The following is a 57,671-nucleotide window of genomic DNA, read 5'->3' as shown; positions in this document are numbered from 1 at the left end:
AGAAACATTTTTTTCATTGGTAAACAAGTATATAGTTATTCGTTCAGGTATATATAAAAACATAAAACCGGGAAAACAACCAAATGTTCTCCCGGTTATAGGATAAATGATGATTTAATGTGCCAATGTGCTAATTGGCTGCGCAATGTTTATGCTGCGCTATCACGCCGCAGGTCATTGGCACATTGGCATATTAATTTTCAATTCCGTCCCCCGTTCCAGCGTATATGGGTGTCCGTAGACTTGTATGTCCACTTTGCTGCCTGCTGTAAGCGAGATTTCGATTTCTTTTCCTACCCGTATGTGAAGTGTGTTTTTCAGATAATTCACCTTGAATGAATAGCTGTCCCATTTTTGCGGTATGACAGGGGAGAAACACAACGTCTCCTTCAGCACCTGCATACCTGCAAATCCGCGTACAATGGCCAGCCAGCTGCCGGGCATACTGGTTATGTGCAGGCCTTGGTCCGCTTCGTTGTTGTAGTCGTCCAGGTCAAGCCGCGTGGCATGCAGGAAAAGCTGGTAAGCTTTTTCCACTTTGCCGATGCGTGCAGCCAGGATGGAATGGATGTGGGGAGAAAGGGAGGATTCGTGTACGGTCATCGGCTCATAGAACTCGAAATTGCGGCGGACGGTTTCCGTGTCGAAATAGAAATAATAAAGGTAAAGTCCGAGCAACACGTCGCTTTGCTTGATGTAGCAAGAGCGCAGAATGCGATCCCATGACCAATGTTGGTTGATGGGGCGTTCTTCGGCAGGAATGTTATCTGTACTTTCCAGTACTTTATCCATATAGCCGTCATTCTGGATAAAAATTCCCCGTTCCTTGTCTTCCGGCAGATACATGTGTTCGATGATGTCTCTCCACCGGGCGCTTTCCTTTACTTGGTCGAGATTGGTGATGCGGCGTATGCGGGCATATTCGTCCGGATATTGCTGTGCTATCATTTCCAGAAAACGGAGGGTCATCTTGAGGCATTGTATGCAGGAATAGTTGGTGTACCAGTTGTTGTCCACATTGTTTTCGTATTCATCCGGGCCGGTAACTCCCAGTATGACATATTTCTGTTTGGGTTGGGAGAAGGATACCCGTTGGCTCCAGAAGCGGCTGACGGCAATCATAACTTCCAGGCCATATTGGGCGATATAGTCCATATTACCCGTCAGTACTGCATGCTGAACGATGGCATAAACAATGATATTGTTGCGATGGATTTCCTCGAAGGTTATTTCCCATTCGCTGTGGCATTCCTCTCCGTTGTTGGTTACCTGCGGAAACAACGCTGCACCGTCCTTGAAACCCAGTTTACGGGCGTTTTCGATGGCTTTGGGAAGCTGGTTGTACCGATATGCCAGCAAGTTCTTTGCAATCTCTTTGGGAGTGGAGAGCAGAAAAAACGGTACACAACACAGTTCCGTGTTCCAATAAGTATTTCCGCCATATTTTTCTCCGGTGAATCCTTTGGGGCCGATGTTTAGGCGCGGATCATCTCCCCGGTAAGTCTGATACAGCTGGAATATGTTGTACCGGATACCTTGTTGCGCTTCCGGATCCCCTTCGATGACGACATCCGTTTCGTCCCAGATTTCCTGCCAGGCCCTTCGATGCTCTTCTACCAGCGTATTCCAGCCTATGCTCTTGGCTTCGCGTGCCTCGGCCACGGAGTGTTCCACCAATTCACTCCGTTCGTGGTAGAGAGAAGAAGCAATGGCGGTGTATTTGATGAGTGTCACGTTGTCTCCGGGTTTCACGTCGGCACCTACGCTGAAACCGGTCTGCTTTTCCTTTTCTATCCGTATGAGGTTGGCAGTGGTTTCCTTGTTGTTTTTGAAGAATTGGTAAGTCATGGCGTAGCACACTTGTGCATCTTCCCGGCGGGTCTGTGTCCAGAGATAGGCACAGCTGCTGGTAGAACCGGAACGCAGTATGTTCCATATTTTCAGGTTTGGCAGATCGGCATCGTCTACTATATTCCCGTCAAGGATGGGCACGAGTGAGATTCTGCCGGTATAGTTGATGGAAGACACGCTGTACTTGATGAGACAGAGGTTGGGTCTTGCCATATTTGTGATATGCTCTACATGGATGCGGAGCTGGTTTCCGCGAGGAGACGTCACCTCCATGTCCCGGTAGAAGATACCTTCCTTCATATCCAGGCGGCGGTTGAAGCTGTCGACATCCCAGCCTGCCAAATCGAGTTCCTCATCGATGAGGCGCAGGTTGATGCGGCTCCAGTCAGCAGCCTTGGGTATACGGGTGTAATATGGGGGAAATCCGTTCTTCCACCATCCTACGCGGGTTTTGTCCAGGAAAGTGATGCCGGCCACAAATGAACCACGGTAACTGTCACTGCTGTAAGGCTCCTCAAAATACCCCCGTTGCCCGAAACGTCCGTTTCCGAGACTGAATATACTTTCCGACATCCGTTGACGGTCGGGGTGGAATTGGTCTTCGATGATGTTCCATTCATCGGTCTTGAGGTATTTCTTCATGGCGACGTGTTTTCTGTAGTTATCGCCGTAAAGTTAAGCAATATGCGGAAATAAAGAAGAAATGGAAAGGAAAAAAACAAACGTGCGGTAGGCTTTTTTTTACCTGCTTTCTTGCCGGAGGGCTGGTAGGCTCGTCAATAACAGATGCTATGTACGGTCAGAAGAAGAGGTAACAATCATACGGTATGAAAGCATGAATCATACGATATGATTATGGTAATCATACGGTATGATTCATGTCTTTATTACAAAGATAACGGCTGTCCTTTGTACGGTGTGCCGGTCTCGGTTCTTTGTGTGTTATGTTTCGGAGGCGTGTGCTTACTTGCTTTTTTCTCCTTGGTTCTCTTTGATGAGGTATACGCAGGCGGCGCCGATTATCAGCATGATTCCTGCCAGCACAAGCATATTGATTTCAGGAGGCAGTCCTCCTTGGGGAGTAAACAAGGCAAGGATGGTGCCGCCCAAAGCAGCTGCTATAATCTGCGGGATACAGATAGTACCGTTGAAAAGTCCCAGATAAGTACCCATGTGTCCTCCGCTCAGTGCGTTGGTCAGGATGGTGAACGGCAGTGCCAGCATGGCAGCCCATGCACAACCTATCAGCAAGAAGGAAATGAAGAGCATATAAGGGTCGTGTATGAAGTAGGTGGAAATGAAACCTATACCTCCCAGAACAAGGCTGAGTGAGTAGACCCGGCGACGGTCCTTGAACATCGGTATGCAGATGGCCCAAAGCACAGAGCCGATGGCTTGTACGGCAAACAGTACGCCTACCCAGTCGGCGGCATTCTGATATTGCAGGCTCTTGGTGTCGAGTACCACTTTGGTGACACCATCTACCAGGTGCTCTACTGTAGGAGCGTCAAAAGCATTGGCAGCGATGCTGCCGTTGGTATAGGTCCACATGAACATAAAAGCAAACCAGCAGAAGAACTGTACCAGTCCGATAGTCCAGAATGCTTTCGGAGCCTTGATGAGCAGCTTCAGCATGTTGGTCTTTTCATGTTCCTCTTCTTCGGTGATGCCGTGATACTCTGCATATTCGGCAGGCGGCATCTCTTTTACTTTGACCGAAGTGTAGATGACGCAGAAGATAAGGATGGCCGCTCCGATGTAGAATGAGTAAATCACCGAGTCGGGGATTACTCCTTGGGGAGCTGTATTGCTGATGCCAATCCATGCAAAGATGAACGGGAAGAGATATCCCACCAGGCTGCCTGCATTGCAGAGAAAACTCTGGATGGAGTAGGCGAGTCCTTTTTGTTTCTCATTCACCATGTCGCCCACCATCATTTTGAAGGGTTGCATGGCCATATTGATGGAGGTGTCGAGGAACATCAGCGATACCAGTCCGAAAATCATGGCTGTACTTACTGCCATGCCGAAGCTTCCGGCATTGGGTAGCAGGCACATGACGAGTACGGCCACCAACGAACCTATAAACAGATAAGGGATGCGCCGTCCGAAGCGTGTCCAGGTCTTGTCACTGGCGGCCCCCACGATGGGTTGTACAATGATACCTGCCAACGGAGGTAATATCCAGAAATAACTCAAATTATGCGGGTCTGCACCCAAAGTGGAAAAGATACGGCTGATGTTTGCACTCTGCAAAGCATATGCAATCTGTACGCCGAAAAAACCAAAGCTGATGTTCCACAGCTTCCAGAAACTTAAATCGGGTTTTACTTTCATGATGGTTTAATATGTTTTATTATTTCGTAGTTCCTCTTATCACCAGATTGGTACGTACTATCTTGTTGTTGCTTTTCTCTTCTCTCTCCAGCTTTCCGGTCAGAATGCTGAAAGCGCTTTTACCTACTTCCTCGCCATGCTGCTCCACGGTAGTCAGCTTCGGGTCGGTGCTTTGGGCAATGGCTCCGTCGGTGAATCCGCAGATGGATACTTCATCGGGAACTTTTACGCCGACCAGTTTGCAGGCATACAGTATGCCCGAAGCTGTCTCGTCGTTGATGGCAAAGAAACCGTCAGGGCGGTTTTCGCTTTCCAGCAGGTCGGGAGTGATGGAGATGGCGCGTTCACGGGTGTCGCACAACAGAATCATGCTGTCGTCCACCGGAATTTTATACTTCTTCATGGCATCCAGGTAGCCGTTCCGGCGATTCTTGGTAATCTCTAGGTGGGGAGCCGCACCATAGAAAAGGATACGCTTGCATCCGGTCTGTATCATGTATTCCACGGCTGCAAAGGAGCCGGCATAGTCGTCCACCACCACTCGCTCGGTTTTCAGCCCCGTACATATACGGTCGTAAAAGACAATGGGAATATCGTTGTTCAGCAGCTCCTGGTAATGGTCGTATTGGGAAGTGTCCTTGGCAAGTGAAGCGATGACTCCGCAGACACGGGCGGCAAGGAAAGAATGTACAATTTTCACTTCCTGCTCGTACGATTCGCTGCTCTGCGCCACTATGATATTATATCCGGCATCCGCCGCTGCTTTCTCAATTCCGCTCAATACGCAGGAAAAGAAGTGGTGTACCAGTTGGGGGACAATGACGCCGATGGTATTGCTGCGGCTTGCGCGGAGATTTACGGCAAGTACGTTGGGCTTGTAGTTATGCTCGCGCGCATAGGCATGGACAAGGTCACGTGTTTCCTTGCTGATGTCCGGATTGTCTTTCAGCGCCCTCGACACAGTGGAGGGGGAGACATTCAGCGCCCGGGCAATATCCTTGATGGTAATCTGCGGTTTATTCATGGTATAGTTTTGAGGACAAAGATAAGGTAAACTTCCCTAATCCGATTGCAAAAATAACGTAATAAGGTAAATTGTGCTTATCCGTTGAGGTTTATCGGGTTGTAAGTTTGTGCAAACGATTGCAGATACCCGTATTTTGACAAATTAAGGTGATATATAGTTCTATATTCCCTAAATGCTTATATTTGCAGTACGCAATTAATGATGATAACGCCATGAAACACATGAAGTTTTTGACTTTCTTTTTTTGTATTGCCTTTGCAGTATTTGCATGCAGCAGCAATAATGAGACAGACCCCAATGCTGGTGGACTTCCCGATAAGGAGGAACCTCTGGTTACGGACTTTGCTAAAGGTGCCGACATCAGTTGGGTGACGGAGATGGAACATAAGGGTATGAAATTTTACAATACCTCCGGTGTGGAGACCGATTGTTTCCAGCTGATGAAGGATTTGGGCCTGAATGCGGTTCGACTCAGAGTATGGGTCGACCCCAAAGAACACGATAACTGGTGCAATATGGCCGATTTGGTGACGAAAGCCAAACGTGCCGCAGAGCTGGGCATGGACGTAATGGTAGACTTCCATTACAGTGACTGGTGGGCCGACCCTGGACAGCAGCATAAGCCTGCTGCATGGAAAGGACTGAACTTGGCCGACTTGAAGAAAGCCATCGCCGACCATACTGCCGATGTACTTAATGCGCTGAAAGCGGCAGGAGTTACTCCCAAGTGGGTTCAGGTAGGTAATGAAATCCGTCCGGGGATGCTTTGGGATGAAGATGCTGCGTTGAGCGGTGCGTCCTATGATGTGAGGGAATGTGATGTAAAGGGTTCCAACAGCACTTCCGAGAAAGTGAAATACCGTAAGAACTTTGCCAACCTGGCTGCTTTTATCAATGTAGGATACGATGCGGTAAAGTCCGTCTTCGACGATGCCATTGTCATCGTCCATCTGGACAATGGATATGACAACGAATTGTATACCTGGTTCTTTAATGAACTGAAAGCCAATGGCGGTAAGTGGGATATGATAGGCATGTCGCTCTATCCTTACTGGACGATGCTCGAGCACAAGGAATATACAGCTGATAGAACTATCACCGAGTGTATTGCCAATATTAATAGTGTAGCCCGGAAATACAACTGTGACGTGATGGTGGTGGAAACCGGCATGGAGTGTGCTGACGACAAAGGGAATCTGGCAAGTGCTTCCGTACTGGCAGAAGGGAAACGCCAACTGGCCCGCGTCCTGAAAGAGTGCAAGGAGAATACCAGCGGACGTTGCAAGGGTGTGTTCTACTGGGAACCGGAATGCAGGCCGAACCAATATCGGCTGGGGGCATTCACTGAAGATGGTCGCCCCACTGTGATAATGGATGCTTTTAAATAATTATATTAACAAAATCTTTTAAAGAAGAATGAGAAAGACAATACTTATCTTTTCCTGCTGCGCCTTTTTTGCCTTGGCGGCAATGGCGCAGCGTACAGAAGCATTGTTGGAAAAGAACTGGAAGTTCACCAAGGGAGATGTTCCCGAAGCAACACAAACAAATTTCGACGACAGTAAGTGGGAAACAGTGACCATTCCTCATGATTGGGCCATCTTTGGTCCGTTCGACCGCAACAACGATTTGCAGGAGGTAGCGGTTACGCAAGACCTTGAAAAGCAAGCTTCCGTAAAGACCGGGCGTACCGGAGGGTTGCCTTATGTGGGTGTCGGTTGGTATCGTACGGCTTTTGATGCTCCTGCCGACAAGCAGGTCACTCTGGTTTTCGATGGTGCTATGAGTGAGGCTCGGGTCTATGTCAATGGGAAAGAAGCTTGTTTCTGGCCTTTCGGATATAACTCTTTTCATTGCGATGTTACCGGTTTGCTGAATGCCGACGGTAAAAACAATGTGCTGGCTGTCCGTCTGGAAAACAGGCCCCAGTCCTCCCGTTGGTATCCGGGGGCGGGATTGTATCGCAATGTCCGCCTAGTTACTACGGAACGTGTCCATGTTCCAGTTTGGGGTACACAGCTCACCACACCGCATGTTTCTGCTGAATACGCTTCCGTGCGTCTGCGTACTACAATACGGAATGCCGGTGATGCGGATGTTCGTATTTCTACTGATATTATTGCGCCGGACGGTAAGATAGTAGCCCGTAAGGATAATAGCCGGAAAATTAATCACGGACAGCCATTTGAGCAGAATTTTCTGATAAATGCTCCGTCTCTGTGGTCCCCTGAGACACCTTATTTATATAAGGCAGTATCTAAGATTTATGTAGATGGCAAACAGACTGACGAATATACCACGCGTTTTGGTATCCGCAGCATTGAGATTATAGCTGATAAGGGATTCTTCCTGAATGGTAAGCACCGTAAATTCCAGGGGGTATGCAATCACCACGATTTGGGCCCGTTGGGTGCGGCTGTCAATGTGGCTGCTCTTCGCCGTCAGTTGACATTATTGAAGGATATGGGATGTGATGCAGTCCGTACCTCCCACAATATGCCTACACCCGAATTGGTGGAACTCTGTGACGAGATGGGCTTTATGATGATGTTGGAACCTTTCGATGAATGGGATATTGCCAAATGTGAGAATGGTTATCACCGCTATTTCAACGAATGGGCAGAAAAGGATATGGTAAACATGCTGCATCATTATCGGAACAATCCTTGTGTGGTAATGTGGAGTATAGGAAATGAGGTTCCTACCCAATGTAGTCCCGAGGGCTACAAAGTGGCTTCTTTCCTGCAGGATATTTGCCATCGCGAAGACCCTACACGCCCCGTTACTTGCGGTATGGACCAGGTGACTTGTGTGCTTGCCAACGGGTTTGCGGCAATGATTGATGTACCCGGTCTTAATTATCGGGCTCACCGTTATGTGGAGTCTTATGAGACTCTTCCACAGAATATTGTGCTCGGTTCGGAGACGGCTTCCACTGTAAGTTCTCGTGGTGTCTATAAATTTCCCGTACAGAAGGGTGCCAGTGTGATGTACGATGACCATCAGTGCTCCGGTTATGATGTGGAGTGTTGTTCCTGGTCGAATCTTCCCGATGAGGATTTTGCTTTGGCTGATGATTATGACTGGACAATCGGACAGTTCGTCTGGACGGGCTTTGATTATTTGGGTGAACCTTCTCCTTATAGTACGGATTCCTGGCCCAGCCACAGCTCCGTTTTCGGTATCATAGACTTGGCAAGCCTCCCCAAAGACCGTTTCTATCTGTACCGCAGCCTATGGAACAAGCAGGCAAATACCCTGCATGTCCTTCCGCACTGGACGTGGCCGGGCAGGGAAGGGGAGAATACTCCGGTTTTTGTTTACACCAGCTATCCCAGTGCCGAACTGTTCGTCAACGGAAAGAGTTATGGCAAACAGCGGAAACTTACTGCTGATGAAAGCCGTGCTTTGGAAGGTCAGGACTCCCTTGCTTTGCAGCGTCGCTATCGCTTGATGTGGATGGATGTTCCTTATGAACCGGGCGAAGTGAAAGTGGTAGCTTATGATGCTTCCGGTAAGCCTGCAGAAGAAAAGGTGATTCGTACCGCTGGCAAGCCCCATCATCTGGAGCTGGTTGCCGACCGCACCCGCTTGTCTGCCGATGGTAAGGACCTGGCATATATCACAGTCCGTGTCGTGGATAAGGACGGTAACCTTTGTCCGGCAGACAGCCGCATGGTAAACTTCTCGGTGAAGGGTGCCGGAAAATATCGTGCTGCTGCCAATGGAGATGCTACCAGCCTCGATTTGTTCCATCTGCCCAAGATGCCGGCTTTCAGCGGTCAGCTGACGGCTATTGTGCAGAGTGGCGAGCAAGCCGGTGAGATTGTGTTTGAGGCAAGGGCTAAAGGATTGAAGTCCGGAAAGCTGGTACTTTATACTTCAGAGAAATAAATAGCACTATTTGCTTCCACTCTACCACACCTGCTCTGTAACTCTTTGTTCATCGGTATTTGAAGTGCGGTGGAAGCAACAGAAAAAGGTGGAAGCAAATTTTGCTTCCACCTCTGTTTTTAGGGCCGACATGATGTTAACTTGTTGTAATGTAACAAGTTAATATCATGTCGGCCATTTTGTTAATATCGTGTTAATGGCATATTAATATTGTGCAGACACGTTATTCATATCCTGAAAGTATGTTGCTTGGTTTATACATGCATGGCATTTCTTCAGTAAAAGCTTTGTGTTTCTTTTGTTTTGTCTTGATGTTGTGTAGTGCTTAACGGTCGTAAAGCGATTTGTTGACGGCCGTAAAGCGATCTGCCAACGGCCATCAACAAATCGCCTAACGGCCGTTAGGCGGTGAAAATCTCTGTACTTCAGCAGAATAAACATATATGTTATGTGCAAGAATACCACATGTAGAGTGGAGAGAAGCGCTGTATTATGATATATCAAGTGATTTTTCTATCTTGTGCAACCGCATGCAATCGTTTGCACTGTTCGTTTCCCACATTTTACACTCTCTTTATACTTTACTAAAGTAATAAAGCATATTTTTGTTGCGTCATGCTTTGGGTACTTGAAAGACGTTGGAAAGCGAAAGTACGAAAATTATTTTTCGAATAATATATATAGGTAATTAATATTGTTAACTTTAATTTATTAAATGCATGAAGCAAGTTAATCTTAGAATCTGTCAAACGATTCTTACCCTAATCTTAGGGCTATTCTTGTCTGTAGGCGCTTATGCACAGAACATCACTGTGAAAGGGCATGTGAAAGATGCCTTGGGTGGCGTGATAGGCGCGAGTATAGTGGAAAAAGGGAATGCTACAAATGGTACTATTACCGATTTGGATGGTAATTTCTCATTAAATGTTCCGAAGGGTTCCACTTTGGTTATTTCTTTCATCGGTTATAAAACTCAGGAAGTGGCTGCGGCTCCCAGTATCATCGTAACTTTAGTAGAAGATAGCGAATTGCTGGACGAAGTTGTTGTTGTGGGCTATGGCCGCACTAAGAAAGATGACTTGACTGGTTCGGTTACTGCTATTAAACCGGATGAACTCAGTAAAGGTATCACCAACAATGCGCAGGATATGTTGGTCGGTAAAGTTGCCGGTGTGGACGTTATCACTGCGGGAGGTACCCCGGGCGCCGGTGCGCAGATTCGTGTACGTGGCGGTTCTTCTCTGAATGCTTCTAATGACCCGCTGATTGTAATCGATGGTTTGACTATCGATAACGAAACTCCGAAAGGCATGAGTAATCCTTTGGCGATGGTCAATCCGAACGATATCGAGACTTTCACCGTTTTGAAGGATGCTTCGGCCACTGCCATCTATGGTAGCCGTGCATCCAATGGCGTTATCATCATTACTACGAAGAAAGGTAAGAGCGGATCTGCTCCCAAAGTATCCTACAATGGTGACATGACCATCTCTATGGTCCAGAAAAAGTATGATGTGCTTGATGGCGATGAATTCCGCGATCTTATTAATAACATGTGGGGCGACAAAGCCGGTGAAGTCGGTATGGGCAAGGCCAATACCGACTGGCAGGACTTGATTTTCCGTACAGCCATCTCTCACAGCCACAATGTATCGGTGTCCGGCGGTTTGAAGAACATGCCTTACCGTTTGAGTGTGGGATATAATTCTTCTGACGGTATCGTCGAAACCTCTTGGATGCGTCGTGCCAATGTCGGCTTGAGCCTTTCTCCCTCTTTCTTTGACAATCATCTCAATTTGAAGATTAATGCCAAGTATATGTACGAAAAAGACCGTTATGCTGATGCAGGCGGTGCGATAGGAGCAGCCCTCTCAATGGATCCTACGCAGCCTGTTTATTTCGACGCTGATGATGAGCGTGCTCCTTTCTTTGGCGGCTATTTCCAGCATACGCAGGCACCCAAGGACCTCAATCCCGAGTGGAAATATACTAATAACCCCAACGCTCCCCAGAATCCCTTGGCTCTGCTGATGCTCAAAGAAACGAAAGCTGTAGCCAATGACTTTACGGGTAATTTTGATGTGGATTATAAGGTACATGGCTTTGAGGATTTGCGTCTGCATGCAAGTTATGGAGGTCAGTACACAGAGAGCAAGCAGGACGATATAACTTCTAAATATGCTTATAGCCCCAACTACTACGGTTGGAACGGCGTGACTCAGACTTATAAATATAGTATCACTGCCAATGCTTATGCCCAGTATGTGAAAGAAATCGGTGCACATAACTTTGACATTATGGTTGGTGGTGAAGAGAGCCATTTCCACCGCAGTGGTTATGACTACGGGCAGGGTACCGACCCTTACAATGGTGAACCTCATGACGCTAAGCTGAGAGAAGAACAGGCATGGGCCACTCACAGTTCTTTGGTTTCTTACTTCGGCCGTTTGAACTATACTTTACTCAACAGATACATGCTTACGGCTACGTTCCGTGCCGACGGTTCCTCTCGTTTCTCTGATGACAACAGATGGGGTTACTTCCCTTCAGTGGCATTGGCATGGAAAATCAATGAAGAGGCATTTATGAAAAAGCTTACCTGGTGGAACGAGTTTAAGCTTCGTCTGGGTTGGGGTATGACCGGTCAGCAGGATATCAAAACTGACTTCGGTTATGAAACTCATTATACTTCAAGCGACTCTTTTGCCCAGTATCCCTTTGGTGATACTTACTATGGTACAATGCGTCCATCGGCTTATAACCCCGACTTGAAGTGGGAGACTACTACTACTTATAATGCTGGTTTCGACCTCGGCTTTTTGAACAACCGTATCACTGCTAATATTGATGGTTACTATCGTGAAACGAAGGATTTGCTGAACTCCATCACTATTCCTGTTGGTATGCAGTTCGGTTCTCAGTTGACCAAGAATATCGGTTCGTTGAAGAATTATGGTGTGGAATTCTCCATCAATGCAAAACCCATTGTTACAAAAGATTTCACTTGGGATGTAAGCTATAATGTCGCTTGGAATCACAATGAGATTACCGACTTGGTAGATGGTGAAGTAGGCTATTATGCATGGGCCGGAGATAAAATCGGTCGTGGTAACAATACTTTGATCCAGGCCAATACGGTAGGTGAATCTACTAACTCATTCTTTGTATATCAGCAAGTATATGACGAGAATGGCAAACCCATTGAAGGTATGTATGTGGACCGTGACGGTAACGGACGTATTGACAATGGTGACCGCTATTTCTACAAGAAACCCTCTGCCGATGTCATCATGGGCTTTACCACTAAATTCCTCTATAAGAATTGGGATTTGAGCATGTCTTTCCGTGCTTCCCTCGGTAACTATGTTTACTATGACTTTTTGTCCAACCGTGCAGTGGTCAGCCAGTCTGGTCTGTATTCCAACAGTGCTCTGCACAACTCTACTCCCGAAGCTGTGGCATTGGGCTTTACAGGTGTAGGAGCCGGCAACGACAACTATTTGAGTGACTATTTCGTACGTAATGCTTCCTACTTGAAGTGCTCCAACATTACTTTGGGATATTCTTTCCCCGCACTGTTCAAGGTCGCAGGTCATGAAACATGTTCCGGCCGTGCATTCGTTACTACTCAAAATCCATTCATTATATCCAAGTACAAAGGTATCGACCCTGAAGTGGCAAGCGGTATCGACTCCAATCCTTATCCACGTCCTTTCAGTATTCAAATTGGCTTGAGCCTGAATTTCTAATCCGTTAAATGTATATAAAGATGAAACATATATTTTTGAAAACAGCCCTTGCCGCCCTTCTGATAGGTGGAGTGGCAACGTCGTGTATCAACGACTTGAATATTTCGTCCATCGACCCGCAATCCAGTTCGTCTTATGAAGATATGGAATTGCTGGCGAAAGTTTACAGTACGCTGGGCCTGACAGGGCAAAAAGGTCCTGCCGGTAGTGGCGATATCAGTAGTGATGAAGGTGAAAGTGGATTTTACCGTACTACATTCAATTTGCAGGAACTCTGTACTGATGAATGTCTTTGGGCTTGGCAGACTGACACCGATATTCCTCAAATCACCAATATCGACTGGACGGCTTCATCTCCTCGTGTGCAATGGACATTCCAACGTTTGGCATTTGATGTGACACTTTGCAACTTCTATCTTACTAACACTGAAGATAAGGCTGATGACCCCAATTACAAACTTTATCGTGCTGAGGTTCGTTTCCTGCGTGCTCTTCATCTGTGGTATTTCCTTGACCTTTGGGGCAAAGCTCCTTTCAAGACTACATACGACATTTACGAGTTGCCGGTAGAGAAGGCCGGTAAAGACCTTTACGACTGGATTGACCAGGAATTGACCGATATAGAACCGCAGCTTGCTGAAGTGGGTGAGTTCAATAATTCCGCCAATTTTGGCCGTGCCGACAAGGGAGCTGCTTATATGCTTCACGCCCGTTTGGCCTTGAACTCGGAGGTTTATACTAAAGGTGCCGTGAAAGATTACCAGAAGGCTATCGACTATTGTAACTTGCTTGATGGAAAATACGAGCTTTCTAAAGCAGAGAAGAATGGCTATACCGGCTACGAACAGGTATTTATGGCCGACAACGATCAGAACGTACAAGCCATGAAAGAAATCATTCTACCCATTCGCCAAGATGGTGCCAAGACAAAGTGTTATAGTGGTGCCAACTATTTGGTAAGTTCCACTCGTATCACCGGAATGCCCTATATAGGTACTTCCAACGGCTGGAGTTGTAACTTCTCTCGTGCTGCTTTGGTTAAGAAATTCTTCTCTACTATCGAGGATTGTCCGCTTGCTACTGAGGCTGCTCCCAAAGATGCTACCGAAGCTGATATTATTGCGCTTGATAAGGCGGCAGGTACTACAACCAAAGATGTGCAGGCGAAAGCGAATGATGACCGTGCATTGTTCTATTCCGGTTGCGGTGGCGGACTCCGCAAATTGCAGGCCGATCAGATTGCAGGCTTCAATTCCGGTCTTTCTATCGTGAAATGGAGCAATATCCGCACAGATGGTGCAGCCACCTCACACAATGAATTCCCTGATGTGGACATTCCTTTGATTCGTTATGCCGAAATGTATCTGACCCGTGCCGAGGCTAAGTTCCGTTTGAGCGGTGACCCACAGCAGGCTCGCGATGATATTAAAGTTTTGCGCGACCGTGCAGGCGCTTCTACTCCAGCCACCATCACCGAACAATATATCATTGACGAATGGTGCCGTGAGTTCTATATGGAAGGCCGTCGTCGCAGTGACTTGATTCGTTTTGGCCTTTTCACAGGTGATGGGTACCTCTGGGATTTCAAGGGTGGTGTAGCCGAAGGCAAGAGCGTGGAAGATTTCTTCAACGTGTATCCTATTCCGGCTGATGACATCAATGGTAATAAGAACTTGACTCAAAACCCGCGTTACTAATAGAATAATTGTCGAATTTATTAAAATCGAAACAATAATATGAAAAAAATATTGTTAAGAATGTTGCTTCCCGTCCTTGCATTGGTGTTGGTCACCTCTTGTGAGAAGGATATAGATAGCAATCCTACATTCCACGAAAATACTACAGGATTTGTATTGAATATGCCTGCCAACGCAGCCAATAATGTATTGGACTTGCTGACTGCCGATGAACTCACTTTTACTACCAGCCAGCCGGATTATGGTGGTATACCTTTGAGCGTTAACTATGATGTGGAGATTTCCTTTGACGATTTTAGCGCAGAAGAACCTGTGTATAAGGTAGTGACAAGTTCCACTTCTACTTCCATCAAAGTGTCGGGCAAGAGAATGAACGATGCTGTAGTTACTATGTTCCAGGATGCTAATGAAGGTGTGGAATATCCTTCTAACGAGGTGAAAGACCTTTATGTGCGTTTGCATGCTAACGTGAATAAGTTGGAGTTGGGCAGTTGCTACTCTAACGTAATCAAACTGCAAGTGAAGGCTACCTATCAGGCCCCGAGCATCACGTTGCCCGAAAAGTTGTTCATTGCAGGTTCTGACATTGGTGAAGCTTGGAAGACTTGGAAGCCGTTTGCCGGTGTGTTCGGTCTGGACGGTAATTATTTTACAGTGGTATATATTGCCGACGGAGGCGCTTTCAAATGGGGTACTTTCGCTGAACAATGGTTGGGCTATGCCGATGTGAAGACTTACGCTGACGAGGCCGGAGCCGGAATCTCGGATGATGGTGGTAACATCAAGTTTGCAAAAGGTGGCTGGTATACACTTTGCTTCAAGGCTAAGATTAACGGTGAAGCCATTGACTATACTCTGACCGTATATCCTGCGGCTCTTTATATCATTGGTAATGCTACCGGTGGATGGGATGAAGCAAGTCCTGCCTTGCAGTTGACGGCTCCTGCCGATGGTAGTGGCATTTGGGTGTCTCCGGCATTTGTAGGCGGAGGCGAAATGCGCGCTTACGTAAAAGCTGGTACGTTCGAGTGGTGGCGCACAGAGTTTACACTCTTCGAAGGTAATGTATTCTGGCGTAATCTCAACATTCCTGACAGCTGGGCCAACGACAAGGGCTCTGATTACAGTGTGGTTCCTGCTGCAGGCCAGAAGCTGTACGTCAAGTTCGGTACTCCGGGTGTAGATGCCAACGAAACGGGTGAGGTGAAATAACCTGAATGATAATCTATTTTAAAAGAAAAACATTATGAAGAAAAATCAAATACTCGCAGGTATGTTCCTTGCCGGAATTACCTTAGGTGCTTGTACGGATGATTATACGGATTGGGCTAACCCCCAATCCAATTCTCCGGAGGATGCTGCTGCCAAATATGAGATTAATTATGCGGCGGGTACTGACGCTGCCATTGTGATGGACGATGTATATGCCAAATACGCTGATGATGCAGAAGGTCTTAAAGTAGATTCGGTTGTGATTGCTTCATTGTCAAGCAGCAATGCGAATATAGCTTCCATTGCCTTCAAAAGCGTAAATGTGAATGGCGTCGCCATTGATGCAGCGTTTAAAGACGGGAAGGTTAAGGTAAACACGTTGGAACTTGACTTGGCTGTTCGAAAAGCTTTTAACAGCCGTGCCCACGTGGAGCGTACTCTGGATGTAAATGTGGATGCCGCAGCCAAATTGACTACCGGTGAGGCTGTATCTACATCGGGTACTGCACAGGTGAAGTTGACTCCGGTTACTACTCCCGCTATCAGTGAGAAGGGATATTGCATGATGGGTGATTTCCAGAAATGGAATGCAAATGAACCTATTGTGATGGAGAAGATTGGGGATGGTCTTTACAAGGCAGTTGTGACAACTACTGCCGAGAAGTCTTGGTTCAAGTTCTATCGTGCTTACGATACAACGAATCCTTCTTGGGACGACGACATCAATCCCGGTGTATTGGGAACTTTCGAAGATGGCGATGTGGCGACTGAAAACTTCCTGACGTGGGTTGGCGATCCTTCTTGCCCCAGCCCACAAGCACCTGCCATTAGCGGCATCAATGATTTTATAGTTACGCTGGATGTTGTCAACATGAGCTTTAAAGTTGCCATCAAGACAATCGACCTCTTTATGACCGGCAGCAACTATGGTTGGGGTGATACATGGAAACAGTTAACTCCGATTCATAGTGCCGAAGGCGAATTCTGGACTATTGTATATCTGGAAGCTGGCGAACAGATTAAGTTTGCTCCGCAAGCCGGTTGGGGAAATGACTTTGGTGGCGAGGCAACGATTAATGACGAAGCCGGTGCCGGCTTGACTGCTGATGGCACCAATCTGTTAGCTAAGAATGCCGGTTGGTACTTACTGCACGTAGTGAACACAACCGACCGCATAGTCAATGTGCTTGCTCCGAATATTTATCTGATTGGCGGTACTGCTGCTGATGGTAAATGGGAGGTTGCAGACGTTAACAAGTTCACCGTTCCTACGGGAAAAGACGGCGAATTCGTTTCTCCCGCCTTTGGCGCTGCCGATGAAGTGCGTATGTGTGTGAACTTTGGCGGTTACGACTGGTGGAAGACTGAATTCATCGTTCTCGATGGAAAGATTGTATATCGTGGTAGTGGTAATGATCAAGAACGAGTAAAGGTTGCTGCCGGTCAGAAAGCTTACTTGAACTTTACTGACGGCATAGGTTCTTTCAAATAATCTTTTTTTTAAATAAGAATAAAGCCCTTTTTCTCGCAATGGAAAATACGAGGAAGAGGGCTTTTATGTTTTCGTTAAGCAATCATTTACAGATATTGATATGAAGACTTTTAGATTAATGTCCACTTTGTTTTTTCTGTTTGTATTGTGCTTGGGAATTCATGCACAGCAGCGTCTTCTTGGTGGGGACATCTCTTTGTTGCCAAGTTACGAAGAAGCAGGAACCGTATATCGTGACGAAGCAGGAAAAGCTGTCGCTCCCCTCGAATATTTCAAGGAAGAAGGTTGGAATGCCATTCGTGTACGTTTGTTTGTGGAACCGGACAGGGCTTCGGCAGAGCATAAGGGAGAAGGCGTGTGTCAAGATTTGGATTATGTGATGAAACTGGGGCAAAGAATAAAAAAAGCCGGGTATCAGTTTATGCTTGACTTCCACTATTCTGATACGTGGGCCGACCCTGGCAAGCAGTTCATGCCGTATCGTTGGAAAAATAGCGGTGTAGCATCGCTTCCCGACAGTGTCTATCAATATACCAGAAAAAGCCTTGAAGTGATGGTGAAAGCCGGTGCATGCCCCGACTTGATACAAGTGGGGAATGAGATAACCAACGGGATGATGTGGCCTGCGGCGAAGGTGGAGCCGCTTGGAAAGGATAACTGGGACATACTTGTAAAACTATTGGAGAGTGGTGCCAAGGCCTGCCGTGAAGTATGTCCACGGGCAAAGATTATTATTCATACAGAGAAGGCGGGCGAATGGGACAAGACGAAATCTTATTATAACCATTTGCGACAGCTCGATTATGATGTTATCGGACTTAGTTATTATCCTATGTGGCACAAAGCGGTGGGAGTTCTTGGTGCTACGCTCGATTCTCTCGCTGTAAATTTTCCCGATAAGGAAGTCATGATTGTGGAAACTGCCGCCTATTATTCGCATGAGAAAGACCAATGGGCAAAGAGTGCGGACCAGTATTCTGAGTTTTATCCCATCAGCACTGAAGGGCAACGTATCTTTACTCACGAACTGGTAGCCGAATTGCGCCGTCATGCCAACGTGACCGGCCTATTCTGGTGGTTTCCCGAAGAAAATGCCTGCGGAAATACGGTGACGGAAGGTTGGCTGAATCGGGGGCTTTTTGATAATCGCACTGGTAAATCGCTTCCGGCGATGAAGGAATTCAGTGGGTTTATCCGTTAACTTCATCCAAAGTCGTCAATGGATTGAATTGTATTCTAATTATAATGAACGCGCAAATCTAAAATAGATATGAAAACCAGATATTTTATTGCATTATTCGCTTTATGCTTGTGCCAATGGAGCGCTGCATGGCAAGGTTTATCTTCTGCTGATTTGGTGGAAGTAAAATCCACATCTTCAATAAAAGTAGAACCGGCCTTTTGGTGGTGCGGTATGAAAAATCCCCAACTGCAATTGATGGTTTATGGTGATGATATAGGCGCTTACAAACCTGTCATTAATTATCCGGGAGTTGTGCTGAAAAGTGTGCATCCAATGGAAAGCCCCAACTATCTGGTATTATACTTAGATGTGGAAGAGGCAATGCCGGGGAAGTTCGATATTGAGTTTGTGAAAGGAAAGAAGAAACTGAACTGCTCTTATGAATTGAAACAACGTCAAGGAAATGGTGATGAAAAGGTTGGATTTAATTCTTCTGATGTTGTTTATCTATTGATGCCGGATCGCTTTGCTAATGGCGATGAAAGCAATGACCAAATAAAAATGAATTATCCCTATGCTGTAAATCGTAAAGATGTCAATGCCCGGCATGGCGGTGATTTGGCGGGTATTATGCAACATCTTGATTATTTGGATAGTTTGGGAGTTACTGCCATCTGGACAACACCCGTGTTGGAAAATGATATGGGAGAAGGTTCTTATCACGGTTATGCCGCAACTGATTATTATAAAATAGACCCTCGGTTGGGGACAAATGAAGATTATGTCCGGTTGGCAGAGTGCCTGCATCGGCGTGGAATGAAATTGATAATGGACATGGTCTTCAATCATTGTGGAAGCAAGCATCCTTGGTTGCTTGACCCGCCAATGCATAATTGGTTTAATAATTGGGATAAGGACAAATATGTTGAGACCAATCATGATAAAACCGTCTTTTTTGATCCTTACGCCTCGGATATAGATAAGGAGGAGATGACAGATGGCTGGTTCGTTCCCACAATGCCCGACTTGAATCAGAGGAATCATTTTGTGGCTGATTATTTAATTCAGAATTCAATATGGTGGATTGAATATGCCAATTTGGATGGTGTACGTCAAGATACATATGTATATCCCGATCCGGACATGATGGTACGTTGGTGTCGAGAAGTGTTTGAGGAGTATCCCAATTTCAATATTGTGGGCGAAGTGATGATTCCTAATAATACGGTTGGTGCTGCATATTGGCAACAAGGCAGTTTGGTTAATGAGAAGGCCGATACGGGACTAAAGTCTGTGATGGATTTCCGTTTAAGGGAAGTGGCAAGTAAGGCTTTTCATGAAGAAACCTCCTGGAATACCGGTCTGCAACTCGTTTTTGAACATTTGGCTTATGACTTTTGCTATTCTGATATTAATAATGTGATGCGTTTGCTTGAGAACCATGATTCTGATCGTTTCTTATTGGAAACTCCGAGTTCTTTGGATGCCTATAAGCAGGCAGTTGTCTTGTTATTGACAATTCCTGGCATTCCGCAATTGTATTATGGGCAGGAACTGTTGATGACTGGTACTACAAAAATTGATTTTGGATATATACGTCCGGATATGTCGGGAGGATGGAAAGAAGATGCACTCAGTGTTTTCGAAGAGAGTGGGAGAACGGCTATACAGCAAGAAGCTTTCGGTTTTATGAAAAAGTTACTGCATTGGCGTAAGGGGAATGATGTTATTTCCAAAGGCAAGATGAAGCACTTTATGCCTCGCAACAATATATATGTATATGAACGTTCGTACAATGGGAAAAGTATATTGGTCGTGATGAATGGGGTAAATAAAGAGGTCGATTGGGATTTGGCTCATTATAAGGAGGTAATAGGAAATAAAACCGATGCAAGGAATGTGCTGACAGATACTGATGTGAAGTTAGGAGCAATTATCCGACTACAACCGAAAGAAGTGCTTATGCTTGAATTATGATTGCGTTGCGGATCAAATACTTTGTTTGTCTTGCTTCAGAAGACATTTTCAGGGCCAGCTAAGAGTTGAATGCAGTTTTACCCTCATGCTCTCATAATGTACTGCATCCCTTTATTCATCGGGCATATAGCTATGAGAGTAACCATGAGGGCAAGGCGTTACTATGCTTGATTACAGATGTTTGTTGTATTAAAACACCTTGTATGTCAACAGTTCACTATAGTGAGCGTTATTGTTCACGTAAATGAATAGTTCGGCTTACTGCCGAAAATGTGTGTTTTTGCACAAAACTCATATCAGAAATGTGAGAAAGTTCACGTTTCTGATATCAAAAACGTGAAATGCTATGTTTGGAAGAGAAGTATTTAAGCATCTGTCAGCATGGAAAGCAGACTTTGTGACATCTTTAGAACGACGAAAGATTCCTAACGAATTATCCGGCAATTATCTTTTTTGCATGGAAAAAGAATCAATTCACAGACAACGAATCTGCTGAATATTCCGTTATTCTTGGCAGACAAAACGAAAGAACTGCTTGCCATGCAAATTTTCCGTAACCTTACTGCTGTTTTCCATCTTGTTTATAGCCCTATGTAATCCTTGAGCAGGGCAATGACTCGAAAATCTGATGGCATGAAGAAGATAAAGTTTATTTCTTTTGTTATCTTTGTGTCGTTAACGGCAGAAAAGGACGGATTAAATAGAAAAAATAGCAGGAGGACAGCAGATGGACCCATTGAAATACATAGTACCCGGCAGAAAGAGACTTCCCTACGGCATGATGAACTTCGCGGATATCCGCCAAGACAATTATTATTATGTGGACAAGACCCGCTTCATCCCCATGATAGAGGAGGCGGACCGCTTCTTCTTCTTCATCCGTCCGCGCCGCTTCGGCAAGAGCCTCACGCTGAATATGCTGCAACACTACTACGACGTGCGCACCCGCGACAAGTTCGAAGCCCTTTTCGGTGACCTGTACATCGGGCAACACCCCACGCCGAGCCGCAATAGCTATCTGGTGCTCTATCTCAACTTCTCGGGCATCAGCGGCGAGCTGAACGACTACCGCAAGGGGCTGGACGCGCATTGCGGCATTACTTTCGAGAACTTCTGCAAGATATACGCCGACCTCCTTCCGCAAGATACTCTGGAAGGACTGCGTGCGGTGAGCGGAGCCGTGGAGCAGTTGGATTACCTCTATCAGGCTTGCGCACGTGCCGGACAGGATATGTATCTCTTCATCGACGAGTACGACCACTTCACCAACGCCATCCTTTCCAGTCCCGAAAGCCTGCACCGCTATACGGATGAGACGCATGGCGAAGGCTATCTGCGCTCTTTTTTCAACAAGGTGAAAGCAGGAACTTATTCCAGCATCAAGCGTTGCTTCATTACCGGCGTAAGCCCCGTGACGATGGACGACCTGACCAGCGGTTTCAACATCGGCACCAACTACTCCCTCGCGCCGAAGTTCAACCAGATGATGGGATTCACCGAGGAGGAGGTGCGCGGAATGTTGGCCTATTATTCAGCAAACAGCCCCTTCCACCACAGCGTGGACGAGTTGATAGAGATGATGAAACCGTGGTACGACAACTACTGCTTCGCGCAGGAATGCTACGGTGAAACCACGATGTACAACTCCAATATGGTGCTTTACTTCGTCAAGAACTACATTGATGATGGCAAAGCACCACGCAACATGATAGAGAGCAACATCCGCATTGACTACGAGAAACTGCGTATGCTCATCCGCAAGGACAAGGAGTTTGCCCACGATGCTTCCGTCATACAGACTCTCGTGAGTCAAGGCTTCATCACCGGTGAACTGAAAGACAGCTTCCCTGCCGTCAGCATCACCAATCCCGACAACTTCATCAGTCTGCTCTACTACTTCGGAATGCTCACCATCAGCGGCACGTATAAGGGAAAGGCAAGGCTCACCATCCCCAACATGGTGGTGCAGGAACAGCTCTATACCTATCTGCTGAATACTTACGACGATGCCGACCTGAGTTTCAGCAGTTACGAAAAGAGCGAACTTTCCTCGGCTCTGGCTTACGACGGCGACTGGCAATCCTACTTCGGCTACATTGCCGACTGCCTGCACCGCTATGCCTCGCAGCGCGACAAGCAGAAAGGCGAGTCCTTCGTCCACGGCTTCACCCTTGCCATGACTGCGCAGAACCGTTTCTACCGTCCCGTCTCCGAGCAGGACACGCAGGAAGGTTATGTAGATATTTTCCTCTGCCCGATGCTGGAAATCTACTCCGACATGAAGCACAGCTACATCGTAGAACTGAAATATGCCAAGTATAAGGATTCCGAAACCCGTGTGGAGGAACTTCGCCGGGAAGCCATCGCCCAGGCCGACCGCTATGCCGATACGGAAACGGTGAAGCGTGGCATCGGCGCCACCCGGTTGCATAAGATTGTGGTGGTGTATAAAGGTATGGAAATGCGTATCTGCGAGGAAGTAGGTTGATTGGCTACAAAAGTTTGTCATTCAGCTTTCATAAAACATGGTGGTACGGGAACATTTGCTTGCCATGCAAACGTTTCCGTAAGCTTGCTGCTACTTTTCTCTTGCGTTAATCGGTTTGCCCTTTCTTTTCCGGCTATATTTGTGAAGTGATAACTTTGAATACTTCATATTATGAAAATTATCAATCAACGTAAGATTTCTGTTTTATGGCATTTAATATGCTTCAGTTTAGTGCTGGCATTCACGGCATGTAGTGACGATAAAGAGGAGTTACAGGAGTATTTGACCCCTGCTTCTGGTAGTGAATCAATCTTTGAGCAAGGTTTTAGCTTTGGTGAAGCTGCTTCTTCGCAAAGCGTCAGTTTTGAGGCCGGGCAGCAGTGGACAGCCGAGCTGAGTGGTGAAGATACCGGTTGGTGCAACATCAGTCCGGCAAAAGGTACGTCCGGGAAAGCTACGATTATGGTTTCTGTCGGCAAGAATGAGACAGGGAAAGCGCGGACGGCACAATTGAATATTGTATCCGGTTCGAAGAAGAAAGAAATATCTGTCACTCAGGCTGCCAATGCGATTGTAGCTCCGGATGGTTTGAGTTTTACACCGGCAGCACCGGATGCCGACCAGTCCCTTGTAATTACTTTTAAAGCGGATGCAAAGTCTGCTCTCTATGGGCATAAAGGAGATGTGTATGTGCATATTGGTGTGGTCAGTGAAGGAACTTGGCTGTTCGTTCCGGCAGAGTGGACGGAAAACAAGGATAAATGTAAGATGACTTCAACCGAAGCCAACGTATGGAGCATTACGCTGAGCCCGAATATCCGGGAATGGTTTGGAAGCGGGAAGACACCGGTGAACCGGCTCGGAATAGTGATTCGCAGTGCAGACGGCAATAAGAAAGGGATAGAATCGGATTCCTTTGTTGAGGTGACCGACACAAAATATGAAGGTTTTGTTCCTGGTGAAATTAAAACTGCAGCAGTGCCGGCCGGTATGGTCGAGGGTATCAATGTAGTGGATAATTCTACGGTGACACTGGTACTTTATGACAAAGATGCGAATGGGAATCATAAGGACTTTGCCCATGTAGTGGGCGACTTCAATAACTGGACATTGGGCAATGACGAAAAATCGCAGATGTATCGTGATGATGCTTCCGGATGTTGGTGGATTACGTTGGCGGGGCTGGATGCTGGCAAAGAGTATGCTTTCCAATATTATGTAGGTACGAAGGCGGGTGAAGTGGTTCGCCTGGCTGATGCCTATACGGAAAAGATTCTTGATCCTGATAATGATAAATATATTCCGGCTTCTACCTATAACGAAAGTATGGCTTATCCTGAGGGAGGAGTAGGAATCGTTTCGACCTTCAAGATACAGAAAGACAGTTATAACTGGAAGGTCAATGACTTTAAAATAGCAAATCCTGAGCAATTGGTGATATACGAATTGCATCTACGTGACTTTACCGCCTCCAGCGACATCAATGGTGCAATGGGCAAGCTTTCTTATCTGAAGGCTATGGGAGTCAATGCCATCGAACTGATGCCGGTGCAGGAGTTTGACGGAAACGACAGTTGGGGGTATAATCCTTGCTTCTTTTTTGCGATGGATAAGGCTTATGGCACAAAGGCCATGTATAAGCAGTTTATTGACGCTTGCCATGAGGCGGGTATGGCAGTTATTCTGGATGTGGTCTATAATCACGCTACAGGAAACAATCCGCTGGCTAAACTTTATTGGGATGGTGATAAGACTGCAAAGAATAATCCATATTTCAATGTGGAAGCACCTCATCCTTATAGTGTGTTCCATGACTTCAATCATGAAAGCCCGTTAGTGCGTAAGTTTGTGAAGCGCAATCTGCAATTCTTGTTGAAGGAATATAAGGTGGATGGGTTCCGCTTTGACCTGACGAAAGGATTCACACAGACTTCTTGTACTGAAAGCACGGCATCCAATTACGATGCAAGTCGCATTGCTATCCTAAAGGATTATAATGCTGCCATCAAGGAAGTGAAAGAGGGCTCTTATGTTATCCTGGAGCATTTCTGTGATTCAAAGGAAGAAAATGAACTGGCTGCAGATGGCATGCACTTATGGCGCAACCTGAATAATGCCTATTGTCAGTCGGCTATGGGATATGCTGAAAATAGTTCTTTTAGCAGCCTTTATGAGAAAACACCTGCATGGGTAGGTTTTATGGAAAGTCATGATGAAGAACGCGCAGCTTACAAACAGTCGCAATGGGGTGAAGGTATACTGAAAACCGACCTTGATGCTCGCATGAATCAGTTGGCGCTGAACACTACATTCTTCCTTACTGTTCCAGGTCCTAAGATGGTTTGGCAATTTGGAGAGATGGGATATGACATTTCCATTGGGGAGAATGGACGTACGGGCAGGAAACCGTTGCATTGGGAGTATCTGGAGAATACTAACCGCAAGGAGCTGCACGATGTTTATGCGGATTTAATGAAATTGCGTAACGCCCATCCGGAATTGTTCGATTCAAGTGCCATCTTGACATGGAAGGTCGGAGTTTCTGATTGGGACAACGGTCGTTCATTGTTGGTAGAAAGTGTAACGGGCAAGCAGCTGGTTGTTATGGGCAACTTTACGCATAATGCGGTTGATGTAGCTTTCCCGGCAACAGCTGGTAACTGGACCAATTATTTTACCGGAAAGAGTGAAACAATAAATACACAGGTCAATGTACCGGCTCATGGATATGTAGTCTACACTAATTTCTAATTTCGGTAAAAATCATTCATACATCTTTATCAGCACCCGATTCAGCCAGTTCCAACGGAAACGGAACCAGCGTCGGGTGCTGCTTTGTTTTCCCCCGAAGCGGAGAACGAACTCACGGTAGCCATGCCTGCGGAAGGGAAGTCCCACGTCCATGAACTCTAAGTGGCGGTATCCGCGTTGTTTGGCATCATCCAGTGCTTTCCATACGGCAAGAATCCCCGGATATTGCAGGGCATAAGTCTTGCGCATGCCACCAGAGAACCATAGATAGGCGCTATCATCTGAATAAATGCATGCGCTGCCACCGATAATCTTCTCCTTATAAGTGACGATGAAGATTTTGCTTTGCTGCCCTTTTGTCAACTGGTTTTCGAGATGCTGAAAGAACTTGATGCTGGGGAAGTGGCGCCGTATCTTGGAAGAATATACGTGGCGCAACATCTGGGCAAAACAGAGAATCTCCTCTTTGGTACGTGCTTCCCGCACTTGGGCGCCGTTTTTGAGCCCTTTCTTTATTTGCCGGATACGTGACGGGCTGAAACGCTCTTCCACCTTTTCGACGCTGTGCAGCGAGTTGCGCACCCGCAGCCAATTGATGGCGATGTATTGGTTGTCCCGGAAAGATTTGTATCCGAACATGGCATTTTCCAGGTTGCGGAACTCGATGAGAAAAGAATCGCGCAATGCTTCATTGGTAAGCCTTTGCAGCATGTCACTGAAGATAATCTCTTTGTCTGCCTCGTTATTGAAATATTCTCCCGTACCGTACACCTCACATCTTTTGATGATGCCGGGTGGAAACATGCGGACACTTTTACGTATGGCGGCAAGCAGTTTCGCAACGGGCTTGTCATCTTCGGATGCCACAATGAGTATGGGGGTATACCCCGGAGTTGCCTCGTAGATTCGGAACAACTCTGTGGAATGGAAGGTGTTGGTGCCTGGCAGGTCAGGAACCTTGCTCCCACGGTAATATGTAGTGAGTTTCAAAGGCATGGTCTGCAAATTTAAAAAATAATCTCGTATCTTTGCAAAAATTATTGTTAATGTGTCGATGTGCACATTAGCATATTAGCACATAAAATCATTATGGAAAGTTTCAGTGAATTGATAAAAGCACGCCGCAGCATGCGGAAGTTTACAGAAGAAGAATTGACACAAGAACAAGTCGTTACTTTGATGAAAGCAGCCCTGATGGCACCCACGTCGAAACGCAGCAATGCATGGCAGTTCATAGTGGTGGACGAGAAGGATAAATTGAAGGAATTGTCCTATTGCAAGGAGCAGGCATCGCAGTTTATTGCCGATGCGGCACTGGCAGTAGTGGTTGTTGCCGACCCGCTGGCAAGCGACGTGTGGATAGAAGATGCCTCCATTGCTTCCATCTACCTGCAACTTCAGGCCGAAGATATGGGGCTGGGAAGCTGCTGGGTGCAGGTGCGCGAACGTTTTACGGCTTCCGGTATGCCTTCCGGCGAGTATGTGCACGAGGTGTTGGATATTCCTTTACAGCTGCAGGTGCTTAGTGTTATTGCTATCGGCCATAAGGGGATGGAGCGCAAGCCTTTCAACGAAGACAATCTGCAGTGGGAAAAGATACATATCAATAAGTACGGAGGAAAGTAACAGTGAGTGCAGCAAAAGCAAACAATAACCGTGATACATATAAGGCCACTGCCATCACACTGATTGTATTCGGCATTCTTTACTTGGTGGACAAATTGGTGCATTTTTCTGCAATCGGCTTGCCGTGGGTGATGAATAAGGATAATTTTCTATTGTATACCGCAGTGATTTTTTTGCTGTTCAAGCATGACAAGTCAGTGGGATTGGTATTGATAGGTTTGTGGCTGATATTGAACTTCGGGTTGATAACTGCCTTACTCGGTACGATGTCCGCTTATCTGCTGCCGTTGGCGTTGCTGGTATTAGGGACTATTCTGTATTGGTTGGCAACAAGATAAGCGTATGGCAGGAAGAAGTATAGAAGATACGTCCATTGCCTTTATCGGTGCCGGAAATCTGGCTACTAATCTGGCAAAGGCTCTTTATCGGAAAGGGTTTCGTATTGTGCAGGTCTACAGCCGTACAAAAGAATCGGCGCAGGAATTGGCACAGACGGTGGAAGCTGCATATACCACGGAGCTGCAGGCGGTTACGAAGGAGGCACAGCTTTATATCGTTTCGCTGAAGGACGCGGCTTTTGTAGAATTATTACCCCAGATTGTTTCTGGAAAGGAGAATGCTTTATGGGTGCATACAGCCGGCAGTATTCCTATGAATATTTGGCAGGGGCATGTAGTGCGTTATGGAGTGCTTTATCCGATGCAGACTTTCAGTAAGCAGCGTGAAGTGGATTTTGGACAGATACCGTGTTTTGTGGAAAGCAACTCGGAAGAGGATGTGCAGCTTCTGAAGGACATTGCTTCTGCCCTATCGGAAAAAGTGTATGAAGCAAGTTCTGAGCAGCGCAAAAGTTTGCATCTGGCGGCTGTGTTTACGTGCAATTTTACCAATCACATGTATGTGTTGGCTGCTGAACTGCTGAAAAAGTACGGGTTGCCGTTCGAGGCAATGCTCCCCTTGATAGACGAGACGGCCCGCAAGGTGCATGAGCTGGAACCGCTTGCCGCACAGACAGGACCGGCTGTGCGCTATGATGAGAATGTCATTGACGAGCATCTGCGGATGCTTGCCGATGAGCCGCAAATGCTGGAACTATATCGGGAGATTAGCGAGAATATACATCGGTTGGCAATAAGATAACCGGATGCCGATGCTTGCCTCTTTTGAACTAATGTTTTGCTGCATATAGGTATATTATAATGAACAAGAAAAAAGTGCAATGAGTACCATAAACTATGATTTGAAAAAGATAAAAGCCCTTGTTTTTGATGTGGACGGTGTGCTGAGTGCCAATGTTATCCCTATGAGTTCGGAGGGTGAACCTCTGCGTACGGTCAACATAAAGGATGGTTATTCCCTGCATCTGGCTGCTAAGCAAGGTGTGTTGCTGGGTATAATTACGGGTGGACGTACAGAAGCAGTCCGCAAGCGTTTTACCTCTTTAGGTTTTGAGGATGGAAATATCTATATGGGTTCTTCTGTTAAAATCCATGATTACCATGACTTCCGTGACCGTCATGGCTTGAAGGACGAGGAAATATTGTATGTAGGTGATGATATTCCCGATTTAGAGGTGATGCGTGAGTGTGGTTTGCCATGTTGTCCTAAGGATGCTGTGCCTGAGGTAAAGGCTGTGGCTCGCTATATTTCGTATGCAGAAGGCGGTTATGGCTGTGGTCGCGACATTGTGGAACAGGTATTGAAAGTGCAAGGGCTTTGGATGGCAGATGAAAAAGCTTTTGGTTGGTAGTTGTTTCAATCGTTAAATTGTAAATCGTCAAATCGTAAATGATATGATGTTAGATAATCTGAAGAAATATAAGGTGATTCTCGCCTCCAATTCTCCGCGAAGGAAAGAATTGCTGGCTGGTTTGGGAGTGGAATATGAAGTAAGAACTTTGCCCGATGTGGATGAATCTTATCCCGAGACATTGCGGGGAGCGGATATTCCTCTCTACATATCCAGGGAAAAGGCGGATGCCTACCGTGATATGATGCATCCGGACGAATTGATGATTACGGCAGATACCATTGTCTGGCTGGATGGACAAGTTCTCGGAAAGCCCAAGAATAGGGAAGAAGCCATGCAGATGTTGCGCGACATGTCCGGACGTACCCATGAAGTGTTTACCGGTGTGTGCATCACTACTACTGAGTGGCAACGCAGTTTTGCAGCGGCAACAGAAGTGCGTTTTGCTAAACTGAGCGAAGAGGAAATTGCCTATTATGTGGACAAATACCAACCCATGGATAAAGCCGGAGCTTATGGTGTACAAGAGTGGATTGGATTCATTGGGGTGGAAAACATATCCGGGAGTTACTATAATATAATGGGGCTCCCCGTACAGAGACTGTACAGGGAGTTGTTGGAGATCTAAACCAGATCCATCATTAGAGGGATATCTTTTTCACTGATTCCTTGTCTGACAAGTGTTTCTTTGTCTTTACCGAACATTTCTCTAAAAATCTCCTGCCCGCCATATTCCAAAGCTGCTTTACTGTAAAGTTCTGCAGCTTTTTCTATTTTGCCCGTTCTCCAAGCAACATGTCCGGCATTGAGATAGTCTGCTGCGAGTGGTTTGGAGGCGAGTATCTTTTCGTAATACTTCATTGCTTGCTCATACTTGCCGTTGACAAACGAACACCAGCCTATAGCACGCCATGCTTTGATACAATTGCTTTCGATGAAATCAAGCTTGAAGAAATATTGCAGAGCCTCTTCATATCTTTCCAGTTCGGCAAGGCAGCTTCCGGCGTAGAAAAGGATATTATGGTTTTCCGGCTGGATTGCCTCCACTTTCTTGTAGTATTCCAGTGCAGAGGCAAAGTCCCTTATCTGCCTGTAGCACGTAGCGAGATGGCGGATTGTCCAGACATGGTCGGGCTTTAGTACATCGGCTTTCAGGTAGGCGTCTATCGCTTCCTTATACCTCTTTTCCTTTTGCAGGCAATAGCCAGCCTTTTGGAAAATGTCTGCATTTGCATGGTTCAAGGCTATCAATTCCTTATAAAGCTCCAATGCTTCTGCCGGGTGTTCTTTGCGGAAGTGGAAATCGGCGATGGTAATCAGCAGCTCGGGTTTGCACAGAATATCTTTGAGTGCCGGGATACGGTGCAGGGCAATCTCTTCCTTGAAGATGTCACGGAACTCGTGTCTGCGCTGGCTTAACTTGAAGAAACGGTATAAGTCGTGGACATACTGGTTGCTGATGACATCCGGTCGTTCGGCATACTGCCGTAAAGCGGAAGATTTGCTTTCGTCCATGAGTGCATCCAAATCCTGGGAAGTCATCTGGCTGAGCATCATCGTACGCTGTGACTGTGGTATATGTGCCATTGTAAAGCAAAGGGAATACTTGTCACTATTGCAGAAGAAACCGGATTGGAGGATAAGGGAGAGGATGGCATTGTCTCCGGTAGGCTTGAATCCGAATTCCTTGATGATGCTGGAGTGATGCATGTCGAACGGATAGAACCAGTTGTACGGTTCCTTAAAGAACGGATAAGTCTTGAGTTGTGCAAACGTACTCATATAGACGTCAGCGCCTTCCAGCTGTAATTCGTTCATCTCCCGTATCTTGTCTCCCAGTCCGGAACTTTCAAAAGCTTTCTCCCAATCCGGATTAAGATCGTTTTCCTCAGGGTTCTCTTCAAAACCGAACTTCATGTTGCGCATGATGTTCACATTCCTCATCATCTCCGGAATGATTTCTTCACGCATCTTCTTGTCTATCTTTTCCGTTTCCTGGCTACGGAGCAGCTCGATGTAAATACGGTTCAGTTGCTTGCCGAAACTGCCGTCTTCGTTGAGCAGGGAAAGGCGGGCTGTCAATTCGGGATAAAGCGACAGACGGGTGGGATGAAAAAGAAGTGCGAAAGCGATACCTACCAAAGCCCGTTGGTTTACTTGCGTATTTGCATGCGTTACGGCGTCCAGCAACCATGAGAATTTGCGGGTATCGAAGCATTCCATCAGACTGAGCATGACGGCACTGGTGAACAGGCACAAATCATTGACGGGAAGCATTTCTGATTCCAGTAATCCTTTGGCTTGCTGTTCGTCTTCTGCAGACCAGTCACTGTTACTCCATGTGGAAAGGAAAAGAACCTGGGCGGTTTGTTCGTGCCGTTGCAGTACGGCGTCCATGCCTTGGTTATCCGGCATCAGCTGACAAACGGCCAGGTCATCAGGGAAAGATTCCAATACCTTCTGCAGTGCGGCAATATTGTATTCTTTGGGGAGGCGTTCCCGGTTATTGCGCAGGGAATGGTAATAGTGCGTGGAAACTCCGTCAAGGAGAGACAGACGTGCCTGGTCAGCGACTTCCCAAGTTTCGGTCAGAATCTGGCGATATAGTTTCTGTCGTTCAGGATCGTCGATTCCCTGGCGCATGTATTGCAGCATGTACTGATAGGATGTCTGAGCTTGTTCCAAGCGGTTGCGGAGTGTCCAGTCACCGCTGTTCCAAAGAAAGGCTTCCAGTTGGGATTGTGCTTCCTTCAGCCGTTGCTGCTTGAGTAGAGTAACGATATGCTGATATTGTTCTTGTATGGCTTGTTCGTTCATAAATCAGTCTCTTTTTGGGTATGTATCTTATAAAACTACAAAAAGGATGCCAAAAAGTTCATAAATTTCCATTTCCCCAGCTCAGAAACGAACTTGCAACTGTGCTTGAAGCAGGTTTGAGTTTTCTCCTTTATGGCGGTTACAGTATGTATACTGGGCTTGCAGACGGCATTTGGGATAGAACCAATACTGTACACCTGCTACATAATTGGTCTGTTTATCGGAAATAGTTTTATTTTTGTTGAAATAGTCATAAGAGGCTATTACGTCAAATTTGGGAAGCACATGGGCAGATACGGTTGCATAGTAACCGTCACTTTTAACGTGTCCGTCTTTTCCGGCCAAGTATTCTGTACGTACATCTACGGATTTTGTTTTGATGGTGGCACCTGCCGACCAGCGGTTTCGGGTGTAATTCTCTCCTATGGCTATGTCTGGATTAATGGAAGAAACGGCTACGGCGCATCCTTTCCCTTTAACAAAGGAACCGCCGACGGACAACCATTTCAATGGATGTACCATAAGGCTGCCTACAATATCTTTCTGATTGTTTTTATCTTTTAGGTTGATGCCTTGTCCGTTCATGATGGCAAGGTTATAAGTCATCAAAGAGTCGAACAAGTCTCCATAAATTAACAATCCCATATCACGACCGCTTGCAGAGCCATACAACGGATCACTGCCATTGATACCGGCCAGGTAATTGACGGCTTGAGAATAACAGTTTATTAATTCGACAAAGCAGGGAGACATCGGGTTCTCAATGGTATACATGGTTTTGAACTGTCCGATACGTGCTGTGAGTTGAGGGAGAAAGCGGTATTCCGTGTAGGCTTCCAGAATTTTTCCGGTATTGGCAAAGCTGTACATGAAGTAAGCCGACCATTTATCGGTGATTTTACCGCGCGCCATAAAGATAACTCTCTTTATATCGAAAGTATTGCTGGTACCTTCGCCCGCATCATCGTATGTATATCCCACTTGGGCATAGCCGGAGAGTGAAATGCGGTCTTTTAAAGTGTTGACTACATCATTCAGACAAGCATCTTGTGCTTTCAGGATGCATGTGGCTGATAAAAGGATGCAGGATAGTAGAATTCGTCTCATTATAGGGATGGATAGTAGTAAAAAAGGCAACCCTTTTTTCAAAGAGCTGCCTTTGGGTGTTATTTTGCTTGTTTTTATTCGTTGATAGCAGCGATACCCGGAAGGATTTTTCCTTCGATTGCTTCAAGCAATGCACCGCCACCGGTAGATACGTAAGACACGCCGCTTGCCAAGCCGAACTTGTTGACACAAGCTACAGAGTCACCGCCACCTACGAGTGAGAAAGCACCGTTCTTGGTAGCTTCTACGATAGCTTCGCCTACAGCGCGTGAACCGTGAGTGAAGTTCTCGAATTCGAATACACCCGTCGGACCGTTCCAAAGGATAGTCTTGGAGTTCTTGATGACATCTGCAAAGATCTTTTCAGTCTCAGGACCGATATCAAGACCTTCCCAGCCATCAGGAATTTCGTCAACCGGGCAGAACTTGGTGTTGGCATCGTTGGAGAAAGAATCGGCAATCTTGGCATCAACAGCCAAAACAAGGTTTACGCCTTTTTCTTTTGCTTTCTTCACCAGGTCAAGAGCCAAATCCAGTTTGTCATCTTCGCAGATAGAAATACCGATTTTGCCGCCCATGGCTTTGGTGAAAGTATAAGTCATACCGCCGGCAATAATCAGGTTGTCTACCTTGTTCAGCAGGTTTTCAATGATTTCAATCTTGGAAGAAACTTTGGAACCACCCATGATGGCAGTAAACGGACGTTGGATATCGTTCAAAACTTTATCAACAGCCTTTACTTCTTTTTCCATCAGGTAACCGAACATTTTGTTGTCCTTGTCGAAATATTTAGCGATCAATGCAGTAGAAGCGTGTGCACGGTGAGCGGTACCGAAAGCGTCGTTTACATAGCAATCTGCATAAGAAGCCAATTTCTTGGTGAATTCTTTCTGGCTTTCCTTAACAGCAGCTTTGGCAGCCTTCTTTTCTTCGTCTGTAGCATCTTCAGCCAAACCGCGGGGTTTGCCTTCCTCTTCAGCGTAGAAACGGAGGTTCTCGAGCAACAACACTTCACCCGGTTGCAGAGCAGCAGCCTTTACGGCAGCTTCTTCGCCCATACAGTCGTTAGCAAATTGCACCTCAACACCCAACAACTCTTCGAGATGCTTCAGAATGTGCTTCAAGGAGAACTTGTCAGCCGGGCCTTTCGGACGACCGAGGTGAGAACCGATAATTACACTACCGCCATCGGCCAAAATCTTCTTCAATGTAGGAAGAGCGGCACGCATACGGGTATCATCTGTAATGTTGAAGTTTTCGTCCAAGGGTACGTTGAAGTCCACACGAACGAATGCCTTTTTTCCGGCAAAGTTAAATTGATCAATTGTCATAATACTCTATTTTATTTAAAAGTGTTACTAATTTCTTTTTAGTGAGCGCAAAGTTAGCATTTATTTCTTTTTTTTGCTATGAAACCGTTGTTTATTCTTTGTCTTTGCCGCTCTCTTTGCTAACTTTATATTTCTGGCAGTAATATTTGCACATTAATTGCAAACCGCAGGTATCACATTGTGGAGTACGTGCCTGGCATACATAGCGACCGTGCAGGATAAGCCAGTGGTGAGCTATGGGGATGTCTGTTTCCGGTATATGTTTTACCAATTCTTTTTCGACACTGAACGGAGTTGTACATTTATCTGATACGAGACCCAGGCGATGGCTGACGCGGAACACGTGTGTGTCTACTGCCATAGCCGCTTTATTGAAAACAACGGATTGGATGACATTGGCTGTTTTGCGGCCTACGCCGGGCAGTTTTACCAGTTCTTCAAGGGTATCGGGTACCTCACTGTTGAATTCTTTCACCAACATCTGTGCCATGCCTACAAGATGTTTAGCTTTGTTGTTGGGATAGGAGACGCTGCGGATATACTCGTATACCACGTCGGGAGTAGTAGCGGCGAGTGCTTCGGGAGTAGGGAAGTCCCGGTAAAGGGCGGGGGTAATCATATTGACGCGTTTGTCCGTACATTGTGCAGAGAGAATAACTGCTATCAACAGCTCGAACGGATTGTCATAATGCAACTCTGTTTCGGCTACGGGAACGTTCTCCCTAAACCAAGCAAGGATTTTTTCATAACGCTCTTTCTTTCTCATCTTAATTTGTTTTTATGATAGTGAGGAGATACTTTCAGATTGAAATAGAAGATGGAGATAACCGTGAGGCAGGCTCCGAAAAAATATGCCATATCGAATGAGGTAATCTGTGCGATATAACCTCCTGCTGTCAGACCTATACCAATGCCTACATCCCATGAAGTCAGGTAGGTAGAGGTGGCTGTTCCGCGCTGGTTGTTGGGGGCCAGGTTTACGAACAGCGTATTGAAGGCGGGGAACATCGTCCCGAAGCCTACTCCCAATAGGAGGGCAACCATAAAAAACAATATGTTTGTCAGTTCCGGGACGGTCTTCATCAGTAGTCCGCAAGCGGACAATATGAAGAAACAGCTACATACCAGATATAGTCCTAAAGTTATGACTTGGGTGATACGTCCTTTATCCACTTGTTTGCCGGAGAACATACGGGACACTGCCATGCCGACGGCCATAAAAGTAAAAAACAATCCGGAATTCAAGGTAATTCCTATTTCTTTGGCATACATGGCTACATAAGTGCTTGTCATGCCATATGGTATGGAGAGCAATAGCAGTGCGATTCCTGCCGGGATACCTTTCAGCAGCACAAAGCGGTCCAATGAGATAGGTTCTCGTTTGACTGGTTGTTTGGGTGGGGTCTTGACGAGGCATGCGGCAACAAAACCGATAGTTCCTGATATGAGCGAGCAGGCAAAAATCGTTTCAAAGGAATATATGTCATGCATGAAAAGACCAATCATCGGGCCGAAGCTCATGGCTGTATTGTTCATCAGTCCATAATATCCTACGGCTTCGCCGCGACGGGACGAAGGGGTAATGTCAATCACAATTGTATTTCCCGCTACGGTCACCATTCCAAATGCAAGGCCGTGGACAACCCGCAACATGATGAATAAAGATAGGACTCCCGCTAACATGTAACCTGCGAAAATGGTGATAAAGATGAAGTATGCCACCAGATAAAGAGGCTTGCGGGCTAGCGTGTCGAGCAGGTATCCCGAAAACGGGCGTATGCAGAGCGAGGCAATGGTGTAGCATGACAAGATGACACCTACTGCTGCATTTCCGGTATGGAATACCTCAGTCAGGTAGAATGGAAGAACCGGTAGTATCAGATAAAAGGCAAAATACAAAAGGAAATTGGCAGCCAGGATAAGGCAATAGCCGGAAGTTACAAGTTTGTCTTTTGCCATAGCGAAAAATAGTGGTTAGCGATGAGTGGTTAGCGATGAGTGATTAATGATATGCTGAAAATGCGCAACTTATTAATCACTAATCACTAGCCGTTATTCACTATATTTAGTAAGCGCTCTCGAATTCTTTCAGGAAGCGTGTGTCATTTTCAGAGAACATACGAAGGTCTTTCACCTGGTATTTCAAGTTGGTGATGCGTTCTATACCCATACCCAGGGCATACCCGCTATACACTTTACTGTCTATTCCGTTCAGCTCCAATACATTCGGATCTACCATACCGCATCCCAAAATTTCTACCCAACCCGTGTGCTTGCAGAAGGGGCAGCCCTTGCCGCCGCAGATGTTGCAGCTGATGTCCATTTCGGCACTCGGCTCGGTGAAGGGGAAGTAGGAAGGACGCAGACGAATCTTGGTGTCACTGCCGAACATCTCTTGCGCAAAGAGCAATAAAGCCTGCTTCAAGTCGGTGAAAGATACATTGCGGTCTACGTACAAGGCTTCTACTTGGTGGAAGAATGCGTGTGCGCGGTAGCTGATGGCTTCATTACGGTATACACGTCCCGGACAAAGCACGCGGATAGGAGGCTGTGTAGTCTCCATAACACGGCTTTGCACGCTGGATGTGTGTGTGCGAAGAATGATGCTGTGCGATACGTTTTCTGTATCATTTTCGATGAAGAATGTATCCTGCATGTCGCGTGCCGGATGGTCTTCGGCAAAATTCATGGAGGAGAATACGTGCCAGTCGTCTTCCATTTCCGGTCCGTCGGCGATGTTGAATCCCATACGGGCAAATATATCGATGATTTCGTTTCTCACGATGGAAAGCGGATGGCGAGTTCCTAATTCTACCGGGTAGGCTGAACGGGTCAAGTCAATATCGTCACAGCCGGTATCCTGGCTTTCGAATTGTTCCTTCAAGGCGGCAATCTTTTCTTGTGCTTTGTTTTTCAGTTCGTTCAAGCGCATTCCCACCTCTTTTTTCTGTTCGGCGGCTACATTGCGGAAATCTGCCATTAAGTCATTGATGGCTCCTTTTTTACTGAGGTATTTGATGCGGAGTGCCTCTAATTCCTCGGCGTTAGCGGCTTTCAGCGCCTCTACTTCCTGCAGAAGCTGATTGATTTTAGCTATCATATCGTTGTTATCTTATTTATTTTCTAAGTTAAAAACGGTGCAAAGATACAATATTATCATTGTTTTGCCGCCAATTGGGGAAGATTATTTGGTGTCAGTGGTACAAAATTTCATGTGAAGAAGAAATGATAGAGGATGGGAGAAAAGATGATATATATGTAAAAGTCTTCATATTGTTTATGGAAAAAACATAAATGAGCGTTGTTTAGTGACTTTTAAAATATACTTTTCGTATCTTTGCGCCCCGTTTACCGTTCTATGGAGGTAGAACAAACTGGCGGTTGGTATTTATTAACATACGTCAAAGAGAGAGAGTTAACGGAGTAATTGTTGCATTAAAGTTAGAGTTTGAATTGATGAAATTGAAGACAATCCTGCCAGTCGTGGCAGTTGCGGGAGTACTCATGTGTGAGCCTGCCGTATTGTTGCATGCCGGTACATCTGATTTTGCTTCTCCCGAAGCTATGGGATGGTTCCGTAAGAAAAAGAAGAGTGAAACCAAGGACAGCGTTCAATCCAAGAGCGACTACGAGAAATTGACAGGTTCCGGTGCTATTGCCCGCAAGGGAATGTTCAATGTTTACCAGAAGAAGAGCGATTATTACTTTGAAGTGCCGGCAAGGCTGCTGGGACGTGATATGCTGGTAGTAAATAAATTACAGCGTGTTCCTTCCGAACTGAATGAGGCAGGTGTGAACCGTGGTACGAATTACGAAAATCAGATGGTGCGTTTTGAATTGGACAAGGCTGCCAACAAGCTGTTGGTACGTCAGAGCCGTCCTCTTCCGTTGGCGCCGGATGAGGATGCCATACGGCAGTCCGTACTGGATAATTATATTTCTCCGCTGATAGCCGGTTTCAAGATTGAGGCATTCAATAATGACTCTACCATGATAGTGGTCAAGGTCAACGATATTTATGATGGTACAGAGACGAGTATCAATAATGTCTTTACGAATATCAACCTGGGAACTTCGGCCATCAAGAATCTCTCCCGCATTTTATCTATCAAAGCTTTTGAGAACAATGTGGTAGCCACTTCCGAGTTGACAACTAAGGTGACCGAGGGAACAACGACTGTGTTTGTTACGGTCGAAGTCAGTTCCTCTCTGTTGCTGTTGCCGGAGAAACCTATGATGGGACGTCTGGATAGTCCGCGCGTAGGTTACTTTACCAATCCGTTGTTGAATTACAGTGACGGTCAGCAGCGTGTAGACAAGAAACCCTTCATCACCCGCTGGCGTCTGGAACCGAAACCGGAAGACCGGGAGCGTTACCTTCGCGGTGAATTGGTGGAACCGGCCAAGCCGATTGTGTTCTACATCGAGAACTCCACTCCCCGTCGTTGGCGGAAATATATCAAGCAGGGAATCGAGGATTGGCAGGCTGCTTTTGAACGTGCCGGATTCAAGAATGCTATCATAGCCAAGGAACTGACGGACAGCATGAATGTGGATAAGGATGACGTGAACTACTCCGTGCTGACCTACGCCGCCTCCACCAAAGCCAATGCCATGGGCCCCTCTATCCTCGACCCCCGTTCGGGCGAGATATTGGAAGCGGACATCATGTGGTGGCATAATGTGCTGGGCATGCTCCAGGAATGGATTACAGTGCAAACCGGTGTCGTACGTCCCGAAGCAAGAGGAGTAAGGCTGCCGGATGAGCTGATGGGCGATGCCATGCGCTTTGTGGCATGCCACGAGGTGGGGCACTCGTTGGGCTTGCGCCACAATATGATTGCTTCCTGGACTTTTCCGACAGATTCCCTGCGTTCCAAAACATTTACGGATCGTATGAATACCACTTCCTCCTCTATCATGGACTATGCACGTTTCAACTATGTGGCACAGCCGGGTGACGGTGTTACGGCGCTTTCTCCCCATATCGGTCCGTATGATATGTTTGCCATAGAATACGGCTATCGTTGGTATGGTAAAGAAACCCCAGAGGCAGAGAAGGACTTGCTTGCCGACTTCCTGAGCCGTCATACAGACCGTTTATATAAATATAGTGAGGCGCAGGATGTACGTGATGCCGTAGACCCGCGTGCGCAGAATGAAGATTTGGGCGATGATGCTGTCCGCTCATCTCTGCTGGGTATTGAGAACTTGAAGCGTATTGTTCCTCAAATCATCCAATGGACTACTACTGGCGAGAAAGGACAGACTTATGAAGAAGCTTCCCGCCTATACTATGCGGTTATCAACCAATGGAACAATTACCTCTATCATGTATTGGCAAACATCGGTGGTATCTATATAGAAAACACCGTTGTGGGCGACGGACAGAAAACCTATACTTTCGTAGAAAAAGAAAAGCAGCAAGCCGCCCTGAAGTTTCTGCTGGACGAAGTGCTGACCTATCCCAAATGGCTGTTCGACACGGAAGTTGGAGAGTACACTTACTTGCTGCGCAACACTCCACTGGGCGTAGTGGAGAATGCACCGACACAAGTGTTGAAGAATGCCCAATCCTATATCCTTTGGGATTTGCTGGGCAACAACCGCCTGATGCGTATGTTGGAGAACGAATCGGTGAACGGCAAAAAGGCTTTCACGGTGGTAGAGCTGATGGATGGCCTGCATCGCAACATCTTTGCCACTACGGAACGCGGTGCCTTGCCGGACGTCATGACACGCGCCTTGCAGAAGAACTTCGTAGATGCACTGATTACAGCAGCTGCCGAAAGCGAAGGAGTGAAAATAAACAAAAAACTGATGGACAACCACTTCTTGCTGGACCATCAGACTGCCCTTTGCAGCTGTGACGAGCATGCCGGTAAGACTTTGGATGCCGACCGTATGGGTGCACACCGCGAACTGAACTTCTACGGTTCGCAGATAAACCGCGTATCTGATGTCATCTCCGTGAAGCGTGGTGAGTTGCTTCGCATCAAAGAATTGCTCCAAAATCGTCTGGGTGCATCGGATATAGCCACTAAATATCATTATAAGGATTTGATTTTGCGTATCAATACTGCATTAGGAGTAAAGTGATTTTTCTTTTCAATAGAGTATTAATTAATTTTATATGTAACGCATGAAAAAACGTGTATTAATCGTTTTGTTATGCCTTGTAGGAGTTTTGTCATCTGCTTTTGCTGCAGAGAAAAAAGTCCAGGGCGTAGTAATATCTTCAGAGGATAACCTACCGCTTATCGGTGCTTCCGTTTATGTGACTGCGGAAGACTTGAAAAAGGCGGGGAGTGCTCAGACTACAATGGGGGTCATCACTGATGTGGATGGTCAGTTCTCTATCGCTATACCTGCGGGGATAACCCGTTTCTTTTGTAGCTACGTGGGATATGACGTATTGGAAGTGAAGCTTGTTCCGGGAAAGGAACATTATGAAATAACACTTCATGCATCTTCCCAAATGCTCGATGCCGTTGTTGTGACGGGTTACCAGACAGTGGAGCGCCGCAAGCTGACGGCAGCGGTATCCAAACTGGATATATCGGACGAGACCATCGGTGCAGTAAAAAGTATCGACCAGGCACTTGCCGGACAAATTGCCGGACTTTCTGTCAGCCCGACTTCCGGTGCTCCGGGTGCTCCGGCAAAGATACGCATTCGCGGTACTGCTTCATTGAATGGTACACAAGACCCTTTGTGGGTGCTGGACGGCATTCCTTTGGAGGGAACGGATGTTCCCGAACCGGATGAGCTGAATGACATCACCAACATGAAGCAATCTTCCATTGCAGGCCTGAATCCGGCAGATATTGAGAATATCACCATCCTGAAGGATGCGGCAGCCACTGCCATCTATGGTGCGAGGGCAGCCAATGGCGTCATTGTGATTACAACAAAGAAGGGTAAGGTCGGTAAACCGGTTATCAATTTCTCGTCCCGGTTTACCTATACTCCTACATTGAGCCTTGACCGGTTGAACTTGCTGAACTCAGCGGAGAAAGTAGGATTGGAAATGGATATGATCCGTAATAACTATTCTCCGGACAATCATAAAGGAGGCGTATATAATATTCTTTCCAATTACAATGAGTTGTCTGCTTTTCAGAATGGAGGATGGGATGCCTTGAGCAGTGATACACAAGCTGCCATCAACCGTTTGAAGAGTGTTAATACAAACTGGGGAGATATCCTTTTCCGCGATGCTTTCAGCCAGGAATATAACTTGAGCCTTTCCGGCGGTACGGAAAGGGTTACGTATTATACCTCTTTCGGCTATTATAAAGAGGATGGAAATGTGGACGGTGTGGGTATGGACCGTTTCAACTTGGTAGGAAAGACTTCCTATAAGGTGAACAGTATACTGAAAGTGGGTGCCTCCATGTTTGCCAACCGTCGCAAAAATACCAATTATCTGACAGATGCATACGGTATGTCGAATCCCGTGTTCTATTCACGCAAGGCTAATCCGTATTTTGAACTTTATGACAAGAATGGCAACTATAATTACGACTACGATATTCAGAACAACACTGATAAGGATTTAGGATTCAACATCTTTGAAGAACGGCAGAACACGTCTAATGAAAGCGTGGTGAATTCTTTTTCATCTATATTTGATGCGGAGTTACGGTTCAATGACAAGTGGAAGCTGACTTCCCAGTTTGGCTATCAGTTGGAAAAAACTTCCAGAGAAGAAATAGCGGACTGGGAAAGCTATGCCATGCGCTATTACTATAAGTTGAGCGAATACTCCCAAGGTGGAGAAACCAAACACTTTCTGCCCGAAGGAGGTATGCAGAAGTCTTATGAAAACTCCAATTCACAGATTACTTGGAAGGCGATGGGAGAATATCGCGACAGCTTCAATGATATTCATGAACTGGAAGTGATGGCAGGTACCGAACTGCGCAAGACTTGGTACGAAACCTTGTTCTCGGCAGGGTATGGCTTCGACCGCAAGACGTTGACCACCAAGCCGGTGATTTTCCCCAACGAAAGTTACGCCACGTCTTTCCCGCTCCATCAGACGACGTATAAGGAGAATGCTTATGTGTCTTTCTACTCTACGGCCTCCTACTCTTTATTGAATCGCTACACGGTGGGAGGAAGTATCCGTTTTGACGGTTCCGATCTTTTCGGTGTGGATAAGAAGTACCGCTATCTTCCTCTTTATTCTGTCAGTGCCTTGTGGCGTCTGTCACAAGAACCGTTTATGCAGCAGGCCAAGTGGGTAGATAACCTGGTGTTCCGTGCATCTTACGGTCTGCAGGGAAATATTGACAAGAATACTTCTCCGTTCCTGTTGGGTACATATCGGTCGGAGAGTATTTTGCCCGGAGTATCGGAAGATGTAATTATCATTAATTCCGCTCCCAACAAGAAGTTGCGTTGGGAAAAGACGCAGTCTGTCAATGCCGGCTTTGATTTTTCTGTATTGAACCAGGCTATCAATCTGAGCGTGGACTATTATTACCGTAAGGGTACCGATTTGATAGCTTTGCGCATGCTTCCTCTGGAGACGGGCTTTACTTCAATGAACGTCAACTGGGCAAGTATGGAGAACAAAGGTGTGGAAATCAGCTTGTCTACCCGTAACATAACGACAAAAAACTTCTCCTGGTACACAAATTTCAATTTTGCCTATAACGGTAATAAGGTATTGCAGGAAAACATACCGGAGCAGCAGACCACTCCGGGACGTGAAGGCTATCCTGTAGGGGCAATTTTCGCACTGAAGACTGCGGGAGTGAATAAGGAAACCGGTAATATGATGTTCTATAATCCGGAGGGAGAGAAAGTGACCTTGAAGGAGCTTTACCGCCTGAAGGACGAGTGGGGGATAGGTATTGCCTCTTCCGATGTAACTGCAGCCGAAGAGAGAACCTTTTATTCGTATATCGGGAGTAGCGATGCTCCTTATACGGGAGGTTTGATTAATACCTTCAGCTATAAAAACTGGGAGCTGAATGTCAATTTCTCTTTGACGTTTGGCGGGTACGTACGTACGCAACCCTCTTATGACATCATCAATCCGGATTATGGCAAGAACTATAATGCGGATGTGCTGAACCGCTGGACTCCGGAAAACCCGAATGCGGAGCTTCCGGCATTTATGCTGAGTGCTTCCAACCCGGAAGAGTACTCCTGGTATGATTCTAAAACCATCTGGAGAGATTTGGATATCTGGGTGAAGAAGCTGAACTACGTACGTTTGCAGAATCTGCGTCTGGGTTACCGTATCCCTGAGCTCCTGACAAAGCGTTTGGGAATGAACTCGGCAACGGTATCTATTGAAGGACGTAATCTCTTCGTGTTTGGTTCGGGATATAATAACTACATGGATCCGGAGTCGATGTACAATCCTTATGCAACTCCCGTACCCAAGTCGGTTACATTCAGTTTGAACTTGAATTTCTAACTTCAAAAGCAGAAAGAAAATGAAGAAAACAATAAGTCTGATGATAATGGCCTGCATGCTTCTGCTTGCGGCATGCGACAACTATCTGGATATACAGCCTACCGGTAGTGTCATTCCCAATTCTTTGGCTGAGTATAGAGCGTTGCTTGCCCGTTCTTATAAGGACGTGAGTAAATTCAGTGACCGGGGAATGGCTTGTTTCCGTTCCGACGAGATGCAGGTTCGGGATAATGAATATGACCAAAATTATTATATGGATATAGAGCGCTGGAACGACCTTGCTCCCAATGCCTATACCTCATCGTTTGAATGGGCCAAGTATTACAATGTGCTTTTTATTGCCAATCACGTTATTGAGAGCAGAAGTGATATTAAGGAAGGCACTGAGGAAGAGATAAATCAGCTTGTAGGAGAAGCGTATATGCTCCGTGCTTATGTACATTTCTTATTGGTAAATCTTTATGGACAGCCCTATACTAAGGAGGGAGCTTTGGATACCAAATCGGTACCGCTGAAATTGGATACGGATTTAGAGAAAGTCCTGAAACGCAATACGGTGGAAGAAGTTTATACTTCCATCCAAGCAGATATTGACGAGGCACGCAAACTGGTCATGAAGGCAGAATGGGAACAGAGATATTCATATCGTTTCAATGCGGCTTCGGTAGAGGCGTTTCAATCACGCGTATCCCTTTATAAGGGCGAGTGGCAGGCGGCTTGGGATGCTGCTGAGGCAGTGCTTGCCGTGAAGTCTGTATTGGTAGATTTGAATGATGCCGCTGCAACTCTTCCTAACAGTTATAATTCCGTGGAAAATATTACTCCACTGGAGACGCCTCTGAGCAGTACAATCAATGGGGCTGCTCTGGCTACTCCGGTTTTTCTCTCCCTTTATGCTGAGAACGACCTTCGGCTGGACAAATATTTTGCTGAAACGGATGAAAAAGGTTTCCGGAAGAATAAGAAGGCGGGAAGCAATAACTACTTGTGTACTTTCCGTGTGGGTGAAATATATCTGACGGCTGCTGAGGCTGCTGCCCGACTTGGAGAACTGTCTCAAGCACGTACTCGCCTGCTGGAACTGATGCGGAAACGTTATGCACCGGAGGCCTACGAAGCGAAATCCGTTGTTGTCAATGCCATGGATAAGGAAGCGTTGGTACAGGAAATATTAGATGAACGTGCCCGTGAACTTGCTTTTGAAGGACATCGCTGGTTTGACCTTCGTCGTTCCACCCGTCCGCGTTTGGAGAAAGTGCTTGATGGTACGCGTTATGTACTCGAAGAGAATGATGCCCGCTATACATTGGCCATTCCGAAAGAAGCCATAGAAGCCAATCCGGGATTGCTGAACTGATAAAGATAAAACTCCCCGATTCTGTATTGACGAGAATCGGGGAGTTTTGTCTTTATGTGGATTGGATATGTATTTTTTACGTACCTTTGCACCGTTTTTTGTAATAGACAGTATAAGATGATACAGAATCAGAGACCTCCTATCCGTAGAATTGCTTTTCCTATTCTTATAGCATTGAGTATTTCGCATTGTTTGAACGATATGCTGCAATCGGTTATTTCGGCAGTATACCCTTTGTTCAAGGAGGATTTATCCTTGAGTTTTGCCCAGATTGGTCTGATTACGTTAGTGTATCAGATGTCGGCGTCCGTGTTTCAGCCTCTAATGGGATTGTTCTTTGATAAGCGCCCCATTGCCTGGTCATTGCCGATAGGTATGGGCTTTACTTTGGTCGGTATCATGAATCTGGCTTTTGCTACTAATCTGTATTGGTTGCTGGCTTCGGTATTCATTGTGGGTATCGGTTCGTCTGTACTCCATCCGGAGGCGTCACGTATTGCTTTTCTGGCTTCCGGCGGAAAACGCGGACTGGCGCAGTCTCTATTTCAGGTGGGCGGGAATTTGGGAGGCTCGCTTGGACCGTTACTGGTGGCTTTGCTGGTAGCTCCTTACGGGAGGAGATACATTGCCTTTTTTACGGTTTTTGCCTTGATTGCCATCGTGGTGATGATTCCTATATGTCGTTGGTTCCGTTCCTACTTGAATCATATCAAGAAACGCCCGATGCTTGTGGCAGGAAAGATAGAACGTCCCCTTTCTTCAAGAATGACGGTGTTTGCCATAAGTATTCTGCTGATACTTATCTTCTCCAAATATATCTATATGGCAAGTTTGACGAGCTACTATACATTCTATCTGATCCATAAATTTGGTGTTACTGTTCAGGATTCACAGCTCTTCTTGTTTGTCTTCCTGGTAGCTACTGCCATCGGAACATTGGTGGGAGGTCCCGTAGGTGATAGGATAGGACGTAAGTATGTTATCTGGGCTTCCATTCTTGGAACGGCTCCATTCAGTATGATGATGCCTCACGTAGGGCTTGCATGGACAGTAGTGCTGAGCTTCTGTGTCGGTCTGATGCTTTCTTCCGCTTTTCCTGCCATATTGCTGTACGCCCAGGAATTGCTACCCAATAAGCTGGGTTTGATTTCCGGGTTGTTTTTTGGTTTCGCTTTTGGAATTGCCGGTATCGCTTCGGCTGTATTGGGAGGTATGGCAGATAAGTATGGTATAGAGGCTGTTTATAATGTATGTGCCTTTATGCCTTTACTGGGGTTGGTGGCTTGCTTTCTGCCTAATTTGAAAAAGAGATAGAGATTTTTTATTCCCATTGTCAGCCATACGGAGAGAACGAAAGGTGCGGTCAATGTAATAATTCCCCAATTCATTCCCACAATTTGCAATACAACAGAGAGTAAAACGGAACATGCAGCCCATATACAGCTCATCCAGCTTTTACCTCCTAAAGCAAGGGCACACAATACGCCATTATATCCCATCAGACCCATATTCAAAGCTTCGGAATCCACTCCCAATAATGTGGCTAGGAGGAGGGGGAGAAGTGCTCCCAATATGGTATATACTGCTGCATTCCGGGAATTCACGAGAATGCCTGCAAGGAAAAATAGTCCGGTCATCATGTTTCCTTGAAACATCACCTGGCCTATGCCCATACTGAAACATTGTAAGTAATTTATGGAGGAAGAAGCGGGTGTTTCTGTATCAGAGACGAGTAGCATGTCAGGCATCAGCCAACTGCACAATCCCAGCAGCATCCATACAGAAAGGATAAAAGGGGTAGTGAATCCGGGCAACACGCGTTGCATGTTGAAAAACCGTGCAATGTAGGTAGATGCACACGAGGCAATAGCCATCAGCATCAAGGAACTTACAGTCAGAAGCATAAAGACCCCTACGGCTATTCCTACCAGTGTACCGTTAAAACCATATAATCCATTTTTTATATCATCACAGTCATATCCTGAGATACGGGCTGTCAACGTACTTATTATGTTGCCACTTACAGCCAATAGGCCCATTTGCCATGAATTCAAAAAGATTCCAATCAACATCAATAATCCGGACAATGCATTGTTTTGGAACATGACTTGCCCTATGCCACGTCCTAAAATAAGTAATGACTTGCGTGTAAAAGCTTCTTTCATGAGTTGTCGAATGAAAATGGACTATATGTAAATTTATAGCTCGTTAATGCGTACAAAAAAAACGATTAGACTAATCTAACCGTTTTAATTTTCGTGGAGCGTATGAGACTCGAACTCATCACCTCGACACTGCCAGTGTCGCGCTCTAGCCAGATGAGCTAACGCCCCGTTGCCAACGTTTGCAGGCTTGCTTTCGTTTTTGATGGTGCAAATATAATGCATTATTCTGAAATAATTGCTATGTTTGCGAAAGAATTTGAAAAAATAAGTTATGCTGATATATAATACCACTTATCATGTAGAGGAAGGAGAAGACAAAAACTTCCTGATATGGATGCAGGAACACTATCTTCCCGAGGTAGAAAAGAACGGAACATTGTATGCTCCACGTATAGCCCGTATCTTGAGTCATATTGAAGAAGGAAGCATCTGCTATTCTGTTCAGTTTGAGGTGGAAAACTCTGCCAAACTGCATCGTTGGCATCAAGAGCAAGGAGTGAAACTGAACGAGGAATTACTGAATATCTTTAAAGATAAAGTGATTGGCTTTCCTACATTGATGGAGGTAATAGTGTGATACAACCGGTCAAAGAGAAAATTATATTGGGTATAGACCCTGGTACCACCATTATGGGGTATGGAGTATTGCGTGTGGCAGGTGTCAAGCCGGAAATGATAGCCATGGGAATTATCGACCTCCGCAAATTTGGAGATCACTATCTGAAGTTACGCCATATTCATGAACGGGTACTGAGTATCATAGAGAGTTATTTGCCTGACGAGCTCGCTATTGAGGCCCCTTTCTTCGGAAAGAATGTACAGTCCATGTTGAAGTTGGGGCGTGCGCAAGGCGTAGCAATGGCAGCTGCTTTGAGCAGGGATATTCCCATTACGGAATATGCTCCTTTAAAAATAAAGATGGCCATCACCGGAAACGGACAAGCATCCAAGGAACAGGTGGCAGACATGTTGCAGCGTATGCTGCATTTTCCTAAAGAGGATATGCCTACTTTTATGGATGCAACGGACGGGCTTGCTGCTGCCTATTGTCACTTTCTGCAGATGGGGCGTCCCACGGTGGAGAAAGGCTATCATGGCTGGAAAGACTTTATTGCCAAAAATCCGGATAAGGTGAAGAAGTGATAAGAATTGAAATGTAGAATCTAAAAATAATATCATGAAATTGAATGAACTTGCTATCATTGGAGTGGCTGCAACGACGGTTGTAAGCTGCACTCCCGCGAAGACGGAGTATGCTTCGTACGAACTTTACCCTGTCCGTTCGGGTAGTCTGACAGAGATGGAATATACACCTGCTGCCACGCAATTCACATTGTGGGCACCTACGGCAGATGAAGTTCGCCTGATGTTGTTCGAAGCAGGAGACGGAGGGCATGCCTATGAAACTATTTCAATGGAACCCTCTGAAGAAGGAACTTGGAAAACTAAAGTTGAAAAGGACTTGATGGGTAAATTCTACACATTCAATGTGAAAATCAATGATAAGTGGCTGGGGGACACTCCGGGTATCAATGCCAAAGCTGTAGGGGTGAATGGAAAACGTGCCGCCATCATCGACATGAAATCCACGGACCCTGAAGGATGGGCAGATGATAAACGTCCGGCATTGGCCTCTCCTGCCGATGTGATTCTTTATGAAATGCACCATCGTGATATGTCCATCGACCCGTCGTCGGGCATTGAGCATAAAGGAAAGTTCCTGGCACTGACAGAACAAGGAACGGTAAGTCCCGACAAGCTGGCAACCGGCATTGACCATCTGAAAGAATTGGGGGTGACACATGTACATCTCCTTCCGTCTTATGACTATGCCTCCGTTGATGAGACAAAGCTGGACGAGAACAAGTATAATTGGGGATATGATCCGCAGAATTACAATGTGCCTGATGGCTCTTATTCTACCGACCCCTACAAACCGGATGTTCGTATCCGGGAATTCAAGCAGATGGTGCAGGCTTTGCACAAAGCAGGTATCCGTGTTGTTCTGGATGTGGTGTATAACCATACTTTCAATACATCCGACAGTAATTTTGAACGTACAGTGCCGGGATACTTTTACCGTCAGCGACCGGACGGAACGTATGCAGACGGTTCGGCTTGTGGCAATGAAACTGCCAGCAACCGTCCGATGATGCGTAAATACATGATAGAGTCTGTATTACATTGGATTAATGAATATCACATTGACGGATTCCGTTTTGACCTGATGGGTATTCATGACATCGAGACAATGAACGAAATCCGTAAGGCGGCAACGTCTGTAGATCCGACTATATTTATATATGGTGAAGGATGGGCGGCATCGGCTCCACAGATGGCGGAAGATTCTCTGGCAATGAAAGCCAATACTTATAAGATGCCGGGTGTTGCTGCTTTCTCTGACGAAATGCGTGATGCTTTACGCGGTCCGTTTAATGACAATCATCAAGGTGCTTTCCTTGCTGGATTGCCGGGAGGAGAGGAGAGCATAAAGTTTGGTATTGTAGGAGCCATCAGGCATCCGCAAGTAAATAATGACTCTGTGAATTATAGTAAGGCTCCGTGGGCGGAACAACCTACACAGATGATCAGCTATGTTTCCTGCCATGATGATATGTGCTTGGTGGATAGGCTGAAAGCAAGTATCCCGGGTATTACTCCCGTAGAATTGGCAAAGCTTGACAAACTGGCGCAAACAGCCGTATTCACTTCCCAAGGTGTACCGTTTATTTATGCCGGTGAGGAAGTGATGCGTGACAAGAAGGGAGTACACAATAGTTTTGAGAGTCCCGATTCCATCAATGCGATTGATTGGAGACGAAAGGCGGAGCATGCAGATGTATTTGCTTATTATAAAGGGTTGATACAGCTTCGTAAGAAGCATCCGGCTTTCCGTATGGGTGATGCGGATTTGGTGCGTAAGCATTTGGAATTTCTACCGGTTGACGGCAGCAATGTGGTGGTTTACCGTCTGAAAGAAAATGCCAACGGTGATGCATGGGGAGATATTATACTAGTCTTGAATGCCCGTAAGGAGCCTGCCAAACTTACCGTACCCGAAGGTAAATATACAGTGGTCTGCAAGGATGGCTTTATCAATGAACAAGGTTTGGGCACACTGTACGGCCCCGAAGTTGTTGTTCCGGCCCAATCGGCACTGATTATGTATAAATGATGATTGGATGATGCAACAACATACAATACACATAGCGGGGGGCGTAGTACGCAACCCGCTTGTTCGTTTGACAGAGCCTGCCACCCTTGATTTCCTGGCAGGAGAACACATTGCCATTGTAGGACCGAACGGAGCCGGAAAGAGCCTCCTGGTGGATATGCTGACGGAAAAGTATCCTTTGCGTGATGGTGAGCTTACCTATGATTTCTCTCCCTCCCTCACGAAAACTGCCTATGACAATATCAGATACATTGCCTTCCGTGATACTTACGGTTCTGCCGATGCCAATTATTACTATCAACAGCGTTGGAATGCCCACGACCAGGAGGATGCTCCGCTAGTACGCGAAGTGCTGGGAGAGGTAAAAGACGATGTCTTGAGGCGGCAGCTATTTGAACTTTTCAGCATAGAGCCGATGCTTGACAAGAAAATCATTCTTCTCAGCAGTGGGGAGCTGCGCAGGTTTCAGTTGACTAAAGCTTTACTGACTGTTCCCCGAATTCTTATCATGGACAATCCTTTCATAGGGCTGGATGCGCCTACCCGTGAACTGCTTTTTAATTTGCTGGAGCGGCTTACCCGGCTGGGCGAGTTGCAGATTGTCCTTGTGCTTTCCATGTTGGATGACATACCTTCATTTATTACACATGTTGTGCCGGTAGAGGACATGAAGGTGGGCGAAAAGATGGAACGTGAGGAGTATGTGCAGGCATTCTGTGCGGGCAATCAGATGCGTATTCAGGAAGAGGCCGGAGCGTTGGAGGAATTGCAGCGGCGTATTCTCGATTTGCCCTACGAACATGCGAATTTCACTTCGGACGAAGTGGTGAAATTGAACGGGGTTAGCATCCGTTACGATGACCGTACCATTCTGAAGGAGCTGGATTGGACAGTGATGCGTGGTGAGAAGTGGGCGCTGAGTGGCGAGAACGGTGCCGGCAAGTCTACCTTGCTTAGTTTGGTTTGTGCGGATAATCCGCAGTCATACGCCTGCGATATCAGTCTTTTCGGACGGAAGCGCGGAACGGGGGAGAGTATTTGGGAAATCAAGAAACACATCGGTTATGTCAGTCCGGAAATGCATCGTGCTTATCTGAAGAATCTGCCTGCCATAGAGATTGTCGCTTCCGGTCTGCACGACAGCATCGGATTGTATAAACGTCCTCATGCCGAACAGATGTCGGTATGTGAGTGGTGGATGGAGATTTTCGGTATTGCCGCCTTGAAAGACAGTCCTTTTCTGCAACTCTCCAGCGGGGAACAGCGTCTGGCATTATTGGCACGTGCTTTTGTCAAGGACCCGGAACTGCTGATATTGGATGAACCGCTTCATGGACTCGATACATACAACCGCCGTCGGGTCAAGAAGATTATAGAGGCATTCTGCCATCGTCGGGATAAAACGATGATTATGGTAACCCACTATGAGAATGAATTGCCGCAAACAATTACTAACCGTTTATTCTTGAAGCGAAACCGCTGACCGGATAATAATTACGTCAAGCAAAGATAATAAAGGACTGGCGGGAACCATTTATGGTGTAAATCGTTATATTTGTAATATCAACCATCTAAACATTTATATCATGAAGTTTTTTATTGATACGGCAAATTTGGAACAGATTCGGGAGGCCTATGACTTGGGCGTACTCGACGGAGTTACCACGAATCCTTCGCTTATGGCAAAAGAAGGTATCAAGGGAGTGGAGAACCAGCGAAAACACTATGTGGACATCTGCAACATTGTGCAGGGAGATGTGAGTGCCGAGGTGATAGCCACCGACTATGAAGGTATGATTAAAGAGGGTGAAGAGCTGGCAGCCTTGAATCCGCATATTGTAGTGAAGGTACCTTGCATTGCAGAAGGTATTAAGGCCGTTAAATACTTCTCGGGCAAAGGTATTCGTACAAATTGTACTTTGGTATTCTCTGCCGGGCAGGCATTGCTGGCAGCCAAAGCAGGTGCAACGTATGTTTCCCCGTTTGTAGGCCGTCTCGATGACATCTGTGAGGATGGCATTGCTTTGGTTGCCAAGATTGTGGAGATGTATCGTTATTACGGATATACCACCCAGGTGCTTGCCGCTTCTATCCGGCATACAGCACATATCATGCAGTGTATAGAGGTGGGTGCTGATGTGGCTACTTGTCCGCTTTCGGCCATTAAGGGCTTGCTCAATCATCCGCTGACCGATTCCGGTCTGAAGAAGTTCCTTGAAGATTACAAATGCGTGAACGGATAAACTTAAAATATCCTATAAACCTATCTTTCAATGTAATTATTGACTAATATTGGTGAGAAATAGAATAAAAAGATTTATTTTTGATTCGTGTGCTGAAAATCAAGTATTTAAGAACTATATTTCTCTTTTTTCGTACTTATATGCTTTAAGTAGAACACCACAAGGATAGGAATTCTTTTTTATCCGAAGACATTTTTACCCTGCCATTTCAACTTGGCGGGGTATTATTTTTTTCTCCATTTCCAATCCCCTCAAAGCCTTATATATGAGAATGATATATAAGAGAAATAGAGAATAGAAATAACAATATTAATAACTTAAAATTTAGGAGACATGGGAAATTTAATTAAAGGATTGAAGGTTACAGCTTATGTGGCCGAGATTATCGTGGCAGGTTCAGTAGTAATCGAGCTTGCGGAGAAGTATAGTGGCAAATTCGGGAAAAAGAAGATTGCCACGGGTACAGTCAAGGCCGTTGATGCTGCGACTGAAAACTGATGGTACGTCTGATGAATGGATTATGACAAGAAAGCGGACGTAATAATAACCGTATTGGAGGTAGCAACTTCAATACTCAAAGGGATAAAGAAGCTAAGAGGTATATTCATAAAAACAAAGAAATGACACCTCTTGGCTTTTTTTGTTTCATCGCATTTTATTAACTGACTAAAAAATAACAGGAGTATGGAAACAATGACTAATGAACTTACTATCATTCCAAGAACAATCGGAATGGTAACAAGAATGATGGATGCAATTGGTGTCGAAGATGCTGTAATCGTATCGGAAGAGCAGAAGGAGCATCCAAACTTTATTGAGAGTAATACCTCAGGTATTACACTTGAAGAACTTGAAAGGAACTGTATTGTACCCAGTTTCGGAGACAACCAGCTTACCATCAGCCACCAGGTATTCATACACCGAATCGAGGAGGCTGCAAGGACTTATTTTATCGGTGAGAACTTTGGTAACACAGAGATCAGAGTATCCCACAAAATCCTGGGAAGAGTACCAGGTGCATTGACAAAGAGGAAGGAAGAACTGAAGCCTGAGGACGGGACCATCTATTATCAACGTATGGCTTTCTGCTTCCATATCCGTTCCATGAGTAGAATGATGAACGGCGAGGAAGTACATCTTTGCATAGGTGGGGTACGCAGTTTGAATGAGGAAAACTTATACAACCGAAAATCACCTGAGAAATTCAAGATATTCATAGGGTGGAGGGTTCGTGTCTGTTCAAATCTAATGCTGACAAATGATGTCTTGACCGAAAGACTACTTCAATCCCGAACAAAATCTTAGGTTACTTGAAAACTTGGGAAGAGCGAAAATCTCACAAACCCAGTTCTGTCAGATTATCGGCCGTTTGAGATTGTATCAAGCTTTACCTGCTTCACAACTTAGAGAGCTTCCAAAGGTTATCTTGGGTGATTCCAATGTTAATGCGGCTACGAAAGGCTACATAGAGAATCCTAATTTTGAGTTACGTGGAAGAGAGAATATTTCATGCTGGGACTTGATGCAGCTACTCAATGAGACATTGTCTGTTAACAGATTTGTCCCGAACCAGAGCAGCGACCAGATATATTGATGCGATACTCTGCACCATGCCGGTCCTGGACTGTTTCGGGATATTCATTGTATAATGTGTCTGGAAACAGGATTATCTCTGCTTCCCTTTAAACAGATGAGGGATGAATTCATTCAAACACCTGCGCCACGTCAGCCATTCGTGAGCCGTACCTTGCGACTCGTAGAAGTCCACACGGATATTCATGTCGCGGAGGTTCTTCACTAACTGCTTGGTACCCATGTTCTCTTCCGTACCACACCCTAAGAAAAGGTAATGCACTCTCTCATTAAAGCTTTTGGCATCAGTAAACACCCCGTCGAAAGCATTCTTCACATCCAAACCGAAAATAGCGCCACTAAAACCACCTATGTACGAGAATTTATCCAAATTGGCCAACGTGATGTCGAATGTCTGTTTGCCACCCCATGACAAACCGGCCATGGCACGATGGTCACGATCGGCATACGTGCGGAATGTCTTGTCTATCATAGGAATCAAATCGTTTATCATTAACGTGGCAAACGAAGCTCCATATAAATTACGCTCCGCATTTACATCCTTTCCGGGTCTTGGACGGAACCCTACCTCTATATCTCCGCTTTCCATTACCACAATCATCGGAACACATTTGCCCGACGCTATCTGATTGTCGAGGATATTATGCATCAACCCCTGATTGCTCCAACCCGTTTCGTTTTCGCTCATACCATGTTGCAAATAGAGCACCGGATAACGTTTCTTTGCATTCGTTTCATACTCTGCCGGTGTATAGACCAGGCAATGGCGGAAACGTTGCTGCCCTTCGGAGTAATAAGTGACATTACGAACTTGTCCGTGCGGAACATGCTGGATACGGTAATAATCCCCTTCCTTGCTTTCAGGCACATCAATGCTGCTGACCATACGGCTACATCCGAACACAGTACCACTCATCGGGTCGTTGACCGAAAAACCATCAACCACCAAAGAATAGTAATGAGGGCCAACCACTTGTGGATCGGTTTTCACCGTCCACCAGCCGTTTTCATCCCTATCCATATCATATCTCTTGTTGCACAAGTCCACTTGAAGACGCTTGACGTCCGGCGAATAAATACGGAAATAAGCCCGGTTATCCTTGTCGAAACGTGGAAAATCACAGCCGTACATATTGGAAGATGCAGCCACCGTATTCTTCAATATATCCTCGGTAGTCGGAAGTTCCCTGCCCATCAGTTTCAGAATCTGCGCGGCATAACGACGTCCCAAGACACGATAGCCCACAGCATCAAAGTGCAGACGGTCGGCGGCACAACTCAACCCGGCAGAGGAAATAACGAAACTGTTCTTTACCACCTGCGGCAAGGTAGCTATGATGGGATTCATGCGAGCACACGTACCTTCATGGTCTTCATTTACCACCTCGCCTGCCAATAAAGGCACATCCACAGATTTCAGGTTCAAGTCTGTCAATAGGCTTTCATATACGCTACTCACCTTTTGTGGCCAATCCTTCTCACCGGTATTCGACTCTCCCTGATGAAGCAGGATGCCTTTTATCACACCGTCCCTTTGTGCGATACGTGCCATTTCCACCAAACGCGCATACGGGTCGTTGTCGTATTCCTTTAATATGCCGAGCATCCAGTCCGGAGCGGTCTTAATGTACTCCTTCCGTTTGTCCTTCATGAACAGCTCTATCCGGCAGCCTCCTATAGCCACGTGTACAACCCCCACCCGGACTTCCTCCGGTAGATTTTCAATCAAAGTCCGGCCAAAGTAGTCGACGGGGGTCAGCCCCGTATTTGCACGGCACAAAGGCGCTCGCGCCGGATACCATTCGCCTTTGGTCCGCCCAAGCTCCTGATTGTCCACCGCAGCCATCACTTGAAAACGAGGATTCACAACCGTGTCTTTCGCCTCATAGCGGGCATTTCCCTCCATATTGGACTGTCCGAAACACAAATAAATATGAAAATTGGGATCTTGTGCAAAGACAGATTCACCCAGCAGTAACAAAGCTGCTCCTATCAACTTCAAAAAAGGAAAAAGATTCTTCATAACAGTTCCATTATTTATTATTAATTACCTTTAGTTTATTCTACATACTGCATAGTCCCATCTTCATTATAATGCAACCCGTCCACACATACAGAACGGCGGTCCATCGCACCTGTACGTCCATCCAATGTGAGTGCGGCATTATGATGGAAGAGATGCCACTAACCCTTGAATTCCACAATAGCCGGATGGACGGTGAAACTGTTCTTCGCCATACCAGTCAGTTCACCCCGACACGTCCAAGGTCTCTGTATACTGGAGGCTGTTGTATATATTTTCCCTTCCCTCTCCCATTGAGTCATAAGTAAAATTCCTTTCCTACATGCGGCCACGGACCTTCCACGTATTTAGGCAAATCCACCACTCCGATGTCGTCTTCCAACTCCGTCATATTCGGTTTCAGCCTCGCCAAAATGCAAGTTCCATTTCCCCGGCAAAGCTATGCCAGCCCTCGTTTTTAATCAACACCCATAGAACAGACATTGCCAAATGCCATATAAGAGTGAATTAGAAGGAACAATTATCACACCATTGTAACATGTGAAAAGTACAACATAATTATACGCTAAGTTACATGTATAAACAGAATAGGCATCATATTGTCTCTGTCTCCTCCTGTTGGCAATTTCGTTCTTTTCGGATAAAGTTCAAAATTAAGTAAATGTAATGATTATAATATGCATCAATTATTGCTATAATAGGTTTCAAATGTTGCTACGAAACAAACTGGACCATCGTAAAGGATATTTGATACCGTTATAACGGTGTATTGTGTGCCATTGCTTTAAGAGATAGAACCCTGAGAAGCCTTGGGCTTCATGTTCCATCTTGTTGTCCGTTATATTGCAAATGATAGGGATGAACTTGGGGATTATTATTCTGGCTGCACCTTTTGTCGTATCTGTATGGATTATAATGGGAATACAGAAATTGGCAAGCCTTAGAACTGTAAAATAAACAATACCCATACAGCAGATTCTGTTAATTCTTGATATACGTAATCCAAATCTTTATTGCTGTAAGTATCAATGATATTACTGAAATTACAATGGCAATCGAGGATGTAAATTAAACTGTGTCAGCAAGGAATAAAGTATTAACTTTGCTAACACAGTTTTTTTTATGAAAGAAGAATTTGATTTCGAGAGTATCAAGAACAAGGCCATTGAACAGCTGAAAGCCGGCAAGCCTTTGTTGGGTAAGGACGGCGCCTTTGCCCCACTATTGGAAAGTATATTGAATGCAGCCCTGGAAGGAGAGATGGATGCACATTTGACAGAAGAAGAACGCCAGATGGGTAACCGTCGTAACGGAAAGATGCAAAAGCAGGTTCAGACTCCCTTGGGCGAAGTAACCGTTTCCACTCCCCGTGACCGTAATTCGAGTTTTG

General features: G+C 45.9%; 40 protein-coding genes, 1 tRNA gene and 2 pseudogenes (1 of these 43 running past the window's edge). 28 read left to right on the top strand and 15 right to left on the bottom strand.

Annotated features, from left to right (window positions below; genetic code table 11):
- From CSD97_RS09055 to CSD97_RS09040, 4 genes are all read right to left on the bottom strand, one after another.
- Positions 1–17, bottom strand: the start of a protein-coding gene (locus CSD97_RS09055; RefSeq protein WP_034523118.1) for an efflux RND transporter periplasmic adaptor subunit. The gene continues 1,036 nt to the left of window position 1, outside the view; the window shows 17 of its 1,053 coding nt (coding positions 1–17); it begins with the start codon at positions 15–17; its stop codon lies off the left edge, out of view.
- Positions 18–174: 157 nt separating this feature from the next.
- The gene (locus tag CSD97_RS09050) at positions 175–2,493 is read right to left on the bottom strand and encodes a family 65 glycosyl hydrolase domain-containing protein (protein WP_098032307.1); all 2,319 of its coding nucleotides are present in this window, start codon (positions 2,491–2,493) and stop codon (positions 175–177) included.
- Between the two features lie 321 nt (positions 2,494–2,814).
- The gene (locus tag CSD97_RS09045) at positions 2,815–4,188 is read right to left on the bottom strand and encodes an MFS transporter (protein ID WP_035449528.1); all 1,374 of its coding nucleotides are present in this window, start codon (positions 4,186–4,188) and stop codon (positions 2,815–2,817) included.
- 19 nt (positions 4,189–4,207) lie between these two features.
- Complete coding sequence (locus tag CSD97_RS09040; protein ID WP_008663890.1) at positions 4,208–5,212, bottom strand: LacI family DNA-binding transcriptional regulator; 1,005 nt, start codon at positions 5,210–5,212, stop codon at positions 4,208–4,210.
- Positions 5,213–5,427: 215 nt separating this feature from the next.
- Between CSD97_RS09040 and CSD97_RS09035 the strand changes: the two genes are divergently transcribed.
- From CSD97_RS09035 to CSD97_RS08985, 10 genes are all read left to right on the top strand, one after another.
- Entirely contained in the window at positions 5,428–6,603 is a 1,176-nt protein-coding gene (locus tag CSD97_RS09035) for a glycosyl hydrolase 53 family protein (RefSeq protein ID WP_098032306.1), read from the top strand.
- A gap of 28 nt (positions 6,604–6,631) precedes the next feature.
- A complete protein-coding gene (locus CSD97_RS09030; RefSeq protein WP_098032305.1) occupies positions 6,632–9,109 on the top strand; it encodes a glycoside hydrolase family 2 TIM barrel-domain containing protein in 2,478 nt (825 codons plus the stop codon).
- Positions 9,110–9,828: 719 nt separating this feature from the next.
- The gene (locus CSD97_RS09025; RefSeq protein ID WP_098032304.1) at positions 9,829–12,858 is read left to right on the top strand and encodes a TonB-dependent receptor; all 3,030 of its coding nucleotides are present in this window, start codon (positions 9,829–9,831) and stop codon (positions 12,856–12,858) included.
- A gap of 20 nt (positions 12,859–12,878) precedes the next feature.
- Positions 12,879–14,555: a starch-binding outer membrane lipoprotein SusD gene (gene susD, locus CSD97_RS09020; RefSeq protein ID WP_009036582.1), complete on the top strand. Its 1,677-nt coding sequence runs from the start codon at positions 12,879–12,881 to the stop codon at positions 14,553–14,555.
- A 39-nt stretch (positions 14,556–14,594) separates the two neighbouring features.
- Positions 14,595–15,767: a SusE domain-containing protein gene (locus tag CSD97_RS09015; protein ID WP_009036583.1), complete on the top strand. Its 1,173-nt coding sequence runs from the start codon at positions 14,595–14,597 to the stop codon at positions 15,765–15,767.
- 34 nt (positions 15,768–15,801) lie between these two features.
- Entirely contained in the window at positions 15,802–17,259 is a 1,458-nt protein-coding gene (locus CSD97_RS09010) for a DUF5115 domain-containing protein (protein WP_009036584.1), read from the top strand.
- A 100-nt stretch (positions 17,260–17,359) separates the two neighbouring features.
- Complete coding sequence (locus tag CSD97_RS09005; protein ID WP_016273191.1) at positions 17,360–18,460, top strand: glycosyl hydrolase 53 family protein; 1,101 nt, start codon at positions 17,360–17,362, stop codon at positions 18,458–18,460.
- A 69-nt stretch (positions 18,461–18,529) separates the two neighbouring features.
- Complete coding sequence (locus CSD97_RS09000; RefSeq protein WP_009036586.1) at positions 18,530–20,419, top strand: glycoside hydrolase family 13 protein; 1,890 nt, start codon at positions 18,530–18,532, stop codon at positions 20,417–20,419.
- Between the two features lie 727 nt (positions 20,420–21,146).
- A complete protein-coding gene (locus CSD97_RS08990; protein WP_009036587.1) occupies positions 21,147–22,907 on the top strand; it encodes an AAA family ATPase in 1,761 nt (586 codons plus the stop codon).
- 171 nt (positions 22,908–23,078) lie between these two features.
- Positions 23,079–25,658 carry an alpha-amylase family glycosyl hydrolase gene (locus CSD97_RS08985; protein ID WP_098032303.1) on the top strand — a complete coding sequence of 860 codons (2,580 nt, stop codon included), beginning with the start codon at positions 23,079–23,081 and terminating at the stop codon, positions 25,656–25,658.
- Positions 25,659–25,670: 12 nt separating this feature from the next.
- Here CSD97_RS08985 and CSD97_RS08980 read toward each other — a convergent pair whose 3' ends face one another.
- Positions 25,671–26,654, bottom strand: coding sequence for a GNAT family N-acetyltransferase (locus CSD97_RS08980; protein ID WP_005835764.1), 984 nt, complete (start codon positions 26,652–26,654; stop codon positions 25,671–25,673).
- Between the two features lie 93 nt (positions 26,655–26,747).
- On the opposite strand from CSD97_RS08980, the gene CSD97_RS08975 reads away from it, so the two are divergent.
- The 5 genes from CSD97_RS08975 (at position 26,748) to CSD97_RS08955 (ending at position 29,662) form a co-directional block, all read left to right on the top strand.
- The gene (locus CSD97_RS08975) at positions 26,748–27,284 is read left to right on the top strand and encodes a nitroreductase family protein (protein ID WP_005826354.1); all 537 of its coding nucleotides are present in this window, start codon (positions 26,748–26,750) and stop codon (positions 27,282–27,284) included.
- A 2-nt stretch (positions 27,285–27,286) separates the two neighbouring features.
- A complete protein-coding gene (locus CSD97_RS08970) occupies positions 27,287–27,622 on the top strand; it encodes a hypothetical protein (protein WP_087332736.1) in 336 nt (111 codons plus the stop codon).
- Between the two features lie 4 nt (positions 27,623–27,626).
- Complete coding sequence (locus CSD97_RS08965; protein WP_087332735.1) at positions 27,627–28,424, top strand: Rossmann-like and DUF2520 domain-containing protein; 798 nt, start codon at positions 27,627–27,629, stop codon at positions 28,422–28,424.
- A 79-nt stretch (positions 28,425–28,503) separates the two neighbouring features.
- Positions 28,504–29,034 carry an HAD-IIIA family hydrolase gene (locus CSD97_RS08960; protein WP_005826358.1) on the top strand — a complete coding sequence of 177 codons (531 nt, stop codon included), beginning with the start codon at positions 28,504–28,506 and terminating at the stop codon, positions 29,032–29,034.
- Positions 29,035–29,080: 46 nt separating this feature from the next.
- Positions 29,081–29,662, top strand: coding sequence for a Maf-like protein (locus CSD97_RS08955; RefSeq protein ID WP_005835770.1), 582 nt, complete (start codon positions 29,081–29,083; stop codon positions 29,660–29,662).
- On the opposite strand, the gene CSD97_RS08950 is transcribed toward CSD97_RS08955, so the two are convergent.
- The 6 genes from CSD97_RS08950 to pheS all read right to left on the bottom strand — a co-directional run bounded on the left by CSD97_RS08950 (position 29,659) and on the right by pheS (position 37,389).
- Positions 29,659–31,851, bottom strand: a complete 2,193-nt coding sequence (locus CSD97_RS08950) for a tetratricopeptide repeat protein (protein WP_005826360.1) — start codon at positions 31,849–31,851, stop codon at positions 29,659–29,661. The two genes, CSD97_RS08955 and CSD97_RS08950, sit on opposite strands and share 4 nt — an antisense overlap.
- Before the next feature lie 81 nt (positions 31,852–31,932).
- Positions 31,933–32,958, bottom strand: a complete 1,026-nt coding sequence (locus tag CSD97_RS08945) for a porin (protein WP_005826362.1) — start codon at positions 32,956–32,958, stop codon at positions 31,933–31,935.
- Positions 32,959–33,032: 74 nt separating this feature from the next.
- Entirely contained in the window at positions 33,033–34,292 is a 1,260-nt protein-coding gene (locus CSD97_RS08940; protein WP_085929901.1) for a phosphoglycerate kinase, read from the bottom strand.
- 88 nt (positions 34,293–34,380) lie between these two features.
- Positions 34,381–35,055, bottom strand: a complete 675-nt coding sequence (gene nth, locus CSD97_RS08935; RefSeq protein ID WP_005826369.1) for an endonuclease III — start codon at positions 35,053–35,055, stop codon at positions 34,381–34,383.
- Entirely contained in the window at positions 35,052–36,248 is a 1,197-nt protein-coding gene (locus tag CSD97_RS08930) for an MFS transporter (protein WP_005826370.1), read from the bottom strand. Before CSD97_RS08930 ends, nth begins: the two co-directional genes overlap by 4 nt.
- Before the next feature lie 106 nt (positions 36,249–36,354).
- Positions 36,355–37,389: a phenylalanine--tRNA ligase subunit alpha gene (pheS, locus tag CSD97_RS08925; protein ID WP_016273196.1), complete on the bottom strand. Its 1,035-nt coding sequence runs from the start codon at positions 37,387–37,389 to the stop codon at positions 36,355–36,357.
- Positions 37,390–37,745: 356 nt separating this feature from the next.
- Here pheS and CSD97_RS08920 point away from each other — a divergent pair, with 356 nt between their 5' ends.
- From CSD97_RS08920 to CSD97_RS08905, 4 genes are all read left to right on the top strand, one after another.
- Positions 37,746–40,388, top strand: a complete 2,643-nt coding sequence (locus CSD97_RS08920; RefSeq protein ID WP_087332731.1) for a zinc-dependent metalloprotease — start codon at positions 37,746–37,748, stop codon at positions 40,386–40,388.
- A gap of 43 nt (positions 40,389–40,431) precedes the next feature.
- Complete coding sequence (locus tag CSD97_RS08915; RefSeq protein WP_098032302.1) at positions 40,432–43,725, top strand: SusC/RagA family TonB-linked outer membrane protein; 3,294 nt, start codon at positions 40,432–40,434, stop codon at positions 43,723–43,725.
- A gap of 19 nt (positions 43,726–43,744) precedes the next feature.
- A complete protein-coding gene (locus CSD97_RS08910; protein WP_005826376.1) occupies positions 43,745–45,082 on the top strand; it encodes a RagB/SusD family nutrient uptake outer membrane protein in 1,338 nt (445 codons plus the stop codon).
- A 117-nt stretch (positions 45,083–45,199) separates the two neighbouring features.
- Positions 45,200–46,396, top strand: coding sequence for an MFS transporter (locus CSD97_RS08905; RefSeq protein WP_098032301.1), 1,197 nt, complete (start codon positions 45,200–45,202; stop codon positions 46,394–46,396).
- On the opposite strand, the gene CSD97_RS08900 is transcribed toward CSD97_RS08905, so the two are convergent.
- Both CSD97_RS08900 and CSD97_RS08895 read right to left on the bottom strand, forming a co-directional pair.
- Complete coding sequence (locus CSD97_RS08900) at positions 46,324–47,247, bottom strand: urea transporter (RefSeq protein ID WP_022401656.1); 924 nt, start codon at positions 47,245–47,247, stop codon at positions 46,324–46,326. The genes CSD97_RS08905 and CSD97_RS08900 overlap by 73 nt on opposite strands.
- Before the next feature lie 94 nt (positions 47,248–47,341).
- Positions 47,342–47,415: transfer RNA gene (locus tag CSD97_RS08895), tRNA-Ala, on the bottom strand.
- Positions 47,416–47,518: 103 nt separating this feature from the next.
- Between CSD97_RS08895 and CSD97_RS08890 the strand changes: the two genes are divergently transcribed.
- The 7 genes and pseudogenes from CSD97_RS08890 to CSD97_RS19195 form a co-directional block, all read left to right on the top strand.
- Positions 47,519–47,824 carry a DUF4286 family protein gene (locus CSD97_RS08890; RefSeq protein ID WP_005826379.1) on the top strand — a complete coding sequence of 102 codons (306 nt, stop codon included), beginning with the start codon at positions 47,519–47,521 and terminating at the stop codon, positions 47,822–47,824.
- A complete protein-coding gene (ruvC, locus tag CSD97_RS08885) occupies positions 47,821–48,390 on the top strand; it encodes a crossover junction endodeoxyribonuclease RuvC (RefSeq protein ID WP_005826381.1) in 570 nt (189 codons plus the stop codon). The genes CSD97_RS08890 and ruvC overlap by 4 nt, the downstream gene beginning before the upstream one ends.
- A 34-nt stretch (positions 48,391–48,424) precedes the next feature.
- Positions 48,425–50,422: a type I pullulanase gene (gene pulA, locus CSD97_RS08880; RefSeq protein WP_098032300.1), complete on the top strand. Its 1,998-nt coding sequence runs from the start codon at positions 48,425–48,427 to the stop codon at positions 50,420–50,422.
- A 10-nt stretch (positions 50,423–50,432) separates the two neighbouring features.
- A complete protein-coding gene (locus tag CSD97_RS08875) occupies positions 50,433–51,905 on the top strand; it encodes an ATP-binding cassette domain-containing protein (protein WP_098032320.1) in 1,473 nt (490 codons plus the stop codon).
- 103 nt (positions 51,906–52,008) lie between these two features.
- Positions 52,009–52,665: a fructose-6-phosphate aldolase gene (fsa, locus tag CSD97_RS08870; protein WP_098032299.1), complete on the top strand. Its 657-nt coding sequence runs from the start codon at positions 52,009–52,011 to the stop codon at positions 52,663–52,665.
- 333 nt (positions 52,666–52,998) lie between these two features.
- Positions 52,999–53,163, top strand: a complete 165-nt coding sequence (locus tag CSD97_RS18920) for a hypothetical protein (protein ID WP_173675108.1) — start codon at positions 52,999–53,001, stop codon at positions 53,161–53,163.
- 186 nt (positions 53,164–53,349) lie between these two features.
- Positions 53,350–54,205, top strand: a pseudogene (locus CSD97_RS19195) (DUF3871 family protein); the annotation flags it as partial.
- 126 nt (positions 54,206–54,331) lie between these two features.
- On the opposite strand, the gene CSD97_RS08860 reads toward CSD97_RS19195, so the two are convergent.
- Both CSD97_RS08860 and CSD97_RS19070 read right to left on the bottom strand, forming a co-directional pair.
- Positions 54,332–56,281: a sialate O-acetylesterase gene (locus tag CSD97_RS08860; protein WP_098032298.1), complete on the bottom strand. Its 1,950-nt coding sequence runs from the start codon at positions 56,279–56,281 to the stop codon at positions 54,332–54,334.
- Between the two features lie 161 nt (positions 56,282–56,442).
- Positions 56,443–56,583 carry a hypothetical protein gene (locus CSD97_RS19070; RefSeq protein WP_244284024.1) on the bottom strand — a complete coding sequence of 47 codons (141 nt, stop codon included), beginning with the start codon at positions 56,581–56,583 and terminating at the stop codon, positions 56,443–56,445.
- A 455-nt stretch (positions 56,584–57,038) separates the two neighbouring features.
- Here CSD97_RS19070 and CSD97_RS19065 point away from each other — a divergent pair.
- Positions 57,039–57,238, top strand: a pseudogene (locus CSD97_RS19065) (urea transporter); the annotation flags it as partial.
- Between the two features lie 165 nt (positions 57,239–57,403).
- A partial coding sequence (locus CSD97_RS08845; RefSeq protein WP_173675107.1) for a transposase occupies positions 57,404–57,671 on the top strand: 268 nt, incomplete at its 3' end.

This window comes from Bacteroides sp. AR29 (assembly GCF_900217715.1).
Classification (GTDB): domain Bacteria; phylum Bacteroidota; class Bacteroidia; order Bacteroidales; family Bacteroidaceae; genus Bacteroides; species Bacteroides uniformis.
The sequence above is the reverse complement of the archived record's forward strand: the minus strand, read 5'-3'. Positions and strand labels throughout refer to the sequence as shown.

What these genes read in the sequence shown, in the direction of transcription:
- CSD97_RS09050 (WP_098032307.1), bottom strand. Translation starts at nt 2,493, where the DNA reads ATGAAGAAATACCTCAAGACCGATGAATGGAACATCATCGAAGACCAA.
- CSD97_RS09045 (WP_035449528.1), bottom strand. Translation starts at nt 4,188, where the DNA reads ATGAAAGTAAAACCCGATTTAAGTTTCTGGAAGCTGTGGAACATCAGC.
- CSD97_RS09040 (WP_008663890.1), bottom strand. Translation starts at nt 5,212, where the DNA reads ATGAATAAACCGCAGATTACCATCAAGGATATTGCCCGGGCGCTGAAT.
- CSD97_RS09035 (WP_098032306.1), top strand. Translation starts at nt 5,428, where the DNA reads ATGAAACACATGAAGTTTTTGACTTTCTTTTTTTGTATTGCCTTTGCA.
- CSD97_RS09030 (WP_098032305.1), top strand. Translation starts at nt 6,632, where the DNA reads ATGAGAAAGACAATACTTATCTTTTCCTGCTGCGCCTTTTTTGCCTTG.
- CSD97_RS09025 (WP_098032304.1), top strand. Translation starts at nt 9,829, where the DNA reads ATGAAGCAAGTTAATCTTAGAATCTGTCAAACGATTCTTACCCTAATC.
- susD (WP_009036582.1), top strand. Translation starts at nt 12,879, where the DNA reads ATGAAACATATATTTTTGAAAACAGCCCTTGCCGCCCTTCTGATAGGT.
- CSD97_RS09015 (WP_009036583.1), top strand. Translation starts at nt 14,595, where the DNA reads ATGAAAAAAATATTGTTAAGAATGTTGCTTCCCGTCCTTGCATTGGTG.
- CSD97_RS09010 (WP_009036584.1), top strand. Translation starts at nt 15,802, where the DNA reads ATGAAGAAAAATCAAATACTCGCAGGTATGTTCCTTGCCGGAATTACC.
- CSD97_RS09005 (WP_016273191.1), top strand. Translation starts at nt 17,360, where the DNA reads ATGAAGACTTTTAGATTAATGTCCACTTTGTTTTTTCTGTTTGTATTG.
- CSD97_RS09000 (WP_009036586.1), top strand. Translation starts at nt 18,530, where the DNA reads ATGAAAACCAGATATTTTATTGCATTATTCGCTTTATGCTTGTGCCAA.
- CSD97_RS08990 (WP_009036587.1), top strand. Translation starts at nt 21,147, where the DNA reads ATGGACCCATTGAAATACATAGTACCCGGCAGAAAGAGACTTCCCTAC.
- CSD97_RS08985 (WP_098032303.1), top strand. Translation starts at nt 23,079, where the DNA reads ATGAAAATTATCAATCAACGTAAGATTTCTGTTTTATGGCATTTAATA.
- CSD97_RS08980 (WP_005835764.1), bottom strand. Translation starts at nt 26,654, where the DNA reads ATGCCTTTGAAACTCACTACATATTACCGTGGGAGCAAGGTTCCTGAC.
- CSD97_RS08975 (WP_005826354.1), top strand. Translation starts at nt 26,748, where the DNA reads ATGGAAAGTTTCAGTGAATTGATAAAAGCACGCCGCAGCATGCGGAAG.
- CSD97_RS08965 (WP_087332735.1), top strand. Translation starts at nt 27,627, where the DNA reads ATGGCAGGAAGAAGTATAGAAGATACGTCCATTGCCTTTATCGGTGCC.
- CSD97_RS08960 (WP_005826358.1), top strand. Translation starts at nt 28,504, where the DNA reads ATGAGTACCATAAACTATGATTTGAAAAAGATAAAAGCCCTTGTTTTT.
- CSD97_RS08955 (WP_005835770.1), top strand. Translation starts at nt 29,081, where the DNA reads ATGTTAGATAATCTGAAGAAATATAAGGTGATTCTCGCCTCCAATTCT.
- CSD97_RS08950 (WP_005826360.1), bottom strand. Translation starts at nt 31,851, where the DNA reads ATGAACGAACAAGCCATACAAGAACAATATCAGCATATCGTTACTCTA.
- CSD97_RS08945 (WP_005826362.1), bottom strand. Translation starts at nt 32,958, where the DNA reads ATGAGACGAATTCTACTATCCTGCATCCTTTTATCAGCCACATGCATC.
- nth (WP_005826369.1), bottom strand. Translation starts at nt 35,055, where the DNA reads ATGAGAAAGAAAGAGCGTTATGAAAAAATCCTTGCTTGGTTTAGGGAG.
- CSD97_RS08930 (WP_005826370.1), bottom strand. Translation starts at nt 36,248, where the DNA reads ATGGCAAAAGACAAACTTGTAACTTCCGGCTATTGCCTTATCCTGGCT.
- pheS (WP_016273196.1), bottom strand. Translation starts at nt 37,389, where the DNA reads ATGATAGCTAAAATCAATCAGCTTCTGCAGGAAGTAGAGGCGCTGAAA.
- CSD97_RS08920 (WP_087332731.1), top strand. Translation starts at nt 37,746, where the DNA reads ATGAAATTGAAGACAATCCTGCCAGTCGTGGCAGTTGCGGGAGTACTC.
- CSD97_RS08915 (WP_098032302.1), top strand. Translation starts at nt 40,432, where the DNA reads ATGAAAAAACGTGTATTAATCGTTTTGTTATGCCTTGTAGGAGTTTTG.
- CSD97_RS08910 (WP_005826376.1), top strand. Translation starts at nt 43,745, where the DNA reads ATGAAGAAAACAATAAGTCTGATGATAATGGCCTGCATGCTTCTGCTT.
- CSD97_RS08905 (WP_098032301.1), top strand. Translation starts at nt 45,200, where the DNA reads ATGATACAGAATCAGAGACCTCCTATCCGTAGAATTGCTTTTCCTATT.
- CSD97_RS08900 (WP_022401656.1), bottom strand. Translation starts at nt 47,247, where the DNA reads ATGAAAGAAGCTTTTACACGCAAGTCATTACTTATTTTAGGACGTGGC.
- CSD97_RS08890 (WP_005826379.1), top strand. Translation starts at nt 47,519, where the DNA reads ATGCTGATATATAATACCACTTATCATGTAGAGGAAGGAGAAGACAAA.
- pulA (WP_098032300.1), top strand. Translation starts at nt 48,425, where the DNA reads ATGAAATTGAATGAACTTGCTATCATTGGAGTGGCTGCAACGACGGTT.
- CSD97_RS08875 (WP_098032320.1), top strand. Translation starts at nt 50,433, where the DNA reads ATGCAACAACATACAATACACATAGCGGGGGGCGTAGTACGCAACCCG.
- fsa (WP_098032299.1), top strand. Translation starts at nt 52,009, where the DNA reads ATGAAGTTTTTTATTGATACGGCAAATTTGGAACAGATTCGGGAGGCC.
- CSD97_RS18920 (WP_173675108.1), top strand. Translation starts at nt 52,999, where the DNA reads ATGGGAAATTTAATTAAAGGATTGAAGGTTACAGCTTATGTGGCCGAG.
- CSD97_RS08860 (WP_098032298.1), bottom strand. Translation starts at nt 56,281, where the DNA reads ATGAAGAATCTTTTTCCTTTTTTGAAGTTGATAGGAGCAGCTTTGTTA.
- CSD97_RS19070 (WP_244284024.1), bottom strand. Translation starts at nt 56,583, where the DNA reads ATGACTCAATGGGAGAGGGAAGGGAAAATATATACAACAGCCTCCAGT.